At 63.6% G+C, this 55,210-nt stretch carries 56 protein-coding genes and 1 tRNA gene; 21 read left to right on the top strand and 36 right to left on the bottom strand.

All coding sequences use genetic code 11. From position 1 onward, the window contains the following. Nucleotides 1–41 precede the first annotated feature (41 nt). Both ACKUUH_RS02305 and ACKUUH_RS02300 read left to right on the top strand, forming a co-directional pair. Nucleotides 42–320: a hypothetical protein gene (locus tag ACKUUH_RS02305; protein WP_407948236.1), complete on the top strand. Its 279-nt coding sequence runs from the start codon at nt 42–44 to the stop codon at nt 318–320. Between the two features lie 21 nt (nt 321–341). Beyond that, nucleotides 342–644 (top strand): hypothetical protein, encoded by a 303-nt coding sequence (locus ACKUUH_RS02300; RefSeq protein ID WP_407948235.1) that lies wholly within the window; start codon nt 342–344, stop codon nt 642–644. 8 nt (nt 645–652) lie between these two features. Here the strand turns inward: ACKUUH_RS02300 and ACKUUH_RS02295 are convergent, their stop codons facing one another. From ACKUUH_RS02295 to ACKUUH_RS02270, 6 genes are all read right to left on the bottom strand, one after another. Continuing rightward, entirely contained in the window at nt 653–1,468 is an 816-nt protein-coding gene (locus ACKUUH_RS02295) for an ImuA family protein (protein ID WP_407948234.1), read from the bottom strand. 79 nt (nt 1,469–1,547) lie between these two features. Continuing rightward, nucleotides 1,548–2,165: a class I SAM-dependent methyltransferase gene (locus ACKUUH_RS02290; protein WP_407948233.1), complete on the bottom strand. Its 618-nt coding sequence runs from the start codon at nt 2,163–2,165 to the stop codon at nt 1,548–1,550. A gap of 51 nt (nt 2,166–2,216) precedes the next feature. Further along, nucleotides 2,217–3,086 (bottom strand): hypothetical protein, encoded by an 870-nt coding sequence (locus tag ACKUUH_RS02285; RefSeq protein ID WP_407948232.1) that lies wholly within the window; start codon nt 3,084–3,086, stop codon nt 2,217–2,219. A gap of 7 nt (nt 3,087–3,093) precedes the next feature. Next, nucleotides 3,094–3,495 (bottom strand): DUF3574 domain-containing protein, encoded by a 402-nt coding sequence (locus ACKUUH_RS02280; protein WP_407948231.1) that lies wholly within the window; start codon nt 3,493–3,495, stop codon nt 3,094–3,096. Nucleotides 3,496–3,559: 64 nt separating this feature from the next. Beyond that, complete coding sequence (locus ACKUUH_RS02275; RefSeq protein ID WP_407948230.1) at nt 3,560–3,883, bottom strand: 2Fe-2S iron-sulfur cluster-binding protein; 324 nt, start codon at nt 3,881–3,883, stop codon at nt 3,560–3,562. A 21-nt stretch (nt 3,884–3,904) separates the two neighbouring features. Continuing rightward, the gene (locus ACKUUH_RS02270) at nt 3,905–4,936 is read right to left on the bottom strand and encodes an NAD(P)/FAD-dependent oxidoreductase (RefSeq protein WP_407948229.1); all 1,032 of its coding nucleotides are present in this window, start codon (nt 4,934–4,936) and stop codon (nt 3,905–3,907) included. A 226-nt stretch (nt 4,937–5,162) separates the two neighbouring features. Between ACKUUH_RS02270 and ACKUUH_RS02265 the strand changes: the two genes are divergently transcribed. After that, a complete protein-coding gene (locus ACKUUH_RS02265) occupies nt 5,163–5,468 on the top strand; it encodes a chorismate mutase (protein WP_407948228.1) in 306 nt (101 codons plus the stop codon). Between the two features lie 10 nt (nt 5,469–5,478). Here the strand turns inward: ACKUUH_RS02265 and ACKUUH_RS02260 are convergent, their stop codons facing one another. After that, nucleotides 5,479–5,799 (bottom strand): 2Fe-2S iron-sulfur cluster-binding protein, encoded by a 321-nt coding sequence (locus ACKUUH_RS02260; protein WP_407948227.1) that lies wholly within the window; start codon nt 5,797–5,799, stop codon nt 5,479–5,481. 213 nt (nt 5,800–6,012) lie between these two features. Between ACKUUH_RS02260 and ACKUUH_RS02255 the strand changes: the two genes are divergently transcribed. Both ACKUUH_RS02255 and ACKUUH_RS02250 read left to right on the top strand, forming a co-directional pair. Continuing rightward, nucleotides 6,013–7,536 carry an alkaline phosphatase family protein gene (locus ACKUUH_RS02255; protein ID WP_407948226.1) on the top strand — a complete coding sequence of 508 codons (1,524 nt, stop codon included), beginning with the start codon at nt 6,013–6,015 and terminating at the stop codon, nt 7,534–7,536. A 1,066-nt stretch (nt 7,537–8,602) separates the two neighbouring features. Continuing rightward, nucleotides 8,603–9,721 carry an NAD(P)/FAD-dependent oxidoreductase gene (locus ACKUUH_RS02250; RefSeq protein WP_407948309.1) on the top strand — a complete coding sequence of 373 codons (1,119 nt, stop codon included), beginning with the start codon at nt 8,603–8,605 and terminating at the stop codon, nt 9,719–9,721. A gap of 644 nt (nt 9,722–10,365) precedes the next feature. Here ACKUUH_RS02250 and ACKUUH_RS02245 read toward each other — a convergent pair. Further along, nucleotides 10,366–10,752 carry an Hpt domain-containing protein gene (locus tag ACKUUH_RS02245; RefSeq protein ID WP_407948225.1) on the bottom strand — a complete coding sequence of 129 codons (387 nt, stop codon included), beginning with the start codon at nt 10,750–10,752 and terminating at the stop codon, nt 10,366–10,368. Between the two features lie 350 nt (nt 10,753–11,102). Here ACKUUH_RS02245 and ACKUUH_RS02240 point away from each other — a divergent pair, with 350 nt between their 5' ends. Next, nucleotides 11,103–13,307 (top strand): hypothetical protein, encoded by a 2,205-nt coding sequence (locus tag ACKUUH_RS02240; RefSeq protein ID WP_407948224.1) that lies wholly within the window; start codon nt 11,103–11,105, stop codon nt 13,305–13,307. Here ACKUUH_RS02240 and ACKUUH_RS02235 read toward each other — a convergent pair. From ACKUUH_RS02235 to ACKUUH_RS02220, 4 genes are read right to left on the bottom strand one after another with little or no spacing between them, the layout of a single operon-like run. After that, the gene (locus ACKUUH_RS02235) at nt 13,304–13,966 is read right to left on the bottom strand and encodes an ABC-type transport auxiliary lipoprotein family protein (RefSeq protein ID WP_407948223.1); all 663 of its coding nucleotides are present in this window, start codon (nt 13,964–13,966) and stop codon (nt 13,304–13,306) included. The two genes, ACKUUH_RS02240 and ACKUUH_RS02235, sit on opposite strands and share 4 nt — an antisense overlap. A gap of 11 nt (nt 13,967–13,977) precedes the next feature. Then, nucleotides 13,978–14,886 carry an MlaD family protein gene (locus ACKUUH_RS02230; protein ID WP_407948222.1) on the bottom strand — a complete coding sequence of 303 codons (909 nt, stop codon included), beginning with the start codon at nt 14,884–14,886 and terminating at the stop codon, nt 13,978–13,980. A gap of 5 nt (nt 14,887–14,891) precedes the next feature. Then, a complete protein-coding gene (locus ACKUUH_RS02225; RefSeq protein ID WP_407948221.1) occupies nt 14,892–15,671 on the bottom strand; it encodes an ABC transporter ATP-binding protein in 780 nt (259 codons plus the stop codon). After that, complete coding sequence (locus ACKUUH_RS02220) at nt 15,668–16,831, bottom strand: MlaE family lipid ABC transporter permease subunit (RefSeq protein WP_407948220.1); 1,164 nt, start codon at nt 16,829–16,831, stop codon at nt 15,668–15,670. Before ACKUUH_RS02220 ends, ACKUUH_RS02225 begins: the two co-directional genes overlap by 4 nt. Before the next feature lie 193 nt (nt 16,832–17,024). Between ACKUUH_RS02220 and ACKUUH_RS02215 the strand changes: the two genes are divergently transcribed. Then, nucleotides 17,025–17,429, top strand: a complete 405-nt coding sequence (locus tag ACKUUH_RS02215) for a c-type cytochrome (RefSeq protein ID WP_407948219.1) — start codon at nt 17,025–17,027, stop codon at nt 17,427–17,429. Between the two features lie 36 nt (nt 17,430–17,465). Here the strand turns inward: ACKUUH_RS02215 and ACKUUH_RS02210 are convergent, their stop codons facing one another. Beyond that, entirely contained in the window at nt 17,466–18,074 is a 609-nt protein-coding gene (locus tag ACKUUH_RS02210; protein WP_407948218.1) for a hypothetical protein, read from the bottom strand. Between the two features lie 52 nt (nt 18,075–18,126). Continuing rightward, nucleotides 18,127–18,414, bottom strand: coding sequence for a hypothetical protein (locus tag ACKUUH_RS02205; RefSeq protein ID WP_407948217.1), 288 nt, complete (start codon nt 18,412–18,414; stop codon nt 18,127–18,129). 319 nt (nt 18,415–18,733) lie between these two features. Between ACKUUH_RS02205 and ACKUUH_RS02200 the strand changes: the two genes are divergently transcribed. Both ACKUUH_RS02200 and dgcA read left to right on the top strand, forming a co-directional pair. Then, nucleotides 18,734–20,995 (top strand): CHASE2 domain-containing protein, encoded by a 2,262-nt coding sequence (locus ACKUUH_RS02200; RefSeq protein WP_407948215.1) that lies wholly within the window; start codon nt 18,734–18,736, stop codon nt 20,993–20,995. A gap of 106 nt (nt 20,996–21,101) precedes the next feature. After that, entirely contained in the window at nt 21,102–22,088 is a 987-nt protein-coding gene (dgcA, locus tag ACKUUH_RS02195; RefSeq protein ID WP_407948214.1) for an N-acetyl-D-Glu racemase DgcA, read from the top strand. Nucleotides 22,089–22,094: 6 nt separating this feature from the next. On the opposite strand, the gene ACKUUH_RS02190 is transcribed toward dgcA, so the two are convergent. The 9 genes from ACKUUH_RS02190 to ACKUUH_RS02150 all read right to left on the bottom strand — a co-directional run bounded on the left by ACKUUH_RS02190 (nt 22,095) and on the right by ACKUUH_RS02150 (nt 29,998). Then, the gene (locus tag ACKUUH_RS02190; protein ID WP_407948213.1) at nt 22,095–23,105 is read right to left on the bottom strand and encodes a zinc-dependent alcohol dehydrogenase family protein; all 1,011 of its coding nucleotides are present in this window, start codon (nt 23,103–23,105) and stop codon (nt 22,095–22,097) included. A gap of 96 nt (nt 23,106–23,201) precedes the next feature. Further along, nucleotides 23,202–24,059 (bottom strand): TauD/TfdA dioxygenase family protein, encoded by an 858-nt coding sequence (locus ACKUUH_RS02185; protein ID WP_407948212.1) that lies wholly within the window; start codon nt 24,057–24,059, stop codon nt 23,202–23,204. Beyond that, nucleotides 24,049–25,254, bottom strand: coding sequence for an MFS transporter (locus tag ACKUUH_RS02180; protein WP_407948211.1), 1,206 nt, complete (start codon nt 25,252–25,254; stop codon nt 24,049–24,051). Before ACKUUH_RS02180 ends, ACKUUH_RS02185 begins: the two co-directional genes overlap by 11 nt. Before the next feature lie 223 nt (nt 25,255–25,477). Continuing rightward, complete coding sequence (locus tag ACKUUH_RS02175) at nt 25,478–25,927, bottom strand: hypothetical protein (protein WP_407948210.1); 450 nt, start codon at nt 25,925–25,927, stop codon at nt 25,478–25,480. Beyond that, the gene (locus ACKUUH_RS02170; protein WP_407948209.1) at nt 25,924–26,970 is read right to left on the bottom strand and encodes a phosphotransferase family protein; all 1,047 of its coding nucleotides are present in this window, start codon (nt 26,968–26,970) and stop codon (nt 25,924–25,926) included. The genes ACKUUH_RS02175 and ACKUUH_RS02170 overlap by 4 nt, the downstream gene beginning before the upstream one ends. 4 nt (nt 26,971–26,974) lie before the next feature. Then, nucleotides 26,975–28,084, bottom strand: coding sequence for a hypothetical protein (locus tag ACKUUH_RS02165; protein ID WP_407948208.1), 1,110 nt, complete (start codon nt 28,082–28,084; stop codon nt 26,975–26,977). A 150-nt stretch (nt 28,085–28,234) separates the two neighbouring features. After that, nucleotides 28,235–28,408 carry a rubredoxin gene (locus ACKUUH_RS02160; protein WP_407948207.1) on the bottom strand — a complete coding sequence of 58 codons (174 nt, stop codon included), beginning with the start codon at nt 28,406–28,408 and terminating at the stop codon, nt 28,235–28,237. A gap of 16 nt (nt 28,409–28,424) precedes the next feature. Further along, a complete protein-coding gene (locus tag ACKUUH_RS02155) occupies nt 28,425–29,696 on the bottom strand; it encodes a cytochrome P450 (RefSeq protein ID WP_407948206.1) in 1,272 nt (423 codons plus the stop codon). Between the two features lie 125 nt (nt 29,697–29,821). After that, the gene (locus ACKUUH_RS02150; RefSeq protein ID WP_407948205.1) at nt 29,822–29,998 is read right to left on the bottom strand and encodes a rubredoxin; all 177 of its coding nucleotides are present in this window, start codon (nt 29,996–29,998) and stop codon (nt 29,822–29,824) included. Between the two features lie 151 nt (nt 29,999–30,149). Between ACKUUH_RS02150 and ACKUUH_RS02145 the strand changes: the two genes are divergently transcribed. The 9 genes from ACKUUH_RS02145 (at nt 30,150) to ACKUUH_RS02105 (ending at nt 38,559) form a co-directional block, all read left to right on the top strand. Next, nucleotides 30,150–31,115 carry an NAD-dependent epimerase/dehydratase family protein gene (locus ACKUUH_RS02145; protein WP_407948204.1) on the top strand — a complete coding sequence of 322 codons (966 nt, stop codon included), beginning with the start codon at nt 30,150–30,152 and terminating at the stop codon, nt 31,113–31,115. A 63-nt stretch (nt 31,116–31,178) separates the two neighbouring features. After that, nucleotides 31,179–31,562 (top strand): DUF423 domain-containing protein, encoded by a 384-nt coding sequence (locus ACKUUH_RS02140; RefSeq protein ID WP_407948203.1) that lies wholly within the window; start codon nt 31,179–31,181, stop codon nt 31,560–31,562. 113 nt (nt 31,563–31,675) lie between these two features. Continuing rightward, complete coding sequence (locus ACKUUH_RS02135; protein ID WP_407948202.1) at nt 31,676–33,190, top strand: FAD-dependent oxidoreductase; 1,515 nt, start codon at nt 31,676–31,678, stop codon at nt 33,188–33,190. A gap of 39 nt (nt 33,191–33,229) precedes the next feature. Next, a complete protein-coding gene (locus tag ACKUUH_RS02130) occupies nt 33,230–34,201 on the top strand; it encodes an alpha/beta fold hydrolase (RefSeq protein ID WP_407948201.1) in 972 nt (323 codons plus the stop codon). A 114-nt stretch (nt 34,202–34,315) separates the two neighbouring features. Continuing rightward, complete coding sequence (locus ACKUUH_RS02125) at nt 34,316–34,681, top strand: hypothetical protein (RefSeq protein ID WP_407948200.1); 366 nt, start codon at nt 34,316–34,318, stop codon at nt 34,679–34,681. A gap of 83 nt (nt 34,682–34,764) precedes the next feature. After that, nucleotides 34,765–35,187, top strand: coding sequence for a nuclear transport factor 2 family protein (locus tag ACKUUH_RS02120; protein ID WP_407948199.1), 423 nt, complete (start codon nt 34,765–34,767; stop codon nt 35,185–35,187). A gap of 238 nt (nt 35,188–35,425) precedes the next feature. Next, the gene (locus ACKUUH_RS02115; RefSeq protein ID WP_407948198.1) at nt 35,426–36,787 is read left to right on the top strand and encodes a glycosyltransferase family 4 protein; all 1,362 of its coding nucleotides are present in this window, start codon (nt 35,426–35,428) and stop codon (nt 36,785–36,787) included. Further along, complete coding sequence (locus ACKUUH_RS02110; protein ID WP_407948197.1) at nt 36,753–37,469, top strand: methyltransferase domain-containing protein; 717 nt, start codon at nt 36,753–36,755, stop codon at nt 37,467–37,469. The genes ACKUUH_RS02115 and ACKUUH_RS02110 overlap by 35 nt, the downstream gene beginning before the upstream one ends. A gap of 4 nt (nt 37,470–37,473) precedes the next feature. Continuing rightward, the gene (locus ACKUUH_RS02105; RefSeq protein WP_407948196.1) at nt 37,474–38,559 is read left to right on the top strand and encodes a prenyltransferase; all 1,086 of its coding nucleotides are present in this window, start codon (nt 37,474–37,476) and stop codon (nt 38,557–38,559) included. Here the strand turns inward: ACKUUH_RS02105 and ACKUUH_RS02100 are convergent. After that, nucleotides 38,539–39,153 (bottom strand): class I SAM-dependent methyltransferase, encoded by a 615-nt coding sequence (locus tag ACKUUH_RS02100; RefSeq protein WP_407948195.1) that lies wholly within the window; start codon nt 39,151–39,153, stop codon nt 38,539–38,541. The two genes, ACKUUH_RS02105 and ACKUUH_RS02100, sit on opposite strands and share 21 nt — an antisense overlap. A gap of 135 nt (nt 39,154–39,288) precedes the next feature. Between ACKUUH_RS02100 and ACKUUH_RS02095 the strand changes: the two genes are divergently transcribed. After that, a complete protein-coding gene (locus tag ACKUUH_RS02095; RefSeq protein ID WP_407948194.1) occupies nt 39,289–39,876 on the top strand; it encodes a hypothetical protein in 588 nt (195 codons plus the stop codon). 9 nt (nt 39,877–39,885) lie between these two features. On the opposite strand, the gene ACKUUH_RS02090 is transcribed toward ACKUUH_RS02095, so the two are convergent. Both ACKUUH_RS02090 and ACKUUH_RS02085 read right to left on the bottom strand, forming a co-directional pair. Next, on the bottom strand, nt 39,886–40,488 hold the full coding sequence (locus ACKUUH_RS02090; RefSeq protein ID WP_407948193.1) for a histidine phosphatase family protein: 603 nt from the start codon (nt 40,486–40,488) through the stop codon (nt 39,886–39,888). Continuing rightward, nucleotides 40,485–41,450: a magnesium transporter CorA family protein gene (locus ACKUUH_RS02085; RefSeq protein WP_407948192.1), complete on the bottom strand. Its 966-nt coding sequence runs from the start codon at nt 41,448–41,450 to the stop codon at nt 40,485–40,487. The genes ACKUUH_RS02090 and ACKUUH_RS02085 overlap by 4 nt, the downstream gene beginning before the upstream one ends. Nucleotides 41,451–41,759: 309 nt before the next feature. Here ACKUUH_RS02085 and ACKUUH_RS02080 point away from each other — a divergent pair, with 309 nt between their 5' ends. Beyond that, nucleotides 41,760–43,118 (top strand): DEAD/DEAH box helicase, encoded by a 1,359-nt coding sequence (locus ACKUUH_RS02080; protein ID WP_407948191.1) that lies wholly within the window; start codon nt 41,760–41,762, stop codon nt 43,116–43,118. Nucleotides 43,119–43,203: 85 nt separating this feature from the next. Continuing rightward, entirely contained in the window at nt 43,204–44,046 is an 843-nt protein-coding gene (locus ACKUUH_RS02075; RefSeq protein ID WP_407948190.1) for a hypothetical protein, read from the top strand. A 3-nt stretch (nt 44,047–44,049) separates the two neighbouring features. Here the strand turns inward: ACKUUH_RS02075 and ACKUUH_RS02070 are convergent, their stop codons facing one another. The 10 genes from ACKUUH_RS02070 to purT form a co-directional block, all read right to left on the bottom strand. Continuing rightward, the gene (locus ACKUUH_RS02070) at nt 44,050–45,084 is read right to left on the bottom strand and encodes a phytanoyl-CoA dioxygenase family protein (protein WP_407948189.1); all 1,035 of its coding nucleotides are present in this window, start codon (nt 45,082–45,084) and stop codon (nt 44,050–44,052) included. Between the two features lie 60 nt (nt 45,085–45,144). After that, a tRNA-Lys gene (locus ACKUUH_RS02065) sits at nt 45,145–45,220 on the bottom strand. 144 nt (nt 45,221–45,364) lie between these two features. Further along, complete coding sequence (rodA, locus tag ACKUUH_RS02060; RefSeq protein WP_407948188.1) at nt 45,365–46,513, bottom strand: rod shape-determining protein RodA; 1,149 nt, start codon at nt 46,511–46,513, stop codon at nt 45,365–45,367. Continuing rightward, the gene (gene mrdA / locus ACKUUH_RS02055; protein WP_407948187.1) at nt 46,513–48,402 is read right to left on the bottom strand and encodes a penicillin-binding protein 2; all 1,890 of its coding nucleotides are present in this window, start codon (nt 48,400–48,402) and stop codon (nt 46,513–46,515) included. Before mrdA ends, rodA begins: the two co-directional genes overlap by 1 nt. Nucleotides 48,403–48,427: 25 nt before the next feature. Further along, nucleotides 48,428–48,961 carry a rod shape-determining protein MreD gene (gene mreD / locus ACKUUH_RS02050; RefSeq protein WP_407948186.1) on the bottom strand — a complete coding sequence of 178 codons (534 nt, stop codon included), beginning with the start codon at nt 48,959–48,961 and terminating at the stop codon, nt 48,428–48,430. 3 nt (nt 48,962–48,964) lie between these two features. Continuing rightward, on the bottom strand, nt 48,965–49,885 hold the full coding sequence (mreC, locus tag ACKUUH_RS02045; protein ID WP_407948185.1) for a rod shape-determining protein MreC: 921 nt from the start codon (nt 49,883–49,885) through the stop codon (nt 48,965–48,967). A gap of 78 nt (nt 49,886–49,963) precedes the next feature. After that, nucleotides 49,964–51,004: a rod shape-determining protein gene (locus ACKUUH_RS02040; RefSeq protein WP_407948184.1), complete on the bottom strand. Its 1,041-nt coding sequence runs from the start codon at nt 51,002–51,004 to the stop codon at nt 49,964–49,966. Between the two features lie 520 nt (nt 51,005–51,524). Next, nucleotides 51,525–52,484, bottom strand: coding sequence for a LysR family transcriptional regulator (locus tag ACKUUH_RS02035; RefSeq protein WP_407948183.1), 960 nt, complete (start codon nt 52,482–52,484; stop codon nt 51,525–51,527). Nucleotides 52,485–52,630: 146 nt separating this feature from the next. Further along, nucleotides 52,631–53,581 carry a calcium/sodium antiporter gene (locus ACKUUH_RS02030; protein ID WP_407948182.1) on the bottom strand — a complete coding sequence of 317 codons (951 nt, stop codon included), beginning with the start codon at nt 53,579–53,581 and terminating at the stop codon, nt 52,631–52,633. A 94-nt stretch (nt 53,582–53,675) separates the two neighbouring features. Continuing rightward, nucleotides 53,676–54,881: a formate-dependent phosphoribosylglycinamide formyltransferase gene (purT, locus tag ACKUUH_RS02025; RefSeq protein ID WP_407948181.1), complete on the bottom strand. Its 1,206-nt coding sequence runs from the start codon at nt 54,879–54,881 to the stop codon at nt 53,676–53,678. Nucleotides 54,882–55,210 lie beyond the last annotated feature (329 nt).

Here is a 55,210-nt window from a genome sequence, read left to right as displayed (position 1 = left end):
TAGTTGAGAACGAGCGTCATGCGCATCGGGAGACAGAAAGCATGTTGAGATTTTCATCGGCGAACCGGACGAAACGATTGGCCCTTGGCTTTGCATTGATGCTTCCACTTGCAATCACCGCATGCGCCGACCCGGCAGCCGAACAGGCGCGGCTCGATGCCGAGGATCACAAGAATTGCGTGGAGCTGGGGTTCGAACCGAATACGGAAGCCTATGGAAACTGCCGCCTCAAGATGAAGGAAATTCGCGCCAAGGAAAATGCGAACCGCTCGCCCAATGTCGGCTTTGGCGTCGGCATCGGCGTTTCCAAGGGCTTCTGACGAGCGAAAGGAAAGGGGTCCATGCGTATCGTGCGTACCACTTTGACTGTTGCGGCTCTCGTCACACTTGCAGCCTGTGCGAGCCCGCAGGAACAGGCCGCCCGCACGGCCGCGCAACAACAATCGGATCAGGCCGAGTGCAAAAAACTGGGGTTCACGGAGGGCACGGAAGCCTTTGCGAATTGCATGTTGAGACTGAAAGAAATTCGCGCCCAGGAAGAAAACACGCGCGCGCTAAACCGTGCCCGCACTCCTTCCCCTTGGTGGGGTCCCTATCCGGGATATCCTTACCCCTATCGCTACTACCCTCCCCACTACTGGTAAATCCCGCTTCAAACCGTCTGCCTGAACGGGATGATCGCAAGCTCGTGCCGAGCTGCAACTTCCCGTTCGCAAGAGTCACCTTCTGTCCGCGCCACCGCAGAAAACGCAGCCTCCATTCCATTCCACTCCACCAGCCATGAACCGGGCTGACCGCCGCGCGAACGGGTAAGCGCAACCTGCCAGCACGCTGCACCGGGCAGCATCTCCTTCTCGTCCACATAAGAAAGAACAGCACTCGGCGCCGAAGCCACGTGCCAGCGAGTAACGGCAACACTTGCCCCTTCCTTGGCATGGCCGGTGAAAAGCAAAACCGGCGTTCCCGACTCCTCTGCAGCGAGTTGAAGTCGCCTCGTGGTAGTCAGGTTGAGCGCGACGGAGCATCCATCGAGTTCACCGATCACCGCCGCAAAGGCATGGCTGCGCAACGCCTCCTCCATAGCCCACAGGCAATCGGCATCTCCGGACGGTAAAGCGTGCACGATCCTTTCCGGCTCCAGGCCGAACGCGGAAAGCCCCGGTCCGTAAAGCCGGCCCATGTCGAAGGGCGGCCTTACCGTTTCGCACCAGAGAACGGGAAGCGTGGAGTTTCGGCTGGCACAGGCTGCGAGTGACGCGAGAAATCCCGTGGCTGCGCCCATATCCAGATAGGCTGCCGCCGCGACTTCATGCAAGGCGCCGCGCTTCATCCCGCCTTCGGGCAGCACCCCGTCGATTTCAGGCGCTCCAAGCGGAAAGGCAGAGGTTACTCGCCCCGACACCGGCGCATGACCAGCAATCCGGGCTTTCAACTCAGCAATAAGGCGTCCTTTGCTGGCCGGTGACATGACAATTCCTTATGTTCCTGTTTTGTTCTAAACATAAGAACTATAAGGGTCAAGTCCGGAAAACCGGTCCGCCACAGCATCAGGCCTGTGCGACGCCCCAATAATTGAAACCGGCAAAGCGCGGCGTGGAGGGCAGATACATCTGCTGAAGATCGGCGATATGGAAACCGCCCGCTTCGATCAGCGACGGTATCTTGCGGTTTAGATTGCAACCACCGAACAGCACCTTCCAGACGGGATTGATGCGATCCTGCCAGCGGGCCACATCATCGTCCGGCGCCGCTCCGTGTTCGCAAAAGACGAGTTTCCCACCCGGCTTCAATACGCGGCGCATGCCTTCGAGCGCCGTCACCGGATCAGGGATCGTGCAAAGGCTGAAAGTACAAAGCACGGTATCGACGCTCTTGTCCTCAAGCGGAATCTGCTCACCCGGCAGGCCGATGAACTCGACGGGGAAGGAGAGATCGCGAGCCCGCTCACCCGCAAGCTTCCACGACGCTTCGGACGGGTCGAGGCCGATCACTTTCCTGACCTTGGCCGCATCGTAATAGGGAAGATTGAACCCGGTACCGATGCCGATTTCGAGTACCGTGCCCTCCGCCATCGGCACGACCTTCTTGCGTTGATAACTGATGGGCTTTGTGCCGCAGGCACAGTTGATGATGTGCGGAACAATGCGGCGTTCGTAGAATCCCATGGCGCCCTCCCCGGCGAAAAAAACCGGCGCCAGTATGGCCTCCCTCCACCGCTAGCGCCACTCCGAAACGCCAAAGCGAAGCAACCTGTCGCCGTCGACCGGACCGACCGTCCGGCCGCGCCCCTTGAAGCCGAGCGCCGCCGCGCGCAGCAAGCGCTTGTCCCTGAGCGCAGCCGCTTGCCGCACCGACGCGGAAAGCGCCTGCCAGATCAATTCCGGTTCGACGAGCCCCACCGATGCAGCAATGCTTCGCTCTCGCCACGCCATCGCAAACAGCCGGTCGCGCGGCGCAGAACCTCGCGGCACCGCAACTGTATCGCCTGCGGCGTCGGCAACGATTGCGGCAGCAAGCCCTGCCGCCGACGCTGACTTCGATTGAACCGCGACAATGTCGAGCGCCCCGCTGGTCGGAACACAGGAGCGGCTGCCCCCCAGAGCCGCGCCGCCATGGATGCCCGCCCCCAAGGCAGAAACAAATTCGCCAAGCACCGGTTGAACGCCTCCCTCGGGGCATGCCGCCACGCCCGGTTCCTGATGGAGGGCAAGCACATCACCATGCGATACGACGATGAATTCCGCGCCGCCATTTTGACGCGAGGCATCGAGCATACCCTCAAGCATGGCATCGCAGACCGCACCCGGTAAAGCCGCCAACACGGGAGGAAACTCGAGAGAAGGAATAAGCTCACGAAAGAGATTTACCGTCTCTACTGCAATCCGCCCCGCCCTGCCCCGAGGCAGAGCATTTGCAGCACCTTTCGCCAGCAGTTCGGCATCCTCAAGCACGGAGCGTGAAAGTTCGCGGGCAATGTCCATCGCGACGTCGAGCGCTTCACGCGAACCGTCGCCGACAGCGGCGAAAGAAAGCTTGCCGGGCCAGATCTCGAAACTTTTTTCAACGGGACGGGAAACCGCGAACATCGGACGCCTACTCTATGACACGCACTTGCGTCTGTGTGTGGAACACGGATTTCTGGCCAAAGCTTGTCTTGTAGAAGGATTTTATTTCGCCGATGGCGCCTTCAGCGGCTGACGTCTCGGGATGAACGATGATGATGATCCGGGTCTCCTCGCGAATGACCGGCGCATCGGCCGACTCAGGGTCGCGCCACTGTCCATAGGCATCGAGAACCGTGAACCCGTCCGGAAAGCGCGGTGTAACGACATCAGCAAGGAAGCCGGCCCACTGCTCTTCGCTCACGGTGCCGCCGTCCGGCAGATCGAGCCCGAAATAGAGCGTCGTTTCGACCGCATCGGCTGAGCCCGCCAGGGCATTGCCGCTTCCGATGAGCACGACGACAAGAGCGATAATGAGCGAAAAATGGCGCAAGAAGCCCCTCCCTTTTCGCCAAGTTGGCAGCTTGAGAGAGGGTTTGTCCAGCGAGGCCTCGGGGTCAGGCCGCCTTGCGAATCGCAACGTCGGCAAGCCGAACACGCAACCCGTCGAGCTCAGGCGTCATGATGAGCTGACATGACAGGCGCGACCACTCGCCACCATAATTCTGGTCGAGCATGTCGAGCTCATCTCCACGTGGCTCGTGTAGCTTCGCGGCCCATTGAGGATCGACCTCCACCTGGCAGGTGCCGCAGGCGCAGGCACCGCCGCATTCCGCCACGATGGGAAACCCGTGATCGCGGATGATTTCCATCACCCGCCACCCTTCAATAGCCTCAAGCTCGCGCTCGCGGCCCTTGCCATCGACAAGGATGATACGCATGAACTGACCTCGGAATGGATATCAGGCGACGCCGAGTTTCTTCTGCAGGCTGGTCGACGACGTCGTGTACTGGAAGGTGACCTTCGCGTCCGGGTTGGCATATTTGAAAGCGGCCTGCGCCATGAGCGCCGCTTCGTGGAAGCCGGAGAGAATGAGCTTCAGCTTGCCCGGATAGGTGTTGATGTCACCGATGGCGAAGATGCCCGGTTCGCTCGACTGGAACTTCTCGGTGTCGACCGGGATAAGGTTCTCGTGAAGGTTGAGCCCCCAATTCGCGATCGGACCGAGCTTCATGGTGAGACCGAAGAACGGCAGCAGAGTGTCGCATTCGATCTCGTAATCATTACCGTCGTTACCCTTCGCGGTGACGCCAGTGAGCTGACCGTTATCGCCATGCAGTGCCGTGATCTGGCCGAGATGGAACTGCATTTTTCCTTCTTCCACCAGCGCATGCATCTTGTTGACGCTATCCGGCGCCGCACGGAACCCATCACGGCGATGAATGAGTTGCATCGACTGCGCGACCGGCTGCAGGTTGATCGTCCAGTCCAGCGCGCTGTCGCCGCCACCGGAGATCAGCACCTTCTTGTTGCGGAAGCTTTCCATCCGTTTGACCGAATAGAAGACGGACTTGCCTTCATAGGCGTCGATGCCGGGAATTGGGGGCTTCTTCGGCTGGAAACTGCCGCCGCCCGCCGCAATCACGACGACCTTTGCTTCGAAAACGAGACCGCCATCGGTCTTTACGCGGAAGCGGCCGTCTTCGAGCTTCTCCAGCTCTTCGACCATCTCGTTGTAGTGATACTGCGGACCGAATGGCGCGGCCTGCTCCATCAGCCGCTCGGTGAGTTCATGGCCGCTGACGACGGGAAGCGCCGGAATGTCATAGATCGGCTTTTCCGGATAGAGCTCGGCGCACTGCCCGCCTGGCTTGTCCAGAATGTCGACAAGGTGACACTTCATGTCGAGAAGGCCGAGCTCGAACACTGCGAAAAGCCCGCAGGGTCCGGCTCCGATGATCACCACATCCGTCGAGATCGCTTCCTGAGTCATTCTCGGTCACCTGTCGTTCCGCCCGCCGCAGGGGCATAATTACCTATAAAAAGTGTGATTATTTATATTTCACAACCTTTCGGGCCTATATAGGTCCGCGATCCCGTAACGCCAAGCAAAAAATTGCCCGATTGGCCGTGACAAACCTTCACCCATGCCTATCTTACGCTGCGCGTATGGCATGGCTGCATGACGTCGTGCCACACCCACCCGCCGGAGACGCTCAATGATTAAATGCAACACGATGCCGGAAGTCCGCAACGAGATCGACAGGATCGACCGTGAGCTCGTGAAGCTGCTTGCGGAGCGGCAGGGCTACATCGAGCAGGCCGGCGCGATCAAGGGCGAGCGCTCGGCCGTGCGCGACGATGCGCGGATCGAAGAAGTGGTGCAGAAGGTACTCGCGGAGGCGGACCGGGCAGGCCTTAGCCGCGCCATCGCCGAACCGATATGGCGTCTGCTGATCGAAAAATCGATCGAGCACGAATTCTCTGTCTTCGACGGAAAGAAGAAGTCAGCCGCGAACGGTTGAGAAAAACGCTTCAGAACTGCTTTTCGGGCAGGTTCACGACGAGGCCGTCGAGGTCGTCCGTCACCTTGATCTGACAGGACAGGCGTGAGTTCTCGCGCACGTCGAAGGCGAAGTCGAGCATGTCTTCTTCCATGCTCTCGGCCGGGCCGACCTTGCCCTTCCAGGCTTCCGCGACATAGACATGGCAGGTCGCGCAGGCGCAGGCGCCGCCGCAATCCGCATCGATGCCGGGAATGGAATTCTTGATGGCGCCTTCCATCACCGTCATGCCGCTCTCGACATCGATGGTGTGTTCCGTGCCGTTGTGCTCGATATAGGTGATCTTCGCCATCTTGCTTTTTCTAGTCCGGAGGTGGAAGGAACCGGCCGCGCCGGAGGGCCCCGCGAAGGACCGGCACATACATGACGCAGGGCCGATTTCTTTTCAACCCCTCAATCGGGAGAGCGCTTTTTCGACGCAGCGTCAGCCTCATAATCGCGCCCGTTGTCCGCCTGTCACGGGCGTCGCATAGTCTCAGGAAACCAAGGACCGGAAGGGCTGGAAATGGCGGACAGGCTCAATATTCTCTTCATCACGGCGGACCAGTGGCGCGGCGAATGCCTCTCCGCATTGGGGCACCCGGCGGTCAGGACACCGAACCTCGACGCGCTGGCGAAGGACGGCGTGCTCTTCACCCGGCACTATGCGAACGCCGTTCCCTGCGGCCCTTCGCGCGCCTCGCTTCACACCGGCATGTATCTGCAGAACCACCGCTCCGGCACCAACGGAACGCCGCTCGACGCGCGCCACACCAACTGGGCGAAGGAAGCAGGACGCCACGGCTACGATCCCGTTCTCTTCGGATACACGGACACGAGCCAGGACCCGCGCGAGGAAGATCCCGAAAGCCCCTGGCTCAGAACCTATGAAGGACCGCTGCCCGGCATCCGCCCTGTCTGCATGATGGGCACATGGCCGACGCCATGGACGAACTGGCTGAAGGAAAACGGCCATGAGGTGCCGGACGACATTCGCTTCGCCTATGGACATCGCGCACCGGGCCCCGAATACGAAGACGGTGCGGCGGCACCCCGCCCGCTCGTCTATGCGAAGGAGATCGACGACACGTCCTATCTCACCAATCGCCTGATCGGCTACATCGCGGAATCAACGGCGCCCTTCATCGCGCATCTTTCGATCCTGCGCCCGCACCCGCCTTTCGTCGCGCCCGAACCCTTCAACGCGATGTACGATCCGGAGACGGTGCCGGGCTTCGCGCGCAAGGAAACGCATGACGCGGAAGGCGCGCAGCATCCCTGGCTCGAACATCAGCTTGGCCGCAAGCTCTTCCGCGCACCGGCAAACGAAAAGAAGCTCCGCAGGCTGAAGGCCGTCTATTACGGGCTGATGTCGGAAGTGGACGAAGCGCTCGGCCGCGTCTTCGCCTTCCTGAAGGAAACGGGCCGCTGGGACAACACGCTGATCGTCTTCACGTCGGATCACGGCGAGCAGATGGGCGATCACTGGCTCATCGGAAAATGCGGCTATTTCGATGCGTCCTACCGCATCCCGCTCATCATCCGCGACCCGCGCAAGGCGGCGGACGGCGCACGCGGAACGCGCGTGACGCGCTTCACAGAGAATGTCGACATCATGCCGACCATGCTCGACCTGATCGGCGCCGAGATACCGGTGCAATGCGACGGCGCATCGCTGAGGCCTTTCCTCGAAGGCCGCGAACCAACGACATGGCGAAGCGAAGCGCATTGGGAATTCGACTTCCGCGACCCCGCCGACGACAGCGCGGAGAAGCGATTGGGATTGACGATGCATCAATGCACGATGAACGTGATCCGCGACGAGAAATTCAAATATGTGCACTTCACGAAGCTGCCGCCGCTCCTCTTCGATCTCGAAAAAGACCCGGACGAATTCGTGAACCGCGCGAACGACCCCGAATACCTGCCCGTGATGCTCGACTATGCGCAGCGGCTTCTCTCCTGGCGCATGAACCATGACGAGCAGACGCTGACCCACATCTCGATCACGGATGACGGGCCGGTGGCGCGCCCCGCCGCGCGATATTGATCCGCTCACGGATGGTTTTCCGGCCCACGCGGGCGGCGCCTCTTCCGGGGATAAACCGCCGCGCTGGCGGGGATAGATCGCGTGTCTTGCGGGGATAAACCGGCCGGCCGCCGGGGATTAAATCAGCGCTATCCGGGGACAAATCACGGCTTTTCGCACCCCACTGTCACAATTCGGGGTTTGCCGCCCTCTCCCAACCCGCTGAATTCATTGGAAGATTGGAAGGCCGGGGATAAGCCGGATGCGACTGTCACCGGAATGTCATCGAACTGTTAAAAACGGCGCCGATATCCCCGCTCCGCATTTTTCCGGCCGGTCTTTTGGGCCGCCTCTCTTCGCGGGTGCATGAGGGGGATATGTTGCGGCGCGGCGAGCAGAGGCCGAGTTATCCCCGGAAGCGGGGAGAAGATTCTTCCCGAAAACTTGTCCCCGGTTTTGGACCGCTTCCCTTTCACGTCATGCCCGGGCTCGACCCACTCTCGTCCGGTTAAGAAGAGCAGGGTTTGATTCAATCCACTTGCGACACGGCACTTTCTCCCTTTTTCGTCATGACCCGGCTCGTCCGGGTCATCCACGTCTTTCTTTCTTCTTTTCAGTTTTTACCTGCCGAAAAGACGTGGATGGCCCGAATAAATCGGGCCATGACGACTTTGGTTGGAGTCGACAACCTCACTTCTGCAACCGGAGTCCGCTTAACCGGACAGCAGTGGGCTCGACCCAGGCATCCAGGGCTGCTGCGAACACCGGGTCAGAGTCATGTGAAGAGGGCGCCGCTTGCGCGGATGCTGGATTGCCGGGTCACGGACCTGCGGTCCGGCCCGGCAATGACGTTCTGTAGATAGAGCCCCTTGCCTCCCTCCCCTTTCTCCGGCACAGCTTTGACGCACGCGGGCAATCAAGCAGAGAATGCTCAGGTGATAGAAAGCCCCCTCACCCTTCCCACCTTCGCGGCTGACGCCGCTTCGGCGGGCGTTCGAGGACGAAAGCTCCTCTGGAGCTTTCTTTCGTCCTCTCACCCCTCTCCCCATAAGGGCGAGGGAAAAGAAGGCCGTCCTCTTTGACCAACATGCACGAAATCGATGCCGTGGTAATCGGCGCAGGCGCCGTGGGGCTTGCTTGCGCGCGGGCGCTGGCGCTGGCGGGGCATGAGACGGTGGTGCTGGAGCGGCATGGCGCTATCGGGACGGAAATCTCGGCGCGCAACAGCGAGGTGATCCATGCAGGCATCTATTATTCGCCCGGAAGCCTGAAGGCGCGGCTCTGCGTGGAGGGCCGCGAGCGGCTTTATGCGTATCTTGAGGCGCGCAGGCTGCCGTACCGGAAATGCGGCAAGCTGATCGTCGCGACGCGGAAGAGCGAGTTTGCCGAACTCCACGGCATCGCGAAGCGCGCACCGGAGGCCGGGGTGCACGACCTGCGCGAGCTGACGAAGCGCGAGGCGCTGGAAATGGAACCGGCGCTCCGGGTGGAGGCGGCACTGCTCTCCCCCTCCACCGGAATCTTCGATGCGCATGCCTATATGCTGAGCCTACAGGGCGATTTCGAGGATGCGGGCGGCGTGATCGCCTTTCACTCGACGGCGACCAGGATTGGAAGGGAAAAACCCGGTTTTGCCGTCCATGTAGAGGGCGCAGAGCCAATGAAACTCCGTTCACGGATGGTTGTGAACGCAGCCGGGCTCTGGGCGCCCGCGCTGGCCGGACAGATCGAAGGCCTCGATCCCTGGGGCAGGCCTCCCGCCTTCTTCGCCAAGGGAAACTATTTTTCGCTGACGGGACGCGCGCCCTTCTCAAGACTGATCTATCCAGTGCCCGAGGAAGCCGGGCTTGGTATTCACCTCACATTCGATATGGGCGGTCAGGCGCGCTTCGGACCTGATGTCGAATGGATCGACGTCCCCGAGGGAACGGAACCGGACTATGCGGTCGACCCGTCGCGCGCGGCGCTCTTTTACGACGCGATCCGCCGCTATTGGCCGGGACTGAAGGACGGCGCGCTCGCCCCCGCCTATGCCGGCGTGCGCCCGAAGCAGAACGGACCGAGCTGGCCGTCCTATGATTTCCGCATATCCGACTACTTCGATCACTTTACGCCCGGCCTCGTCAATCTCTTCGGGATCGAGAGCCCGGGGCTGACGGCATCGCTGGCGATTGCGGAAATGGTGAAGGAGATGGTGGAGGAGTAGGCCTGCCCTGCCTCTCAACCGTCATGACCCGCCCACCGTGATTTCAAAGAAGGGCGGGCCATCCACGTCTTTTTCTTCTTGCGTTGCAGCCAGGACGTCGATGGCCCGGACAAGCCCACTGCTGTCCGGTTTAAATTTTCCCGGGCTGGTTCAAGCTTTTGATTTTGCGAGCGAAACGCCTGTTCGCCAGCACTCGGGACTCGGAACCGCGAAATTGAGTTTACTGGATCACCCGGATGTTCCGATCGGCTCCGAATTCAGAAAGCCGGGCCGTTTTCAAAACCCAAAGCCGTCATGGCCCGCTTTATGCGGGCCATCCACGTCTTTGCGGCACGGAAGGCAGGAAAGAAAGACGTGGATGACCCGGACAAGCCGGGTCATGACGGTTAAATTCGGGATTGAAAATTAAACCGGACAGCAGTGGGGCAAGCCGGGCCATGACGAACTTTATTCTGTAGACTGATAAAATCTCTTTTGTCATCCCGGCACTTCCCTACGGACTGTCATCGCGAGGCCGCCTGCAAGGCGGCCGTGGCGATCCAGAGCGGCCGGCGCGGAGCAAGCGGCTCCTGGATTGCCGCGTCGCGGCTTAGCCGCTCCTCGCAATGACGATAATTATTTCGCAGACCGGAGAAATTCCCGCGTCACGCTTCCATGAAGCTGTCGATGAAGGCGTTGACGGCGGCGGTTGCTTCGCGGATGCGGGCCATGATGCCCGCGCGCGCGGCGAGCGCCGTTGCCTCGGCCTCTTCGGCGAGATCGGCAAGCGTCCAGGCGCCGAGGCCACGGGCGGAACCCTTGAGGCTGTGGGCGGCGTTCTTCCATTCCGTGTCGTCGGCGGCCTCGTCGAGCCGCGCGATATAGACATCCGCCTGGTTGCGGAAGAGACCGAGCAGCTCGTTTTCGAGCGAGCGGTTGCCGAGCGTGTATTTGGAGAGGTGGACGAGGTCGATCGGGCGTCCCGCGCCGCAGGGCGCATCCTGTGAAGCGGCGCCGGGTTCCATCCGCTTTGCGAGGCTCATGAGTCTCATGCCGCCGCTCCTTGTGCCTTCCGATTTGATGTCCTCATGGTAGGAGCGAAGACGATACCGATTGGTTAAGCGGGTCTCCCCGCGCCCGAAAAAATGGCCGTTCGCGGCGCTGCATCCCACGTTTGCAGTTATGGTAAACAGGGTCTAATGTGAGACACACGGGCCGCGGAAGAACCTTGTGAAAATGGCTGCCGCGGTCCTGCGTAAGCCCCTCAAAATTGCCCCCGGCATGCCCCCCGTGTGCGGGGGCTTTCTTTGTCGCCAGCAGGGCGGCGCGCGACATGGTTGACGCCCTTGCCGGGGTCCGACAACTTGAGATGGCTGCAATGACGCAGACGCCGGGAAAGCTCATGAAAAACAAGGATCTGGCCTCCTCCGATACGCCGCGGGAGACGCCCGGCGAAACCGCCGCCGGAAAACCCGCAGAGGCAGGCGCGCCCGTGCGCGCGGCGAACGAGGACAGCCCGACGGGCGGCGCGCTCTATCGCATGATCGCGCGGCGGCCTTCCAGGCGCATTCCGCTGGCGGCGGCGCTGGCGAGCCTTTTGTGGCTCGGCGCGGTGGCCGCCTTCCTGTGGGGACGCTACGGCGCGGAGGGACTGGCTGCGCTCGGCGAATTCGAGACCGGCGCCGTCGTGGCGGCGGCGGCAGGCCCCCTCCTCCTCGTCTGGATGCTCGCCTGGACGATCTGGCGCGGACAGGAAATGAAGCTCATGTCGGAAGCGCTCGCCCGCACGGCGATCCGCCTGTCCGATCCAGAAGACTTCGCGACCGACCAGATAACGACGATTTCGTCGGCCGTGCGCCGCGAACTCGATGCGATGCGCGAAGGGCTCGACGCGGCGCTGAAGCAGGCAGGCGACCTCCGGGAGATCGTGGAACGCGAGGTCGAGGAGATCGACCGGGGTTCGGGCCGCGCGGAATTCCGCACACGGACGATGGAAGACCTCCTCGCCCGCCACAAGCAGAGCCTGGAGGAAATCGCCCGGACGCTCGGCAGCGAAAGCGACACGATTTCGCGTGCGATCCGCGAACAGGTGGACGCCGTGCGCGGCGTTGCGGGCAAGGCGGAAGGCGACCTCGACGCCGCGGGCAAGCGCATGGCCGAACAGGCGGAGGCCCTGTCGCGCACGAGCGAGGCGGCACGCGCGGGCGCCGACCAGACGGCGGCGATGCTGGACCGGCAGAGCTCGCGCCTCGAAGTCGTGGCGGAGACGGCGCTGTCGAAGGCGGACGAAATCGGCAAGCGCTACGAGCTCCAGCGCGAGATCGTCGCGGAGGCCGCCGGACGGCTGGAAGAAGAACACAAGCGGCTCGAAACCGTGTTCGAGGCGCATCGCGACGGCATGAGCGCGGCCGACAAGGCGCTTGCCCGTCACACGGCGGAAATCAGCCGGGCCGTATCGAGCCTGAGCGCCGGCCTCGACACGATCTTCGAGGCGGCGGCGGCACGCGCGGCCGCGCTTCGCGAAAGCATCGCCGGCGAAATCCGCCGCGGCGCCGACGAGGCGGCCGACGCCTCGACCTCGGTGAGCCGCTCGGCGGGCGCGGCGACGCGCGCCATCGGTGCGACGGTGGACGAACTGAAGGCGGCGTCGGGCGCGCTGTCGAACGACGTGTCGCGCGCGGCGAGCGAGGCGATCGCGGCAACGACGGAACGGCTCACTGCCGCGACCCACACGCTCTCCAGCGACGTGATCCAGGCGACGGAAACGATGAGCGACAAGGTGGGCGCGAAGACGGACGAACTGCGCGCGCTCGTCGAACGCGCGGCGGCCGATGGCGACAACGCCACCGACCGCTTCAACGCCGCGATGATCGGCCTTGGCGGCACCGCGCGCGAGGCCGGACGCGCGCTGCACGAGGCGACGGACGAACTCGCAAACCGCATGTCGGAGCTTCCCGCCGAAGCGGCGGAGAGCGCCAACGCGCTGAAGGACGTGCTCGAGGAACAGATATCGGCGCTCGCAACCATCGCTGAAATCGTCGTGCGCCATGCACGCACGCTCGACCGCTCCTCGCCGCAACCCTACCCGGCCTCCACCGAACGCAGCTTTCCGCAGGCGGCGGCGCCGCTGCCCGAAATACAGCGCGCGGGCGGCGACCAGCGCCGCTGGGGCATGTCGGAACTGCTGGCGGCAGCCGAACGGCGCGGCGGCAGCCCGAACGCCTTCGCCGGCAACGAACGCGATTTCCAGCGCGCCTCGCTGCATGTCATCGAAACGCTGCAGGCGCTCGCCATCGACCTCGACCGCGCGCTCGAACAAAGCCCGCCGCCGGAACTCTGGCAGCGCTACCAGGCGGGCGAACGCAACGTCTTCACCCGCCGTCTCTACAATCTCGCGGGCCGCGAGCTCTACGACCGCATTGCGCAGAAATACCGCAAGGAAAGCGAGTTCCGCGCCCATGTCGACCGCTTCCTCGGCAGTTTCGAGGAACTGCTCGGCGCCGCGACGTCGCGCGACCGCGACAATATTCTCGTGGATACCTACCTCACCTCGGACACGGGCAAGGTCTATCTCATGCTCGGCCAGGCGACGGGGAAGCTGAGCTAACGCCCCGCCTTCTCGGGCATCGCCGCGAGCGACTGTTCGAGCGTCCAGAGCGCGAGGGCGGCGAGAACCTCGTCGAGGGCGGCGTCGTAACCGGCGACGACCCCGTCCATGCCGCTGCCCGCCTTCGCCTCAGCCGTGAACTCGCGCGAGGCGACGATGGAATGGTCGCGCAGCCGCACAAGGCGCACGAACAGCGACACACGGACACCCGTCGCGCTTTCGCCGAGGCCCGTGGCGGAAGCGCGATAGGCCTCGAAGGCGCGAATGTCGCCCGACAGCGCGAGGTCCATGCGCACCCGCGCGCCCGGACCGGTGACGGCCGGGAAGCGGCCCGTGCCGGTCAGCGTCTCGACGGCGAGCGAGGCGATCATGCGTGGCGCCCGGTCCGCCCAGCGCGCACCGGCATAATAGGCGATCGAATGCGGCGAGGATTTGTAGACCACGCGCGCCGTGTCGATGGCGGCAGGCGCCGCGAATTCCTCGACGACGAGTTGTGCCGTGGCGCCCGGGCCCGCCGGAACCTCGACCTGCGGCGCGGTGAGCACATAGAGCGAGGGCGGCGGTCCGCTTGCGATATCGGCGAGCGCGCAGGCGGAGAGCGGCAACGCCGCGAAGACGAGAAGCAGAAGGCGCGAGAAGAGCGCCGTATATCGGGTCATCGTTCCATTCCTCATTTCGCCTCGACCTCGGGCACGTTTCTGCCGACGAAGAAGCGCGCCGGATCGTCTTCCGCCCGCGAGGCGATGCGGTCGAGCGAGGTGACGAGCGAGCGCGTCTCGGCGACGAGTTGCGGCAGTTGCGCCAGTCCGGCACCGAGACCGGGACCGCTCTGCTTCAGGACCGCATCGAGCTCCTCGGCGACCTCGCGATAGGCGCGCGCGGCCTCGCGTGCATCGCCGATGAAGGCCTTGACGTCGTCCTTCATGAGATCGTCCGCGCTGCGGCCGATGCTGTTCAGATGGCGCGAGGCTTCCGAGAGCTGCTTGAGAGCGACCGTGACGTCGTCCGAACTGTCGGCAAGCGCCTTCGACATGACGGCGAGATTGGAAAGCGCCTCGTTCACCGACCTCCGGTTCTCCGCCACGAGCTTGTTCAGTTCCTCGATGAGTTCGTTCGCGTTCTGCAGCGTCTCGGGGCCGCTCTTCAAAAGGTCCTGCAGCGAAGACGGCGCGGCGCGGATGACGGGATAATCCTGATCGGGCTTCGCGACGAGAGGCGCCGACTCCGGGCTGCCGCCGGTGAGCTGGATGAAGGCAACGCCGGTGAGGCCGGAGAGTTCGAGCTGCGCGATGGAATCTTCCTTCACCGGGGTGCGCGCATCGATCTCGATGATGGCGACAACCTTGTTGGGGTTGTTGTCCATCAGCCGAAGGTCGGTGACCTTGCCGACGGGAAGGCCGTTATATTGCACCGGCCCAGACTCCGAGAGGCCCGAGACCGAGCCGTCGAAGACGATCCTGTAGTAGGCGAACTGCTTGTTGAGCTGCACCCCGCTCACCCAGAGCAGGAACAGGAAGATGCCCACGATCGCGGCCAGCGTGAAAGCGCCGATCAGGACGTTGTTGGATTTGATTTCCATGACCCTTATTTACCCGCAAGAGCCGCGCGCGCACGCGGCCCGTGAAAATATTCGTGAATCCAGGGATGGCTGCTACGCAACATGTCGTCGATCGTGCCGACGAGGATAACATGCTTCTCCGCAAGCACCGCGATCCTGTCGCAGGTCGCATGAAGCGTGTCGAGATCGTGCGTGACGAGGAAAACGGTGAGGCCCAGCGTTTCCTTGAGATCGTTGATGAGTTCGTCGAAGGCGGCGGCGCCGATCGGGTCGAGGCCCGCCGTCGGCTCATCGAGAAAGAGGATTTCGGGATCGAGCGCGAGCGCGCGCGCAAGCCCCGCCCTCTTGCGCATGCCGCCCGAGAGTTCCGAGGGATAGAGCGCCCCCGCAGTGGGCCGAAGACCGACCATCGCGATCTTCACCGCCGCGAGTTCGTCCATCAGCTCCTGCGAGAGATCGAGATGCTCGCGGTAGGGAACCTGGATGTTTTCGGCGACGGTGAGTGCGGAGAAGAGCGCCCCGTCCTGAAAGAGCACGCCCCAACGTTGCTCGTTCAAGCGCCGCTCGGCCTCCGGAAGCTGCGCGAAATCGAGACCGAAGACGCGAATGCGGCCGGCATCGGGCCGCTTGAGACCGAGAATGGTGCGGAGCAGGACGGACTTGCCCGTGCCCGATCCGCCGACGATGCCGATGATTTCGCCACGCTTCACAGTGAGGTCGAGATTCTCATGGACGACATTGTCGCCGAAGCGCGTATCGAGCCCCTCGACCTCGATGATCGGCTCCCCTTTCCGGCCCGCGCTCATATGTCCACCGCCGTGAAGAACATGGCGAACAGCGCATCGAGAATGATGACGAGAAAGATCGAGCGCACGACGGAACTCGTGGTCATGGCGCCGACGGATTCGGCGCTGCCCGTGACGGCAAGCCCGGCGCGGCAGCCGACCAGCGCGATGACCGCGGCCATGAAAGGCGCCTTCACGAGGCCAACGCCGAAGGTCCAGAAGCCGACCGCCTCCTGCACGCGCGTGATGTAGACGCCGGGCGACATGTCGAGCATGAAGAAGACGACAAGACCGCCCCCGACAAGGCCCATGACATCGGCAATGAAGGTGAGGAGCGGCAGCGTGACGGTGAGCGCGGCGACGCGCGGCAGGACGAGCATGTCCATCGGATCGAGGCCGAGCGTGCGCATGGCGTCGATTTCCTCGCGCATCTTCATCGACCCGATCTCGGCCGTGAAGGCGCTGCCCGACCGGCCGGCCACGATGATCGCGGTGAGAAGGAGCCCCACTTCGCGCAGGAAAATGATGGCAATGAGATTGACGGTGAAGACTTCCGCACCGAACTGGCGGAGCTGCACCGCGCCTTGCTGGGCGACCACGGCGCCGATCAGGAAGGTGAGAAGACAGACGAGCGGCAGCGCGTCGAAGCCCGACTTCTCCATGTGATGAACGAAGGGAACCAGGCGGAAACGCCGCGGATTGGCGATGGTCCGCCCGACGGTGACGATGACGGCACCGACGAAGCCGAGCATGGCGCGGGCCTCGGCGGCCATGATGAGCGAGGTCTCGCCGATCTTGCCGAGGATCTGGAGATAGAGCGGCACCGGCGGCCGGCGCACGGGCTCCGGCTCACCGAAACCTCCGACCTTGTCGAGCAGAAGATGTTGCGCTTCCGAAACGCCTTCGAAATCCACCCGCAGGCCCTGCTCCTCGAACCGGGCCGCGGTGCGCGATATGATGGCGGCGGCGGCCGTATCGAAGCGCGAGACGGCGGAGAGATCGATCACGGCGCGGTTTGCATCACCGGGCTTCGCGGCGAGCTTGCGCAACTCGCCATCCACCTTGTTGAGGTGGACAATGGACCAGTTGCCCGCCGCTTCGAGGCGGAGCACCCGGTTTTCGATGTCCGTGCGGTATGAGGCGGGCTCGTCCGCCTCGTTCTCTGCCCCGCGACTGCTCAATCCGGCCAAAATTCCCCCGATTTCGGCAGTGACCCTGCTCAAGTAGCCACTCTGCCTGCCGATCGCGACAACGGCAAGCGCGTGCCGCGCCAGTCTGTCGCATGCCCTTTCCTTTGCGGCGGATTAGGTTAGGTTTCGATCCGCCCCGGCACAGGACGGGGCTTCGACCGATACAGTTTTCCAGGAGGTTCTTATGCGTGGCATTTTCACAGGTCTGGCGGCGCTCGCTCTCGTCATGACGGTGTCCGGAGCGGCACTGGCAGACGACGATGGCGGCGATATCGCCAAGGGAAAGAAGATCTTTGCCCGCTGCAAGGCCTGCCACACGGTTGAAGAAGGCGGCCCCGACCGCATCGGCCCGAACCTCCACGGCGTGTTCGGCCGTACCGTCGGCACGAAGGAAGGCTTCAAGTTTTCCGACGCGATGATCCAGCACGGCAAGGACGGTCTCGTCTGGAGCGAGGAAACGCTCGACACCTATCTCGAGAAGCCCGCCGCCATGGTTCCCGGCACGCAGATGGCTTTCCCCGGTCTCAAGAAGGAAGACGATCGCGAAGACCTGATCGCCTATCTCAAGAGCGAGACCGGCGCCGAGTAAACCCGGCTGCCGGCCCCATACCTCCGGTAAAAAGTTTCAGAGCATTTCCCCGCGCGCATGTTCCGCGCGGGCGGCGCCGATGGCCGTCTCGACGTTCTTGACCTCTTCCGGCGGCGGCACGACGGCCGGAAAGCCGAGCGCGCCGATCCACAGTTCCCGGGTCCAGCCGGTCGTGTGATAGAGGTGATGATCCTCGTCCTGCTCGACCGCCTCGTAGGCCTCCTTCAGGATTTGCGCGGTTTCGCCCGTGCTGTTCCCGGCGACGTGACCGATCAGTTCCCAGTTCAGATGGTCCTTGGTTTCGGCGAGCACGACGCATTCGCCCGCGACAAGCTGGGCCGCGTCCGCATCGCCTTCCGCGCGCGCCATCTGCATCGCCTTTACGAGCGACTGACCAAGATGCGCGACGACCTTGCGGCCGGGCGTCTGCGCCTCCGGGTCGAGCCCGAGCTTCTCGAAGACACCCAGCAACGTCTTGTGATGCCCGCGCGTCTCCTTGAGATAGCCCTGCCATTCTTCCTTCAGGTCGCTATTGGCGGCGCAGGAAACCGCCGTCTCGTAGATTTCAATGCCACCCGCTTCAGTCTCGAGCGCCTGATAGAGAAGCTCGTGAAGCTGTGCCTCGTCATATTTGCTCTTCGCCATGATGGTTCTCGCCTCGTTGGGGTTTCGGGGTATCAGCTCGATAGAAAGCGGATCAGGAAGCTGCGGCAGCGCGCTCGGCTTGCCCGATATATTCAACCGACCACTGGGGGGAAGGATCGCCGACGCCCTGCACGTAAATGCGCGACGGCTCGCATTCGACGTGCCCTTCCCAGACGGGACCGTTCGCAATGATCGGCATTTCGTAGTCGGGACCGACATAGATGAGCACGCCGGCATTGGCAGGCTCGACAGTGACGCGCAGCATCGCCGTGACCGATCCCGGCGGCACGAGGTCCGCAAGATCGACCTCGGTGGCATTGGAAAGAAGTGTGGTAGGCATCCTTGTTCCTGTTCTTGTCTACGCCCGCGCAGCGCATCGCGAGCGGCACCCCCCCTTCGCCAGTCCCTTGTTGCTCTCGCCTTCCGGTTTGCAGTTAACGGACGTCCCGGCCCGCGGTTCCGGAGACGAAACGGAAAACGCCGTGGAAAAGGCCGCCGAAAGCTCCCGAATCCGGATGCCATCGCTCATGGAACGGAAGCTGCAGCGAAGGGCATGAGGGTTCCATCTCCTGTTCCGGAACGGGACAAGAGAGGTGCAACAGGTTCAATATGGGGCAACTCCGCGCACACAAAGTCCGGCGCGGGATGAGTAGAGAAGAATGAATCCGACACCTGCATTCCGCAGACTTTCAGCGATCCTTCCCGGTCTCGTGCTGGTGTTGAGCCTCGCGGTGTCGATCTACGACCCGCAGGGCACGGGCAGTTTCCTGCGGAATCAGGTCTTCGATCTCTACCAGTACCTGCTGCCGCGCCAGGCCGGGCCGGATGGTCCCCATGCCGTCTATATCGACATCGACGCCGAAACGGCGAAGACCTATGGCGCATGGCCCTGGCCGCGCAAGCGCCTCGACGATCTCATGGAGCGGGTCCAGAGCGCGGGCGCAAGCGCCATCCTGATCGACATGCCGCTGGCCGATGCGGACCCGACCGCATCGAGCGAATTGCTGCGGCTCTGGGCGCCGCTGCCGGCGGACGATGCCTTGGGCGGCCTCGGGCAATCGCTGACGCGGCTCCCGAACTATGAACGCGAACTTGCGGCGCTTCTTGCCTCGACGCCTTCCGTCGTCTCCTTCGTGCCCGGCAAGACCGCTTTCCAGAATGCCCATGCCCCGCTTCGCCCGGCGACGATCTCGCCGCGAGGCGGCGACCCGCGCCACTATCTGAACGCCTACGCGACCTGGCGCGCGACGCTGCCCGCCTTCGAGGCCGCGGCGAAAGGCAATGGCGCCACCCTGCCCAATCTCGGTCACGACACGACCGTGCGCAGCCTGCCGATGCTGACCGACCTCAACGGGACGCTATACCCCTCGAACGTGCTCGAGGCGCTGCGCGTGGCGAAGGGCGGCGCGGGCTACAGCGTGCAGGTGGCGACGCCCGACAACGGCTTTTCCTTCGAGATCGAGCCGGGCATCGAACGCATCCTCATCGACGGCACCGGGTTTGCCGCCGAAACACTGCGCGACGGTAGCCTCGTTCTCTATTTCGGCGACAAGACGACGCGCCACCGCATCTCCGCCGGCCAGATTCTGTCCAGCCGCGCCGACCCGGCCGCCATCGAAGGCCGCATCGCGCTGATCGGCGTGTCGGCCAACGGCTCCGAGCGCATGTATGGAACGCCGACGGGCGTGCGCATGGCGTCTGGCGCGATCGCCGCCAACGCCATCGACCAGATCCTCGACGGAAGCTTCCTGACGCGGCCGGGCTGGGCCTCCGTTGCCGAACAGGTCTTCACGCTGTTCGCGGGCGTGCTCGTGATCCTCGTGGTGCGGCGCTTCCGTTTCCGCTGGGGTGTTGCGCTGACGCTCGTGCTCGCCGGCGGAGCGGCTTACGGTTCGTGGTGGGCTTTCGAGACTCATCGCTGGCTGATCGATCCCGCGCTTGGCGGCGTGACGCTTTTTGCTGCCGCCCTCACCTGCGCGCTCATGATGCGGCTGCACACGGAAGACGAAATCCGCTTCATCGAGACGCAGTTCGCCCGCCGCCTGTCCTCATCGGGACTTGCCAGGGTGAAGGCGAACCCGCGCATGATCCGGGCGGAAGGCTCGCTGCGCGACGTGACGTCGGTCGTCGTGGGGCTGCGCGGCTTCAACATCATTTCCGACCGCTACCTGGAAGACCCGACGGCCTATGCCGACATCCTGAACCGCTTCTTCTCGCCCATGACGAAGATCGTGCAGGACCGGAACGGCATGATCGACCGGACGGTGGGCGATGCGCTCTATGCGGTGTGGAACGCGCCGCTCGACGCCTCCGACCATGCCTCGAAGGGCTGCGATGCGGCGCTGCGCATGGTGGAAAATCTCGAGGCGCTGAACGAATTCCTGGAGGAAGACGCGCGCCGCCAGCACCTGAGCCATGTGCCGCTGAGCCTTTCCATCGGCATCGACACGGGCACCGCGATCACCGGCAATATGGGCGCGATCCAGCGCTTCGACTATGGCGTGCTTGGCGAGCCGGTGAGCTTTGGCGCTTACCTGCAGAAAAATGCGAAACATTACGGACCGGCGATCATCGTCGGCGAAGGCACGCAGCGCGCCGTCGGCGACCGCTATGCGCTTCTCGAAATCGACCTCGTCTCGACGCCTCGCCACCCGGAAGGCCGCCGCGTTTTCGCGCTGCTCGGCGATCCGATCATGCGGGCGAACCCGAAGTTCCGCGCCCTGCAGGAAGCCCATACGCTGATCTTCTCGGCCTATCGCAACCAGCGCTGGGCGGAGGCCCGGGCGGCCATTACCGAATGCCGCAAGCTCAACGGCGCCATCCCCACGCTTTACGACTTCTACGAGGCGCGGATCGCGGCCTATGAGGCGAACCCGCCCGGCGAACACTGGAACGGCGCCTTCTTCGCGGGCCGTATCTGATCCAGTATGCGTTGGGTCCCGTTTTGGGGCTTGGAGACAGCGCACACAAAAGCCATCATCGCGCGCCAACTTCCCCATATTGCCCGAGGGAACGAGAAAGACGCCGATGCGCGAGATCACTGCCGAAATCCAGTCCTGGCCGATTGCCGGGGCCTTCACCATTTCGCGCGGCGCAAAGACCGAGGCCCGCGTGGTGGTGGCGAGCGTCAGCGAGCACGGGCTGACGGGTTACGGCGAATGCGTCCCTTACGCGCGCTACGGCGAGAACGAAAAGGACGTGGTTGCGGCGATCAAGGCGCAGCAGCCGGCGATCTCGGACGGCATGGGCCGGGCGGAGCTGCAGCGCGTCATGCCGCGCGGCGCGGCGCGGAACGCGCTGGACTGCGCGCTCTGGGACCTCGAAACGAAGCTCGCGGGCAAACCCGCCTGGGAACTCGCGGGCCTTGGGGCACCGCGGGCGCGGACCACCGCCTATACGCTGAGCCTTGCCGCGCCCGGAGAAATGCACGAGGCGGCGAAGGCGGCCGCGCACCGGCCGATCCTGAAACTGAAACTCGGACAGGGCGGCGAGGAAGACGTGGCGCGCGTCGAGGCCGTGCGCGCGGGCGCGCCGAACGCCGCGCTCATCGTCGATGCGAACGAGGGCTGGAAGCCCGAAGACGTGTTGCCGCTGGCGCATGAATTCGCGCGGCTCGGCGTGTCGCTGATCGAACAGCCGGTGCCCGCCAAAGAAGACGAGGTTCTGCGCGGGATCGAAAGCCCCGTCCCTCTCTGCGCCGATGAAAGCGCGCATGGGCTCGAAGGCATGCGCCGTCTCGTCGGCCTCTACGATTTCATCAATGTGAAGCTCGACAAGACGGGCGGCCTGACCGAGGCGCTGGCCGTCATCCGCTGCGCGAAGCTGCGGAACCTGCGCGTGATGGTGGGCTGCATGGTCTCGACCTCGCTCGCCATGGCGCCCGCGATGCTGGCCGCACAGCAGGCGGATTATGTCGACCTCGACGGGCCGCTGCTGCTGGCGCAGGACCGCGAGCCCTCGTTGCGCTACGAAGGCAGCCTCGTCTATCCGCCCGAAAGCAAGCTCTGGGGCTGAACGCCCTCAGATGTTCAACACGATCTTACCGAAATGCGACGCGCCCTGCATGAGGCGGAAAGCTTCCTGCGCGTCGGCGAGCGGGAAACGCTTGTCGATCACGGGATGGATGTCGTTCTGCTCGATGGCGCGCGACATCTCCTCGAAATGGGTGCGGCTGCCGACCGTGATGCCGCTGATCTTGAGGTTCTGCGCGAAGATCGCCGCGACGTTCACATCCTTGCTGAGGCCGGTCAGGATACCGATGACGGCGACATGGCCGCCGACGCGGGCCGCCATGATGGAGCGCGGGAAGGTGTCGGCGCCGCCAACCTCCACGACATGATCGACGCCGCGCCCGCCTGTGAGACGGCGCGCTTCCTTTTCCCAGTCCGGCGTTCGCTTGTAGTTGATCGCATCGTCCGCGCCGAGCTTCCTCGCGCGCTCGATCTTTTCGTCCGACGACGAGGTGACGATCACGCGCGCGCCCATCGCCTTGGCGAATTGCAGCGCGAAGATCGACACGCCGCCCGTGCCTTGCACGAGCACCGTGTCGCCCGCCTTGAGATTGCCCTCGACGACGAGCGCGCGCCAGGCGGTAAGCGCGGCGCAGGGCAGACAGGCGACCTCTTCGTCGGAAAGATTGGCGGGCGCCTTCGACATGCCCTCCGCCGAGAGAACCATGTATTCCTGCGCGCAACCGTCGATGGGGCTGCCGAGCGCCGTCGGCCCGAGTTGCTCTGCGACGGGACCGCCCGCAAGCCAGCCCTGGAAGAAGCCCGGCGCGACGCGGTCGCCCTTCTTGAGGCGCCGGACGCCCTCGCCCACCTCGACGACTTCGCCGCAGCCATCCGACAGCGGCACGAGCGGCAGGAGGTTGGGGTTGCCACCGAAGGTGACAGTGGCGAGATCGCGGTAGTTGAGCGAGCCGGCCTTCATCTTCAGCACCACCTGGCCCGGCCTCGCCTTCGGCACGTCCCGTTCCTTGAGCTTCAGATTTTCGATTCCGAAACTGCCCTCGAGCACCAGCGCGCGCATGTCGGTTCCTCCATTTGAAATTGCTTTTGCAGCAGAAACTGGCGCAACTGCCGGCAATGTCAAACGGGAGAAAATTGACGCAAGGGAGGCGGCGCGTCAGCGCTGCGCGCCACCCTTGATCTGGGTGCGATGCATGACACGGCGCTCGCGTCCGTCGAAACCGTCGCGGCGATGAATGGCGCAGCGGTTGTCCCAGATGAGAAGGTCGCCGACCTTCCATTTGTGCGTCCACGAAAATTCCGGTTTCGCACAATGCGCCCAGAGCCGGTCGAGAAGCCGATCGCTCTCCTCGACCGAATAGCCCTCGATATAGGCGTTGAGACGGCGGCCTAGATAGAGCGACTTGCCGCCCGTCACCGGATGCGTGGCGACGATGGGATGCTTCGCACCCGGCGCCGTGCGCACGTCGAGCACGGCGTCCGCACCGGCGCGCAATTCGCCCACGCTCGTCGTGCTTGCATCGTGATTGCACATGCGTCCCTCGACGGCGGCACGCAGATCGGCGGGAAGTTCTTCCAGCGCCTTGTACATGTTGGCGAAGCTGGTATCCCCGCCGACGGCGGGAATCTCGCGCGAATGGAGCACGCTCGCCATGGGCGGTTCCGCGACATAGGACATGTCGGTGTGCCACTCGGCTTCCTTGTCGCCAAGCGCGCCGATGGGCTTTCCGTTCTCGACCACGTTGGAGATGATCCAGATTTCCGGGCGCGATTTCGCCTGGCTGCCCGCCATGTCCGTCGCGCTTGCGGGCGCGATATCGAGTTCGCCGAAATGCTTCGAGAAGGCGATGAGATCGTCGTCGGTGATTTTCTGTCCGCGAAAAAGAAGGACGATGTGATCGTACCAGGCCTGCTGCACCGCTTCGAACTCCGCGCCAGTGAGCGGCTTCGACATGTCAAGCCCGCGAATTTCCGCGCCCAGCGCCGCGCCTGTCGGGATGACTTCAATTGCCATGTTCTTCTTGCCTTTCCAGACCGTCTTCCTCGGGCGCGAGGACTTCGCCATGCCAGCGCCGTCCCACCATGAAGGCGCCGAGCAGCGCCACGACGCCCACCCCCGCCATCGCGAAATAGGCGTGGGGCCCAAGCGCTTCATATACGGGACCGATGCCGATTGTCACCAGCCCCATGATAACGCCGGATGCCATGGCAGCGTAGAGGCTCTGCGCGGTGGCAGCGAGGCGGGGCGGCGCCGCCTGCGCGACGAACTGGACGGCGCCGAGATGCGCCGCGCCGAAGGTGAGCCCGTGAAGTAGCTGCATGAGAAAGAGAAGCGCGACCGGCGGATTGAGCGCCGTCACCGTCCAGCGGAGGACGGCGGCAGCGGCGGCCAGCATGACGAGGCGGACGGCGCCGAACCGCGCCATTAACGGCCCTGAAATGTAGAACAGGACGATCTCGGCGATGACGCCCGTCGCCCACAGGAGGCCGATCACCGTGTCCGGATAACCCTGGCGCTGCCAGGCAAGCGAGCCGAAGGCGTAATAGACCGCATGGGTCGCCTGGGTGAGGCTCGCCGAAAGCACGAAGAGCACGAAGACCGGGTGCCGCCCGATTTCGAGGATGGCGGCGAACCGCTTTTCACCGTGCCGGGCGGGTTTGCGCACCGGCACCGGAATGCGCGGCAGGAGAGACACGCCCGCCACATTGCAGACGAGCGCAGCGACGAGACAGATTGCGACGACGGAAGGCGCGTTCCATTCGAGAAGCCAGCCCGCGCCGGCACTCGCCGCGATAAAGGTGATCGAGCCCCAGAGGCGCACGCGGCCATAATTCATGCCCTCCTCGATCCGCGCGCGCATCGCGATCGTCTCGACGAGCGGCGAAATCGAGGGGAAGACGGCGTTGAGCACGAGCGCGACGAGAAGGATCGGCCCGAAGCCCTCGACGAAAAGAAACAGCGCGGCGGAGCCAAGCGAGGCCCAGGCGAGCCAGAGCGCGACGCGGCGCCGGTCGCCCAATCGGTCGGCAACGGAGGCGAAGAAGGGGCTCACCACGATGCGCAGGAAGAGCGACAGCGCGACGACGAGGGATATCTCGCCCGCGTCGAGCCCCTTCGATTTCAGCCAGACCGGAAAGAACGGCAGATAGACGCCCGTGAACAGGAACATCGTGCCGTAGACGGTCGCAAGGCGGATGGCGAGAGACATGGAAAGGGAAACCCCGAGGGCGTGCGCATGAGTGATAGCGCGGCGCGCGGTGTCATGGGAAGGGGCTCGTCACCCTACTGCCTCTCATCCGTCATGGCCCGCTTTATGCGGGCCATCCACGTCTTGACGGCACGGACGGAAGGAAAGAAAGACGTGGATGACCCGCCAAATGATTTTAAAGGAGGGCCGGGTCATGACCTAACAGTGAGAAGCCAAATCTCCCCTACCCGAAGGACGGCAGCGGCAGCTTGCGCCGCTCGGTGGCGGCGACGAGATGGTCCCAGATGCGGGCTTCGAGGTTCGGCGCCCATGACGCGTCCGACGCCTCGACATGGGTTTGCAATTCGATCAGCAGACCGGCAAGCGCGGCATTGCGGGCATTGAGCTCGCCGATGCGAAGCGACCCCTCCTTCTCCGACGCCGCCGTGGCGAGCTTCGCCTTCAGCGCATCATCGGCGACGAGCGTCGCCGCATGGGAACAGAGGGAGCGCAGCTCGGCATTCTCGGCGGCGCGAATATCGGCGGCGCGATCATATTCCTCCGCCGTCATGAACATCATCATGCCCATGATGCCGACATTGCCCATGGAATATTCGGCGGTGAGATGAGGAGCGATATCGCCCAGCAGCGTTCCGAAGAAGCCCTGCATCACGGTTCCGACATCGGGTTTCATGCGCGGCCCTCCTTCGAGAGTTCGGCGAGCCGGCGCGCCAGCACGCGGTTGTGAACGTCGGTGCAATACCAGCTCGAAAAGGCGAGAACCGGGTCGCGGTTCGCGCCCGTCTGGTATTCCTTGCCCGCCGAAATCCAGATGGCGAGGCCTTTCAGCGAGTTGAATATCTCCCACCAGCGCAGCCGGACGGGATCGGCCTTGAGGCCGCTCGCTTCTTCCCAGAGGCGGATCGCCTCGTCGCGCGCGATCATGCCGCCCGGACGCTCGGGCCGCTCGTGAGCCCAGAGCGGATCGGCCGCCCAGGCGACGTCTTCCAGCGGGTCGCCGAGATGGCACATTTCCCAGTCGAGAATGGCGCGAATGTTTCCTTCCGCGTCGAACAGAAAATTGCCCGTGCGATAGTCGCCATGCACGACGGTAATCTTTTCGGCGGGCGGCGGTGGATTGCGCTTGAGCCAGCGGATCGCGGCGCGCGCCACGGGCTGCGGCTCGAGTTCGTCCTCGTCGATTACCTTTTCCCACTTCTCGAGCTCGCGCGCCCAGCATTCGTCCGGCGCAATCGGGTCCATGCTCGCGGCAAAGCCGATGCCATGCGGATCGGCGGCGGCGATATGGCCGAGATGGGTCCAGAACTGACGGCCGATCTTCTCCGCGAACTCGCCATAGGGCTCCGCGTTGAAGGGCGATCCCGCCTGACAGCCCTCGATCTGCTCCATGACGAAGAAGGGCCTGTCGAGCCATGAGAGATCGGTTTCGAGATAGAGCGGCTCGGGAACGGGAAGCCCCGTCGGATGGAAGGCGCGGTAGGCGTTGTATTCGAGGTCGCGTTCCGTCTCGATCAAGCTCGCGACGGGATCGCGGCGCAGGATCAGCGGACGCTCCGCCTTCGCGCCGCCCTCCTCCCAGCTTGCATGAAGCCGGAAGGTTTCGCGGCTGGCGCCGCCATGAATGCGCGAGATGCCGCTTACCTCGATGTTGGAGGCATGGGGCATGCGGTGCGCGAGATAGGCCGCGACGCGGCGGGCAAGGTCTTCCATCGCCATCCCCTCACTTCGCCGGATCGAGAATGTCTTTGAAGCCGGACGGCGCATGCGGCCCGATGACGAGCTGCTCGAGAATGCCGCAACCCTTGCGCGTGGAACCGTCGGGCAAGGTCATCACGGCTTCCGAGAAGGCCTGGATGTGGAGATGCGGCGGCGCGTAGCTCGTGACGTCGGAGAGCTTGAACTCTTCGTAGCCGAGCGCATTGTCGCCCTTGTGCGCGCCATGGCTCCACTCGGGATGCCCGTAGCCGATGCCCAGCATGTAGAAATTGAATTTCGGCGTGAGGTCGATCCGGGTTTTCTCGCCCCTGCGCGTCTCGAAGAAGATCGAAAAGGACTTCGCGTGGCGCGAGCCCGAAACGTAACCGATCTCGTAGCTGACGCGGTCCATCTCTTCCGGCTTCGCGTCGCGGCCGAGCGGGCACATGACGCCGGAAAGGTTCCACGCATCGCCCTGCTCGTCGTCGTTGACGTGGAACAGCGTGATCCTGTCCTCGAAATTGAGCGGCGCCCAGAGCCAGAAGAACTGGAACGGCATCGGCGGCACGAGGGGCTGCGGGTCGGACGCGCCGATCCCGCGCACGCCCCAGGAGCGGTCGCGCGTGCCGGAATAGCTGGCGGGCGTCACCTCGATGCGCTTGCCCTTGACCTCGATCCAGCCTTCCCACGTGCCGTTCTGCGTGAGCCGCGTGATATCCATCAGCGTGCGCGGCCCGTTGCGGCGCGTGAAGCGCGGCTCCTTGAGCGCGGGCGCACGGCCCGTGAAGGTGAGATCGGCCTTGATGCCGTGCTCGTTCTCCGCGACGCGGACGCGCAAGACCTGCAGCGGCTCCACGACGTCGATGGCAATCGGCCCCACAAATGTGTCCATGCGCTCCATGTTGAGGAAGCGCGAGGCATGCAGATTGTGCTGCACGCCATCGACGATGACGCTGAAGGCTGCGTCCATGATGTTGAGATGCGGGTAGACGCCGAGCGCCGCGGCGAAATAGACGTCGCCGCCCTTCGTGTAGCCGTTGAAGAAATAACGGTCGTAGAAGTTCCGGTCCGTGCCCGAAAAGGCGATCGGCTCCGGCGTCTGGTGAATTGGAAAATCGTCTGCCTTGGTGAGCATGTCGCGTCCCTCCCCGTTTTCGGGCTCGCTCCGGCTTGTACCGCCGGTTGCGTGTTTTTGTTTTGATGGCGCAACAATGGCCCCGCCGCCGGGGCGGGTCAACGCCGCGTCATCCGGATACCGGATGACGCGGCGGCAACGGCCCGACGATCAGAGTTCGATCATCTCGAAGTCGGCTTTCGGCGTCCCGCAGAGAGGACATATCCAGTCGCCCGGTATGTCCTCCCAGCGCGTGCCGGGCGCGATGCCCTCGTCGGGCAACCCCTCGGCCTCGTCGTAGATGAAGCCGCAGGTCATGCATTGCCATGTCTTGTAAGCGGTCATCGCGGACGGCCCCTCTTCAATTCATGCGGTAGCGGATCGGCACCGATTTCGGCCCGCACACGAAGTTCGCCGCCATGCGCTTCGGCTCGCCCGCCAGTTCGAGGCTCTGGAGACGCGGCAGAAGCTCTTCCCAGAGAATGCGCATTTCCATGCGGCCGAGATGCTGACCGAGACAGACATGCGCGCCGTAACCGAAAGCGACATGCTTGTTCGACGAGCGGTCGACCTTGAAGGCAAAGGGATCGGCGAAGACATCGCCGTCGCGATTGCCGGACGGATAGGAGAGCATCAGCCAGTCGCCTTTCGCGATCTTCTGGCCATGCACCTCCGCGCTGGCGGTCGCCGTGCGCATGAAATGCTTCACCGGCGTCACCCAGCGGATCGATTCTTCCAGATAACTCGAGATGAGCGAGGGATCGGCCTTCAGCTTCGCAAGCTGATCCTGATTTTCCGCCAGCGCCCAGAGCCCGCCCGCCGTCGTGTTCGACGTCGTGTCGTGACCCGCCGTCGCGGCGATGATGTAATAGGACATCGCTTCGAGATGGCCGAGCGGCTTGTCCTCGATCTTGCCGTTGGCGATGACGCTGGCAAGATCGTCGCGCGGGTTGGCGCGGCGGTCTTCCGTCATTTCGTTGAAATAGGCGATGAACTCGCCAACCGTCGCGCCGATCTGCGCAAGCGCGGCGTCGGCATCCATCACCTCGGCGCCGCTTCGGTTGAGGTCGGGATCGGCGCTGCCGAACAGTTCCTGCGTGAGCTTGAGCATGCGCGGCTCGTCGGTTTCCGGCACGCCCAGCACTTCCATGATGACATGCAGCGGATAGAGGAAAGCGACGTCGCGCGCGAAGTCGCATGTGCCGCCCATATCCGCCATGCGGTCGACGAAACCCCGGGCGATTTCACGGATGCGATCCTCCAGCTTCTTCAGGTTCTGCGGCATGAACCAGGACTGTGTGAGGCGGCGGTAGCTGAAGTGGTCGGGGTTGTCCATCTGCACGAGCGAGCGCACGAGATGCGGCGAGCCGCCCATCAGTTCACGGACCTTCTTGTCGACTTCGATGGGCGTGACGACGGTGGCGCGGTCGCCATTGTGGAAGAGATCGTTCTGCCGCTCGACTTCGAGAATGTCGGCATGTTTCGTCACGACCCAGAAGGGATCGAAGCCTTCCGGCTGCGCCTGCGCGAACGGCATCTCCTTGCGGAGATAACTGAAGGCGTCGTCGACGCGCTTGCCATCGGCATAGGCTTTGGGGTCGATAATGGTCTGGGCGATTTCCTGCGGGATCATGACCGTTCTTTCTGCTGCGAGCGTTAAACCCACAATAACGATATGGACTTTTGCAAAAGCTTCTAAAGCGGCAAACCGCCGCAAAAACCGCGGATTTCTGCGAAAAAGCGCGGTGACGCTACGTCTCAGATTTCGACCATATCGAAATCTTCCTTCGGCGTGCCGCAATCGGGACAAACCCAATCCGCCGGCACCTCTTCCCAGCGCGTGCCGGGGGCGATGCCATCGTCCGGCCAGCCCTCTGCCTCGTCATAGATGAAACCGCAGGTCGCGCATTGCCACTTCTTCCAGGGCTCCGCCATGATGACCTCCCTCTGGCGCGTGTGAAGGATAAATCTAGCGTGACGCTACGTTGTTTGCAGCCACGCGCCTTGTCATTCCTGCCTGCACCGCCAATATGACCGGGATTCCCGGACCGGTCATTTCGACCTCTCCGGCCAATGGGAGGGCGGCATGCGCATATTCATTACGGGTGCGTCGGGATTCGTGGGCGGCGCGGCGGCGCGGAAACTGAGCGAAGCGCATGACGTGCTTGCGCTGTCGCGCTCTGAAAAATCCGACGCAGCCATCAGGGCGGCAGGCGCAACGCCGGTGCGCGGCGATCTGGGAAGCGTCACGACGGCCATGCTGAAAGATGTCGACGCCATCGTGCATTGCGCGGCGAAGGTGGAAACCTGGGGCCGGATGAAGGACTTCTGGGCGATCAATGTGACGGGTACGGAGCGCCTGTTGAAGGCGGCGCGCGAGGCGGGCGTCAAACGCTTCGTCCATATCGGCACCGAGGCCGCACTGTTCTATGGGCAGGCGATGAACGATCTCGACGAAACGGCACCCATGGCCTTCAACTCGCCACTGCCCTATCCCCGCACGAAGGCCCATGCGGAAAAGGCGGTGTGCGCGGCAAACGGAAACGGCCTCACGACCATCGTGCTCAGACCCCGGTTCATCTGGGGACCGGGCGACCAAACGCTGCTGCCTGCTCTGAAGGAGATGGTCGACACAGGACGTTTCGCCTGGATCGGCGGCGGCCATGCCGTGACCGACACGGTGCATATCCACAATGTGGTTCATGCCATCGAACTCGCGCTCGTAAAGGGCAATGGCGGCGAGGCCTATTTCATCACCGATGGCGGCGAGCCGATCTCCTTCCGCGACATGCTGACAAGGATGGCGAAGACGGCGAACTTCTCCCTGCCGGACAAGAACATGCCCGGATGGCTGGCGCGCGGCGCGGCGCACGTCATGGACTGGATGTGGAAGTTGACGTTCCGGAAATCCCCGCCGCCGCTCGATCCGCACACGGCGGCGCTGATGTCGCGCGATTGCACGCTGAAGATCGGCAAGGCAAGGCGCGAACTCGGCTATGAGCCCGTCATAACGCGCGAGGCGGGTCTCGCCGCACTGGAAGCCTCTCGCTAGCAAATCGCGGCTTTGAGCGTAGACTGCGGGACGGAGACAAAAACCAAAGCGAGGATCCCGCGCATGAAACTCTGGCTCACCATCGGCGCGCTGAGCGGCTTTCTCTCCGTGGCGCTCGGCGCCTTCGCCGCACACGGGCTGCAAGCGCGGGTCGGCCCGGCGGAACTCGCCGTCTTCGAAACCGGGGCGCGCTATCAGATGTATCATGCGCTCGCCCTCCTCGCCGTTGCCTGGGTTGCGGCGCAGGGCGGCGGCACCTTCGCAAGCGTCGCCGGTTGGGCCTTCGTCGCGGGCACGATCCTTTTTTCGGGCTCGCTCTATTATCTCGGTCTCACCGGCAGCCGGGCGCTCGTCATGATTACGCCGGTGGGCGGCGTTGCCTTTCTCATCGGCTGGCTGTCGCTCGCGGTTGCCGGATGGGCGCTGCGCGGAACGCCCGGCGGCTGAGAGACAAAGCTTCACAAAAGCGGCTCTGGACAGGCGCGAGACCCCTTCCTATTTTACTAGACCATGGTCTAGTTTTTCTGTAAGCCGGATGCGAGCAGATGGAGGAGGCGTCGATGAGCGCGGCGGAGAGCGAACGCATTCTGGTGGTCGGCGGCGGCATTGCCGGGCTCTGGACCGCGCTGGAACTGGCGCGCAAGGGCCGCGAGCTGACCGTGCTGGAACGCGACCCGCCCCCGCCCGAGGCTTCGGCCGATGAAGCCTTCAAGAGCTGGGAGCGCAAGGGCGTCGGCCATCTGCGCCACAGCCACGCCTTCCTCGCCCGGCTTCACATCCTGATCCGCGACCACTATCCCGATCTCATGCGCGAACTGCTGGATGCCGGATGCCGCGAGATCGGCTTTTCCGACAATCTGCCGATCGCGCTCAAGGACAGGTACAAGGCGGTGCCCGGCGACAAGGACATGACGATCCTGACGAGCCGCCGCACGACGCTCGAATATATCCTGCGCCGCTATGCCGGCCGCCAGCAGAACATTCGCTTCGAGACCGGCACGCTTGTGCGCGACGTGCTGACGGAGAAAACGGCCGACGGCACACTCCGCGTCACCGGCGTGAAGGCCGAACGGAACGGCGAAACGAAGGACTGGCTCGCCGACATCGTGATCGACGCCGCCGGCAAGAACAGCCAGATCATCGACTGGCTGAACGAGCGCGGCGCGGGCATCACGGAGGAAGCCGAACGCGCGGGCATTCTCTATTTCACACGACACTACCGGCTGCGCGATGGCGTGGACGAGCCCGCCCGCACGAAGGTGCCGGGCGCGGGCGACCTCGGCTTCATCAAGTATGGCCTCTTCCCCGCCGATAATGGCTGCTTCTCGATCACGCTCGCCGTGCCCGAAATCGAGATGGAGCTTCGCCGCGCCATCGTCCGGCCGGAGACCTTCGATGCGATCTGCGCGCAGCTTCCCGGTATCGCGCAATGGACATCGGGCGAAACGTCCGACCCCGTGAGCCGTGTCTTCGGCATGGGCGAACTCATCAGCCGCTGGCGCCACATGACGAAGGACGGGAGCCCGCGCGTGCTCAACTTCTTCCCGATCGGCGACAGCGTGATCCGGACGAACCCGCTTTACGGACGAGGCTGCTCCTTCGCAGGCGTCGCGGCAGAAGGGCTGGCCGAGATACTCGACAGGACAAACGACATGCGCGAACGCGCGCGGCTCTATCATGCATGCCTTGCGAAGGAACTTCGCCAGCACTACGACGACATGGTGAAGCAGGACCTCGCGGCGGCAAAGCGTGCACGCAATGCGCTCGACCCCGACTACAAGCCAGGCGTCAAGGCCCGCCTCATCAAGAGCTTCGCCGAGGACGCCATCCTGCCCGCCATTCGCGGCGATGTGGAGCTGTTGCGCGCCTTCATGCGCTCGTTCCACATGGTCGATCCGCCGAACACATGGCTGCGCGACCCGCGCAACGTGTCGAAGGTGCTGACCACCTGGGCACGCGGCAAGAAGCGCAACGCCGATCTCTATCCGCCGAAACTCGGACCGGGCCGCCGCGAGATGCTGACCTCGCTCGGCCTCTCGCCGACGGCGGATTCCGAGCGGCTGAAATCCGCCTGACGGCAGGAACACTGGAAAAGAAAACGGAGGAAACCGGCAATGACATTTCCGGAGCCGCACTACGTCAACACAAACGGAATTCGCATGGCCGTCTACGAACAGGGGCCGAAGAACGGCGTGCCTGTGGTGATGTGCCATGGCTTTCCGGAGATCGCCTATTCCTGGCGCCATCAGCTTCCCGCCATTGCAGGTGCGGGCTTTCGCGCCATCGCGCCCGACATGCGCGGCTATGGCTATACCGGCGGACCGAAAGGCAAGGACGCGGTGCCGCTCTACGATGTCGCGCATCTCACCGACGATCTTGCCGGCCTGCTCGACGCACTCGGTCTCGACAAGGCGATCTTCGCCGGACATGACTGGGGCGGCATCGTGGTCTGGCAGATGGCGCTCCGCCATCCCGACCGCGTGGCGGGCGTCATCGGCGTCAACACGCCCTTCATGCCGCGCGGCCCCATCGACCCGATCGCCGGCATGCGCATGGCCTTCGGCGAGGACATGTACATCGTCTTCTTCCAGAATTTCGGCGTGGCGGAAAATATCTTCGAGAAGGACGTCGCCCGCACGATGCGCTTCTGGTACCGCAAGAGCCCGATGAAGCTCGCCGATTTCGACAAGCTGCCGGCCGACCAGAAGAACTTCTCCTTCCTGAAGAGCTTCGAGACGGACGAGAGCACCTGGATCGGCGAACGGCTGCTGACGGCGGAGGAACTCGACTATTACACACGCGCCTTCGAGACCTCGGGTTTCGAGGGCGGCATCAACTGGTATCGCAACTTCACGCGCAACTGGGAGATGAGCGAGGGCCAAGCGCAGAAGGTGGACGCACCGAGCCTGATGATCTCGGCGGCCGACGACATCGTGCTGCGGCCGGAAATGACCATCGGCATGGAGCAATATGTGCCCGACCTCGAAAAGCACATCATCCCCGATTGCGGCCACTGGACCCAGTCGGAGAAGCCGCAGGAGCTGAACGCCCTGATGGTGGACTGGCTGAAGCGGCGCTTCGGCTGACCCCTGCCCGCCTCACCCGGGCCTCTTCTTTGTGACTTGCCCCTCGCGGCTTTAATGGCCAGACTGACCGAAATAGTAAATCTGGTCAGTCTGGCGGGTCGCAAGGGGGCAGACATGGCACTAGTGGAGGCGATTTCCGGGGTGCCCGACGCCCTGCGCGGTTTCGTCTATTGGCTAATCTTCATCAACACGGCCTCGGTGTTCTTTGTCCTTCACCGCGCGGAAGCGCGATGGGTTCTCGCCGTCTGGGCCGCACTCGTCCTGCTGGGCATGGGGCTCGCGGAGCGGGAGATGGCGCCCCGCTTCATCGCCGCCGCCGCAGCTGCATTCTGGGCACCCCTCCTCGTCTGGCTCATCTGGCGGAACCCCATCGAGGATGCGCGCGAGCCCTGGGGAACCTATCTCGTGCTGCTCTTCGCCTCGAACCTCATTGCGGCCTGTCTCGCTGCGGCAAACCTCTGGTTCCACGCAATGCCCTGAGGGATCGGCCGCCTGCGGACAAAGGAACATCGCGCTGCTAGACTGCGCACACGTTGCAGCCTTGGCATTAGCGGATGAAACGGATGGCAACCGGCAACTCACCAGCACGAGACCGCGCCACACTTCTCTTTGCCAATGAAACCTTCTATCGCGCTTTTGCGGAGCGTGACGTCACACTCATGGGTGCCGTCTGGGCCGAACAGGAGCCGGTGACCTGTCTCCACCCCGGCTGGCCTCCTGTGGAAGGCCGCGACGCCGTGCTGCAAAGCTGGCATGCAATCCTCACCGGCCCTGCAAGCCCCGACATCGAATGCCTGACCGCGCGGGCAGGCATCCACCGCGACATGGGGCTCGTGATCTGCTATGAGCGCATCGGACAGGACTATCTCATCGCCACGAATATCTTCATACGGAGCGGCGAGGGATGGCTGCTCGTTCATCACCAATCCGGCGCGGCGCCTGAACCCGGCGACGGCGAGGCGCCACCGAGACGCAGCATCAACTGAAGAGGGCTCGCTTACATTCTTGTTAGCGGGTTGTTGCCCCCCAGCGAACCCGATATGATCCCCGGCGTTCGGGACCGCCCCGCCGCACAAGACATATCGGTGTCTGGCCACCCGTTCGCCGCCCACGACAGGCGAAATTTTTTAATCCGGTCCGGGTTCGCGCCCGCCAATGGGAGCTCCGGACGCCGCCCCTTGTTGCGGGTTGAGCGGACCTGAAGAGGCTTGAGAGGACGAAGGCATGTCGCAAGTGCTTGAGCGGAATGCGGCCGCTGAACCGAAACCGGAAGCGCCAGCCGTGCATCTCGCACCCGAGGCGCCGAAGCTTGCGGCCATCAATGGCGACCGTCCGCTCAGGATCCTGCTGCCGAGCTATCGCTCCAATCCGACGACCGGCGGCCAGGGCGTCTATATGCGCCACATCGCCAAGGCACTGGCCGAACTCGGCCATCAGGTCGATGTGATTTCGGGTCCGCCCTATCCCGAACTCGACCCGCGCGTGAAGCTCATCAAGCTGCCCTCGCTCGACCTCTACGCGAACCCGCATCCGATCCGCTCGATCCGGCCCTGGATGTTCGCCTCCCCCATCGACCTCTTCGAATGGTGGAGCCACGCGACCGGCGGCTTCTCCGAGCCCTACACATTCGGCGAGCGCATGGTGCGCTATGTCCGCGGCACGCTGGACGACTATGACGTCTGCCACGACAACCAGACGCTCTGCTGGGGCCTCCTCAAGATGCGCGACATGGGCATGCCCGTTGTCGGCACGATCCACCATCCGATCACGATGGACCGGCGCATCGACATCGAGCACGCGCATTCGCTGAAACTCAGGCTGCTGAAGAAGCGCTGGTATTCCTTCCTCAACATGCAGATCAAGGTGGCCCGCCAGCTCGATCCGCTGATCGTCGTCTCCGAAAGCACGCGGCGCGACGTGGCGCGCGAATTCGGCGTCGACATCTCGAAGACGCGGCTCGTGCTGCACGGCATCGACCATGTGCAGTTCCGTCCGATGCCGCATGTGAAGCGGCGCGACGACCTGATCGTCGCCTGCGCGAGCGCGGACGTGCCGCTGAAGGGCCTCATCTATCTGATCCGCGCCTATGCGGAACTGCTGAAGACGCGTCCCGACCTCAAACTCAAGGTGATCGGCAGGCTGCGCGAGGGCAACACGTCCTACGAACTGCGCCAGCTCGGCATCATGGACAAGGTGGAATTCGTGAGCGGCGTCACCGACGAGGACATCACCACGCTCTACAACGAAGCGACGATCGCCGTGTCGCCTTCCGTCTATGAAGGTTTCGGCTTTCCCTGCGGAGAGGCGATGTCCTGCGGTACGCCGGTGATCGCGACCAATGGCGGTTCGCTGCCGGAAGTCGTGGGCGATGCCGGCATCGTGGTTCAGCACTCCAATCCGCCGGCACTCGCGGAAGCCATCGCGAAGATGCTCGAAAATCCGGAGATGCGCGCCGCCTATGGCCGCGCCGGACGCGAACGCATCCTCGCAAAGTTCAAATGGGAACGCGCAGCACGCGAATGCGCGGAAATTTACAGGCAGACGATAGAGAATGCAGACAATCGACTTGAACGTGCTCGGGCTTAGGGACGGCCAGCGCGCGCTCGACCTCGGTTGCGGCGCGGGACGGCATGTCCATGCCATGTACTACCACGCGCAATGCCACGTGGTCGGGCTCGACCTCGGCTTCGAGGATGTGCGCCGGACGCGCGACGGCTTTGGCTCCTGTCCCGACATGGACCCGGAGACGAAGCGCTCCTTCTCGCTCACGGTCGGCAACGCACTCTCGCTTCCCTTCCCGGACGCGAGCTTCGACAAGGTGCTCTGCTCGGAAGTGCTGGAGCATATTCCCGACTACAAGCAGGCTGTCGCCGAGATCGACCGTATTCTGAAACCGGGCGGCACCTTCGCCGTCAGTGTGCCCCGTTTCTGGCCGGAATGGGTCTGCTGGGCGCTTTCCGACGACTACCACAACGAGCCGGGCGGCCATGTGCGCATCTTCCGCGAAAGCGAATTGAAGGGTGCAGTCCAGGATCGCGGCCTTTCCTTCTTCCACAGGCATTTCGCGCACGGGCTTCATTCGCCATACTGGTGGCTCAAATGCGCCGTCGGCGTGAAGCGCGAGGATGTGAAGATCGTCAATCTCTACAAGCGTTTTCTCGAATGGGACATCTTGCAGGGTCCGTGGCTGACGCGCGCACTCGAAAGGATCGCGGGTCCGCTGATGGGCAAGAGCGTCGTTCTCTACTTCACCAAGGGAGCGGCGTGAACGCATGACGCATCTCACCTGGGGCGACAGGCCGCCCGAAAATTTCTTCGACGGCTCCTGCGCGCGCATCCTGGAACTCCAGCGCGATAACGGCGCGATCCCCTGGTATGACGGCGGCGTGATCGACCCGTGGAACCACACGGAAGCGGCGATGGGCCTGACGGTGCTGGGCGAGATCGGCCATGCGCGCCGCGCCTTCCGCTATCTCGCCGAAACGCAGCTCAAGGATGGTTCCTGGTGGGGCCAGCTCGGAAGCGCCGTGCCCTTCGACGAGGAAGAGCAGCGCTTCACCGGCGACGAGGCCGATGCCGGCCACCCCGTTCGCGACACGAATTTCGCCGCCTATATCGCGACCGGCGCCTGGCACCATTACCTCGTGACGCGCGACCGCAAATGGCTCGGCGAAATCTGGCCGCATGTCGAAGCGGCGATGGGCTTCGTGCTCGCGCATCAGAGCAGCCATGGTGATATCCGCTGGGCCGCGAACGATCCGCATACGCCCGAAGACGATGCGCTCGTTACCGGTTCCTCATCGATCTACAAAAGCATCGAATGCGCCGCGCAGATCGCGCGCGAGCTGGGGCATCCGACACGCGACTGGATGGAAGCACGTACGCGGCTCGGCGAGGCCCTGCGCGACAAGCCGCATCGCTTCGACCGCACATGGGAACCCAAGGACCGCTACTCGATGGATTGGTACTACCCGGTCCTTGCAGGCGTCGTCACCGGCGAAGCCGCGCGCAAGCGCCTCGCCTGGAAGTGGGACATCTTCGTCGCCGAGGGCAAGGGCTGCCGCTGCGTGATGGACCAGCCCTGGGTGACGGTCGCCGAAAGCGCGGAACTCACCATGGCGCTCCTCGTCGCGGGCCAGCGCAAACAGGCCGAGGCCATGCTCTCATGGCAGCATCAGTGGCGCGCCGATTGCGGCGCCTACTGGATGGGCTATCAGTTTGCCGACGAAGTTGCCTGGCCGGCCGAAAAGCCCGCATGGACGGCCGCCGCCGTGATCCTCGCGACCGATGCGATTACCGGCATGACGCCCGCCGCGCATCTCTTCGCCGAACGGACGCTAGCGGAGGCGGCGGAGTAGCCTGAGGCTCTTCACCGTCTTCTCTTCCGCAAAGAGGCCGGACGCCAGCGCCATCTTGTAGATTTCGTAAGGCGGGCGGCCGCCGTCCTTCGGGTCCGGAAAGACATCGTGGATCGCGAGGATGCCGCCCGGCATGACGCGCGGCGCCCAGAGCCGGTAATCGGTGAGCGCTGGTTCCATCCCGTGGCCGCCATCGATGAAGACCATGGCGAGCGGCGTCGCCCAGCCCTTCGACACAACCTCAGACGGCGCAACGAGCGGCACCACCGTGTCTTCGAGCTTCGCCAGACGCATCGTCCGGCGGAAGAGCGGGAAGGTATTGAGCCGGTCCGTTTCCGCGTCGTAGAGCGCCGCGTCGTGGTGCTCCCAGCCCTTCTGGTTTTCTTCCGAGCCATAGTGATGGTCGAGCGCGTAGAGAACGGCGCCGTTCCGCTGGCAGGCAACGCCGATATAGACGGTCGACTTGCCGCAATAGGAGCCGATTTCGAGCACGGGGCCCCGGCGCGAGGCTTCGAGCGCCGCGTCATGCAGCGCCCGGCCCTCGTCCGGGTCCATGAAACCCTTGATGCTCTCGATATCGATCGGAAGGTCCACCGCGCGCCTCTCGCCTGAAAGTGAGCCGTTTCCCTCGCATGTCCCGGCAGGAACGGCAAGCAGGTTAACGTCCCCTCAACCAATGGGAAACGAATGGCGGGGATAATAGCGGCTTCCCGAAGCCCGGAGCCCCAGATGAGCGACGCCGCACGCAAGGTTGAAGAGGACGAGTATGAGGCCATACGGGACGCCGTCTGCGCGACGCCGCGCGGCCGCTGGTTCCTTGAGGAATGCGCCCGCCGCAACCGCAGCAGCGACACCGACGAGGTGATTTCGGCGATCGGCAGGCTCTACGACCTCGCGCGGGAAACGGCGGCGGATGCCCGTTTCGGCTTCCTCTATCACGACATGCAGCAGATGCGGCGCGCGATGGACGAAACGCGCAAGGCGATTGCCGCCGTGAAACCCGGCGACCGGCACAACCGCGCGGAGACGGAACCTGACGATCTGGCCGCCGTCGCGGAAGCCGCGGAACGCGCGGCAGGCGACATCGCCAAGGCCGCGGAAAGATTGCAGGAGATTGGCGAGACGCTGCGCAGCGCGGGCGCCGATGCCGATCTCTGCGACGAAATCGAACACCATGCGACCGGGATCTTCATGGCGTCCGCCTATCACGAGATGACGGGCAAACGCATCGGCCTCATCGTCGAGGCACTCGGCGAAATGGAAACCCATATCGCCCGCGTGATCGCGCATTGGGAAGAGGAAGCGGCGAAAGCCTGATGCCGGCCGTCAGCTGCCCGTTTCGTGGTTGATGCAGCCGACGCTCCACTGGGACGCGCCCTCCACGACCCTGTGGCCGAGCCGCGTGACCGAGAGCGGCGCGACCTCGATGCGAAGCGCCGTGCCGAGGTCGATGTCTAGCGCAAGGGCGATGGCCGCCCGTATGACATTCGCATGCGCGACGGAAACGAGCGTATGCCCGGCATAGTGGTCCGTCAGCCGCTGCACGCCCTCATAGACGCGCGTGGCGAGGTCGAAAAAGGTCTCGCCCTCGGGCGGCTGTATGTCGACCGGGTTCGACCAGTCGAGCGTCCGGTTCGCGGCAAAGACATCGTTGAAACTCCGCCCCTGCCAGAGCCCGTAATTCTGGTCGTTGAAGGCAGCAACGGCGATGGGATCGGCGCCGTCCTTGAGCGCAAGGGCGGTCGCCCGCGCGCGAACGAGCGGCGAGGATAGCCAGACGGCGGTCGCAGGGAGGCGCCGCGCAATGGCGGCGGCGAGCGAGGGATCGACAGGTTCGGGCGCGACATCGAGTTGGCCGTAGTAGCGGTTCTCCTGCCCCTGAACCGGCGCATGACGTATCCAGATCCACTCCGTGCGCGTACCGCTCATAGCCAGCCGCGATATTTGAAGAACACGTAAGGCAGGATCGCGAAAATCACCATGAGGCCGAGCGACATCGGGTAGCCGTAGAGCCATGAGAGCTCCGGCATGAAATCGAAATTCATGCCGTAGATGCTGGCAATGAGCGTCGGCGGCAGGAACACCACCGCGGCAACCGAGAATATCTTGATGATGCTCGTCTGCTCGTTGTTGATGAGGCCAAGCGTCGCATCGAGCGTGAAGCTGATATTGTTGGCGAGAAAACTCGCATGATCGCTGAGCGAAGAAATGTCGCCAGCGATGGTCTTAAAGCCGCGCTCCATTGCCTTTGGCAGTTTCTCCTCGCTGGGGCGCGCGACGAAACTGACAAGACGCGCGAAGCTGACGAGGCTTTCACGCGCTTGCGAGGTGAGCGCATATCCGCGCCCGATGCGGGACAGGATGACATTGTAGTCTCTCTTGGGGCGCACCTCATGGGCGAATACTTCGCGGGAAAGCGCGTCAATGTCGCCCTGCACGCGCTCCAGAATGTCGGCAACGCGGTCGACGATCGCGTCGAGGAGCCCGGCGAGCACTTCTTCCCCCGTAGCGCAGGGCATCACATGGCGCTGGCTCTGCGCGGCATAGAGCCTGAACGGCGTCGGCTCGGCATAGCGCAATGTCACGAGCCTGTGCCCCGCCAAGACGAAGGTGACGGGCACACTAACCGGGTTCGGCGTGTCGGCCTGCGTGATCATCATTGCCGTCATGTAGAGCGCATTTTCCTCGTGATAGAGGCGGCTCGACATCTCGATTTCCTGCATATCCTCCTCGGTCGGCACATTGAGCCCGAGCACCTCATCGAGAAAGGCCAGGGCCTCGTCGGTGGGCGAAACCACGTCGACCCAGACGGCGCCGTCGGGGATGGGATCGCCCATGGCGACCCCGGTCGGCTTCAGCATCCCATTCGAGGGAACATAGGCTGTTATCATCGAATCTGCCGCTTCCGCTGGTTTGATGCGGCGATGATGCCTGCACAGCGCGGGCGGGACAATCCGTTCGGGTCCGGGCCGCGGCAATTCATTCCGAGCTAATTCCTTGACATTTCGGGAGAAAAGCCTCATGTCACGGTCAATCGTTCGCGTGTGCGCGCTTTGCGCTGCCCCTTGGCACCGCCTGACCCCCGGACGATTCGACCCCTTCCCGATTCCAAGCGCGTTGGAACGCGGCAAGACCCCGCGTTAAAGCGCCGGCCATTGTGGCCGGGCGCACGACGTTTGACTTGAAAGATCAAGAGTAGAATGACGACTGTAACTTTCGCGGATCTCGGCATTGCCGAACCGCTTTGCCGTACCCTTGCGGACCAGAACTACATCCACCCTACCCCCATTCAGGCCCAGTCCATCCCGGCCCTTCTCGAAGGCCGCGACCTGCTCGGCCTCGCCCAGACCGGCACCGGCAAGACCGCCGCCTTCGCTCTGCCGATCCTGCAGAAGCTGACAGCCGACCGCGCGAAAGCCGGCCCGAAGGAAGCCCGCGCCGTCATTCTCGCGCCGACGCGCGAACTCGCGATGCAGATATCGAAGAGCTTCGAGACCTATGGCAAGGGCTCCAGGCTGCGCCAGGCCGTTGTCTTCGGTGGCGTGAACCAGTTCCGTCAGGTGCGGGCGATGTCGGGCGGCGTGGACATTCTTGTCGCGACGCCGGGCCGCCTGCTCGATCTGATGAACCAGAAGCACGTCAATCTCGGCCGCACCTCCATTCTGGTGCTGGACGAAGCCGACCGCATGCTCGACATGGGCTTTGTGCGCGACGTACGCAAGATTATCGCCGCCATGCCGAAGCAGCGTCACTCGCTTCTCTTCTCCGCGACCATGCCGAAATCGATCGAGCACCTTGCGGACGAAATCCTGAACGATCCGGTTCGCGTGGAAGTGACCCCGGAAGTCGTGACGGTCGACCGTATCGACCAGCGCGTGATGCATGTGGACGGCAAGCGAAAGCGCGAGCTCCTCGCGAAGCTGCTCGAGGACACCGATTTGTCGCGCGTGATCGTTTTCACGCGCACCAAACATTGCGCAAACCGCGTGAGCGAACAGCTCGAGAAATCGGGCGTGCCGTCGGAAGCGATCCACGGCAACAAGTCGCAGGGCGCCCGCCAGCGCGCGCTCGACAATTTCCGTAATGGAAAGGCGCGGATCCTCGTCGCGACGGACATTGCCGCGCGCGGCATCGACGTGACAGGCATCACGCATGTCATCAATTACGAACTGCCGAACGAACCGGAGAGCTATGTCCACCGCATCGGCCGCACAGCCCGTGCAGGCAAGAGCGGCATTGCCCTTTCCTTCTGCGATTCCGCCGAACGCGCTCACCTGAAGAGCATCGAGCGGCTGACGAAGCGCGCCCTCACGCCCGTCGATACGACGGAGTGGCTCGGCGAGCAGATCGTCGTGCCGGCTGGCGAACCGGTCGCGCCGAAGCGCCAGGGGCGCAACGGAGGCGGCCCTCGCAACGATGGCGGCAACCGCAACCAGCCCGGCAAGCAGCGCCGCTTCGGCGGCAAGCCCGGCGGCGGTCAGGCCCGCGGCAACGGCCCGCGCGGCGACCGCAAGCAGGGCGGCCAGAAGCAGAGCCGCCGCCAGTCCGCAGGCGCCTGAAGAAAGCGCCAAAGCGGCGCAATTCGGCTACACATCGAAGGGCGGCTCTGGTTCACTCCAGAGCCGTTCTTTTTTCCGGGTGCCGATGAAAACCATACGCGCCGCCATCGCCTTTTTTCTCCTGTTGCCGCTCGCCGCCTGCGCCGGATTGCCCGAGCCTACCGAGCGCAAGAGCGTTGCTGAGGAAATTGCAGCAGGCGGAAACCTGGGGCCCGTTGCGATCCCTACGGCACGCTTCAACCTCCTCGGCCTGCTGCGGGGGAGCACAGAGGAAGGTCTTCTTACAGTCTATATCGAGGGGGATGGCCTTCCCTGGAAACGGAAGAACGAGGTCTCGGACGATCCGACGCCGGTCAATCCCGTGGCGATGCGGCTCGCAGCCGCCGATCCCTCGACAGCCGTTGCCTATCTCGCCCGTCCCTGCCAGTTCACCGGCGGCACGGCAGGACGAAACTGCACAAGCGATGTCTGGACGAAGGCCCGATACGGCGAGGAGGTCGTATTGGCCATGAATGAGGGTCTGCAGCAGTTGAAGGAGCGCACCGGAGCAAGGGAGATCGCCCTCGTCGGCTATTCGGGCGGTGGCACAATCGCTGCTCTTCTCGCGATGCGGCGAACGGACATTGTCTGGATGAAGACTGTCACCTCACCGCTCGACACGGAAGCTTTCACCTCGCTTCACAAGGTGACGCCTCTCTCGGCCTCGCTGAACCCGGCAGAAAACGCCGCTGCACTCGCCCGCATTCCACAAATTCACTATGTGGGTGAAGAGGACAAGATCGTTCCGGCAGAGATCAATCGCCGCTTTCTCTCACAGATGGGCGACACCAGCTGCGCTGCGCTTGTCATTCTGCCCGGCCTCGATCACCGCAATGGCTGGACGGAAACCTGGCCCCGTCTTGCCGGTGAAACGCCTGCGTGCAACTGAGGCTCAGATCGAGGCAGGATCGGAAAGACGCTTCGGTGGAACGGCGACCCAGGGCCCCTTGAGGCCGAGATAGCGCGCAAGCGCCGCATCGATCTGCGCCTGCCGCGTGCTGAGATGTCCCTTGAGTCCCGGCAGAGAATGAAGATGCAATCCCGTGACGGGCAGGAACGGGTTGCGCCGGAGGCTTCCATAAATCTCCGAACGGGCTGTCGGCCTCGCGCTCGCCTTGCGCGCATGAAATCCATGCGTATTGGCGACGACGAGCGTGTTGGCGGGCACCGCAAGGGCGCGCGCCGGTGGATAACCGAGGTCTGCGAGCGTCTCATCGGCAATACGGAACGAACCGGCTGCGATCTCTGGATCGTCGTGGCGCGCGGCACATGCGCTGAGTTCACGCTCCCATTCGAGCCGCGCAGGCGTCAACCGATGGGAGCCGGGCACATACATGAGCGGCCCGTCCTCAATCCCGACGTCCTGCAGATAGAGCCACGCCTTCGCTGTGGAATGAAACGTGTCCATATGGAGCGTGTTCTGCGGATCGGGGCGCCGGGTGTCGCCTTCGGCGAGAACTGTTTGAAGATGAATGAGCGGCTCGCCGCCGCAACCCGCGGCGTAGCGCAGAAGATCCGGGATTGCCGGGCTTGCCATCAGCCTTTGGAGTACCGGGCGGCCTTCGATGTCCAGCAGATCGAGACTGCCCCGCCGGGTGACTGTCGCCCCCTCGCGCCGCTCCCATGATGCAAGCGGAGCTTCCTCAAGATCGCGCCGAAGCGCGGCGAACTCTTCCGCCGGCAGGAAATTCTCGATCGCGATGAAACCCTCGCGCTCATACTGCGCACGGAGCCTCGCGTCGATTCGCGGCGCAAGACGCGCCCGGCGCGCCGCCGCCATGCGCTCCGCGATCTGCACGCGCGCCACATGAAGTCCGAGCCGATTGAGAGCAACACTGCCGAGAAACGGATTCGCGCGAAAGGACTTCTGGCCGCTCACAATCAGCAGCGGCCAGAGCGGCGCCGCTATCCATGACAATACTTTCACCGGGACATCCTCCCCCCAACCGGGAACAGCTTTGCCGAAGAATAGCAGAAGGGGAAGATTTGGTGGGCGCACCAGGACTCGAACCTGGGACCCGCTGATTAAGAGTCAGCTGCTCTACCAACTGAGCTATGCGCCCGCCGTGCCGCCTGAGCGGCCGGTGGAAACCACCATCCCGGCCACCGATTTCGTGGGGGAGCGGTGCCTATAGCAAAGGAATGGGGGCCTGTCCAGCCGCGCACGCGCCTCTTTCGAAAGAGGCGGCCTCCCAGGCCCGCCCGCCCTACCAGAACGCGCTTGGGCCGCGCGAAATCTCCAGATTCCGGTGGATATGAACGCTCATCAGGAGCCCGAAGGCGAACATGAGCGAGAGCATCGCTGTGCCGCCATAGGAGACCAGCGGCAGCGGCACGCCGACGACCGGCAGGAGGCCCATGACCATCGACGTATTGATGAAGACATAGAAAAAGAAGGTCATGGAGACGCCGATGGCGACCAGCCGGCCGAACTGGTTTCGGCACTGAAGCGCCACATTGAGCGAGAACATCAGCACCACGAAATAGAGTATGAGCAGCACAAGCCCGCCTACAAGGCCAAGCTCCTCGCCCAGCATGGTGAAGATGAAGTCTGTATGTTTTTCCGGCAGGAAGTTGAGCTGGCTCTGCGTGCCTTCCATGAAGCCCTTGCCGAAAATGCCACCGGAGCCGAGAGCAATCTTCGATTGCAGGATGTGATAGCCCGCCCCGAGCGGATCGCGCTCCGGCTCCAGAAAGGTCAGCACGCGGTTGCGCTGATAATCGTGGAGACGGCTCCAGACGATCGGGATGACCGCCAGCACACCCACGCCAGCAAGAATGAAATAGCGCCAGCGCAGGCCTGCGGAAAAAAAGAGGACGGCGCCCGTCGCGATGAGCAGGATCGCGGTGCCAAGGTCCGGCTGAAGCACGACAAGCGCCACCGGTGCGCCGACAAGACCGAGCGGGATGAGCAGGTTCCTGATCCGCGACACCTCCTCAAGCGTCAGCCCATGGAAATAGCGGGCAAGAGCAAGGATCAGCGTCACCTTCATGATTTCGGACGGCTGCACCGAGACGAAGCCGAGATTGAGCCAGCGCTGCGCGCCCATGCCGACGAAGCCGATGACCTCGACCGCGATCAGCATGACGAGCGCGATGCCGTAGAGCGGATAAGCCAGGCGCATCCAGAGGCGAAGGTCGATCATCGCGACCGACACCATGATGCCGATGCCAACCGCAAACCGCGCCGCCTGTCTGAATGCCCAGGGTGAAAAGCTGCCCTCCGCAACCGAATAGAGCATGGCGAAACCCATCGACGCGATCAGCGCGAGCAGCAGAAGAAAGCCCCAGTTGAACTCGATCAGTTTTTCGCCGAGACGCATTTCATGGCCGGTGAACCGGCGAAGGTCGAGCATCAGCCTGCCCTCGCCGTTTTCGGTCCGACGGTCGGCGGATTTCCCGCCTGCGGCCGTGCCGGGTTGCGCTTGAGAACTTCATGCATGATATCGCGCGCGACGGGCGCGGCGGCGCCGGAACCGGAGCCGCCATGCTCGATCACGACGGACATGGCGTAGCGCGGCGCATCGACAGGTGCGAAGCAGACGAAAAGCGCGTGGTCGCGCTGCCGCCACTCGAGCGCTTCGTTTTTCAGAACACCGCTCAGGCGTTCCGCCCGGCTGATACGCCGGACCTGCGCCGTGCCGGTCTTGCCCGCAAGCTCCATGCCCGGCTCGGCGATGCGCGAGCGATAGGCCGTACCGCCGATCTCATTCGAGACGCCGTTCATTCCCCCCTGCGCCACATGAATCGCGCGCTCGCTCACGCCGATGAACTTCGGCTCGGGAACGGGAAGCAGGTTGCCGCCGATGGCGCGTGTAATCCTGGGCTGGATGGCATAACCGCCATTCGCGATGCGCGCGGTCATCACCGCAAGCTGCAGCGGTGTCGTCAGCAGGTAGCCCTGGCCGATGCCGGCAATCACCGTCTCGCCGGGATGCCAGACCTCGCCCTTCACGGCGCGTTTCCATCCGGGTGTCGGCACGAGGCCCGGCTTCTCGCCTGGAACCTCGAATCCGTAGATTTCACCAAGGCCGAAGCGCTTCGCCATGTCGGCGACAGCTTCGATACCGATGCGCTTTGCCGTGTCGTAGAAGAAGACGTCGCAGGAATGCTTGATCGCATCGTGCATGTTGAGCGCGCCATGCCCGCCCTTCTTCCAGCAATGGAAATCGTGGCTGCCAAGCGAGTAATGGCCGGGACAGACGACGCGATGGTTGGGGTCGACGCCAGCTTCGACTGCGGCCATGGCAACGACCATCTTGAAGGTCGAACCCGGCGGATACATGCCTGCCAGCGCCTTGTTCATCAATGGCAGATAAGGACTTTCGAGCAGCGCTTTATACTCGGCCGTTCCATAGCCCATGTTGAACTGGTTGGGGTCATAGGCCGGCGCCGAAACGAAAGAGATGACATCGCCGGTATGAATGTCGAGAACAACCGAGCTTGCGGACTCGCCCTTGAGCCGGTCCCACGCGAAGCGCTGGATGTCCATGTCGAGCGTGAGCACGACCTCGCTGCCGGGCGTGCCCGGATCCTTGGCAAGCTCGCGGATCACTCTGCCATAGGCATTCACCTCGACATGGCTGGAGCCCGGCACGCCGCGCAGTTCCTTGTCGTAGGTCTTCTCGATGCCTTCCTTGCCGATACGGAAGCCCGGAAGCTTCAGAACCGGCTGATTTCCTTCCGCCTGCTGAAGATCCTTCTCGGAGACGGCGGCAACGTAACCGAGGATATGGGCGAGTTCCTCGCCGTAGGGATAATCTCTTGTCTCACCGACATCGGGCACGATCCCGGCGAGGTCCGGTTCGTTGATATTCACCTGCGCGAACTGATCCCAGGTCAGGCCTTCCGCCACCGTTACCGGCATGAAGCGGGGCGACCGGGAAATGTCACGAAGGATGCGCTTCTTCGTGAAGTCGTCGATCTCGACGATATTGGAAAGGCGCGTGAGCGTTGCTTCGACATCGGGCGTCTGCTCGGAGATCAGCATGGCGCGGTAGTTCTGCCGGTTGGCCGCGAGTATGCGGCCGAAGCGGTCCACGATATTGCCCCGCAGCGGCGCAAGCAGGCGCATGCTCACGCGGTTCTCCTCCGCAAGCATGCGGTATTGGTCGGTCTTCAGCACCTGCAGGTAGTACATGCGGCCCGCCAGCGCGACAAAGGCAATGCCCTGCGCGCCCGCGAGCAGAGCCGCCCGCCGCGTGAAGGTCTGGTACCTGTTGCTGTCCCGTCCGCTTATCTGCATGCGCTCGACCTCACCTCCCTGTCCCCTAGCTGCCCTGCAGGACGCGCGTCTGAATGCGTCCGAACAGCATAGCAAAGACCGGGAAAACGGCGACCGTAACCGCCATATGGCGGATGACGGAGCCGGGCGGAACGAAAATGCCGTGAATGACCGAGACGATGGCCCATGCAAGCACTCCCGCGAACGCCGCCGTCACCAGAAATCCGATCCAGAAGGCGGAGAAAGGCGCGTTCACGAGTAACATACGTTGCGAGATCACGACCGCATAGGTGACGACATAGACGAATGCCCACAGGCCTATCGCACCCCCGGAAATGAGGTCGAACATGAGCCCGACTGCGAAGACCGCAAAGGGCGGAAACATCTCGGGCTTCACGATTGCCCAGTAATAGATTGCCATCAGCGGAAAGGCCGGCGTGAGCGGCGAGCCGACGATGCGTCCAAGCGGCACGAAGGCGAGCAAGACGCAGGCGAGCCCCATGGCAAAAGGCATGATCGTCATGACGATGCGGCCGGCGCGGGCGGCAGGTGTGGGGGAATAGGGCTCGAGCTTTGCCATTGCCTACTCCCTCGCCGCGGCTTGTGCGGCGGCTGGAGCAGCACCCGATTGAGCGCCCTCGGCCGGCCCTTTGAGAACGTCCGGCGGGTCCTGCCGCTTCACCTTGGAGGGGAACTCGTATTGCAGCACGCGCACGAAATCGAGCCGCCCACGGTCCGAGAAGGTCTGGACGCGGAGATCGCCGGAGCTGGTCTGGATGACGAGACCAACGGGAAGACCCGGAGGGATGAGGCCGCCATCGCCCGATGTCACCACGCGGTCGCCGGGCGAGATCGCACTCTGCGCGGCGAGGTATTCGAGCTTCGGCCAATCCGTGTTGTCGCCCGCGAGCACCGCCTTATAGTGCGCCGGCTCAATGACGACGGGAACGCGACTGTTGAGGTCTGTCAGCAGAAGGACGCGGCTCGCCTTCGGGCCCGTCGAAACCAGACGCCCCACAAGTCCGTCAGTGTCGATAACGGCTTGTCCGCTCTTTGCGCCCTGTTCCGTACCGACATTGACGAGCACCGTCTCAACAAAAGGACCGCCTGAATCGCTTACAACGCGTCCGCTTGCATATTCAATCGAGGGATCGACCTGCACGTTGAGCAGCGCCTCGTAGCGCGCAACCTTGCCCTGAAGCTTCAGCGCTTCTTCTTTCCACGCGAGAAGCCGCGCATTCTCGGCACGAAGACGTTCGTTCTCATCGAAGACATAGGCGTATTCGTCGGTGCGCTCGATGATGCGCCGCGTGGCGGCAACAGGGCGCGAGGCAACCTCGAGAAGAGGAGCGGCGAGGTCGGTTACCACCTGGCGGGCACGATCGAAGACATAGGTCTCCGCGCGGCCGAGCAGAAGCAGCGCCGCTGCGAGCGTCAGCATGAAGACGAGCGAAATCCGGTGCGAAAATTCACGAAACGGCAGCGCTGAACGATTCGGGTCCATGACGACTACTGCTCTCTAATACGCTCGACCCGTCCGTTTCTGCTCGACACTCCCGACGGGAGCCCAGTCCTGTCTCACCTAGTACACGGATGAAAGGACGTGCTTCATCGTCCTGATGTGCTCAAGCGCCTTGCCCGTGCCGAGGGCGACACAGGAAAGCGCATCGTCGGCGATGCTGACGGGAAGGCCCGTCTCGTCGCGCAGCACCTGATCGAGATTGGTCAGCAGCGCACCACCGCCTGTGAGAACGATGCCCTTGTCCACGATGTCGGCCGCAAGTTCCGGCGGCGTCGCTTCGAGCGCAACCTTGACCGCCTCGACGATCGCACCGACGGGCTCAGCGAGACTTTCTGCGATCTGCCTCTGCCCGATGGCGATCTCTTTCGGCACACCGTTCATCAGGTCGCGGCCCTTGATCTCGATGGTCATGCCATCGCCATCGGCGGGAATGGCGGCAGAGCCCACTTCCTTCTTGATGCGCTCCGCACTCGCTTCGCCGACAAGGAGGTTATGGTGGCGGCGGATATAGGCGATGATCGCCTCATCCATCTTGTCGCCGCCGACGCGCACCGAGCGCGCATAGACGATGCCGCCGAGGGAAAGCACCGCAACTTCCGTCGTGCCGCCGCCGATATCGACCACCATGGAGCCGGTCGGCTCCGTCACGGGAAGCCCGGCGCCAATTGCGGCAGCCATCGGCTCCTCGATGAGATAGACGCGGCGCGCACCTGCGGAAAGGGCCGATTCCTGAATGGCGCGACGTTCGACCGCCGTCGATCCGGAAGGTACGCAAACGATGATCTGCGGATTGGCAAAGGAACGGCGGTTATGCACCTTGCGGATGAAGTGCTTGATCATTTCTTCCGCAATTTCGAAGTCGGCGATGACGCCGTCGCGCATGGGCCGGATCGCCTGGATGTTGCCGGGCGTGCGGCCAAGCATCATCTTCGCTTCCTCGCCGACAGCAAGAACCTGCTTCTTGCCGCCTTTTTCGATGATGGCGACAACCGACGGCTCGTTCAGCACGATCCCCCGCCCCTTCACATAGACCAGGGTGTTCGCCGTGCCGAGATCGATTGCCATATCGGCAGAGAACATGCCGAGCAGACCGGAAAGCATGCTTATTCTATTCCTTTGACAGAGCGCCGCCGGAAACGACAAACGTTTCGGCCGCAGTTGAGAATGCGCCACTTGAGGTGGCTTTTTTGTTAAGGCGCGTCCGAATATCGGCCGCCGGCACATGTGAAAGGCGGGAAGGTCGCTTGCCCCTCATCGTTCCCCCGACGGCGCGGCAGCCGTTCAAGCCCCGGCTCCGTCTGCTGGATGAATCTCACTGATTCTCAGCATACGAACGATCTGCGACGAAACTGAGGCAAAGCCGCCCTCCGCTTCGTCCATACGCGCCGTCTTTGCATGGACCGCAAATATCATCGCCTGTCCTGTTTGCAGGTCTCGAACCAGAATGCTTCGGACGTAGCCCCGGAACCCCACGCTGGCGCTTCCGCGGCTAACGCGTCGCTAACCATAGCGGCCGGGAGACTAAGGGTGCGTTAAGGCTGTCCGATCCCGCATCAGCACAAGATTTTTACGCTGAAACCTCGCGCAATGGCAATGGCCTGCTCTGAATTTCCACGGATTTTCAATGGTTTGGACGAGACCGGGGCATGAGCTCGCGCACCTCGTGATCGCGTCCTTCAAGGGGGGAGCGGCGGCGCTTAACCGCGTCCACAACGAATTCCATAACGGCCCGAACATGAGCAAGCTGGGCAAGGTCGTTGCGTGTCATCAGCCACATCTCCAGCGACCCGAGCGTGTCCGGTCCGAAAATTCGTTCGAGACCGGTTTCAACATCGCCAACCATGCAAGGCAGTGCCGTCAGACCCAGCCCCTGACGCGCCGCCTCGGCACGCGCCGAAACGCTTGAAGAGCGCAAAGCGATTCGCGCCGATTTTTCTGCGCGCGAGAACCACCAGACGGGACCGAGCGGCGTTTCCCCGCGCGGGAAACCGATGAGGTCGTGAGCCGCGATGTCCTGCATCTGGAGTGGCCGACCGCGCGCCTCGAGATAACCGGGCGAGGCGTAGAGCCCATAGGCCATGTCGCCGAGCTTTCGCATCAGCATGTCGCCCTGCGTCGGCCGGGCGAGACGAACGGCTATGTCGACATCCTTCAGGGGATTGCCGATCCGCGGTGCCTGGCCAATGGCTGCAAGTCGCGGATCCGTAAGGATTTCCAGCTCCAGCCCGGGATGCTCCCGCCGGAAGGCCGGATACTCTGCAGCGAGAAGAAAGGTGGCGACGGTCTCGCCTGCCGCGAGCCGGACAGAACCTTCCGCCCCCTCGCCCGCAGCTGCAAAATCACGCGGAAGCGCAGAAAGCCGCCGATCTACGGGCTCCAGCGCCTCGACGAGCTTCTCGCCGGCGGCGGTGAGACGGTAGCCGGTGCGCTCGCGCTCGAAGAGGCGGGCACCGAGATCGTCCTCAAGGGAGGCCACACGGCGCAAAACCGTCGTCGTATTGACGCCAAGCTGCTGGCCGGCGCCGGAAAGGCTGCCCGCCCCGGCTACGGCCAGAAAGAAACGCAAATCGTCCCAGTTCATCCGCGTCCTGCCTCCGGCAACGATCAGGAGAAAGCAGAATAGCGGTAGCGGGAAACAGTTTAAATGCGGAAATGCAAAAGGTGATTTGCAAAATTAGCGAGGATAAGACGGCGGCGGCGCGGGGATAAACCCGGCCGGCTGTCACGTTAATGCAATAAAAACGTCACATAGGCTCCGTAGCCGAGAAGGAGAAGGAGCGCCTCCACCCGCCCGATCCGCCTGCCCGACCAGGCGAAGACCATGAACAGGATCGAGGCGGCGGCCATGACCCAGATGTCGAAGGAGGCGATATCCCCGGGAACGGAAACGGGCTTCACCGAGGCAACGACACCGGCGATACCGAACACGTTGAAGATGTTCGAGCCGACGACATTGCCGATGGCGATATCCGCCTGGCGTCGAAGGGCGGCGAGGACGGAGGTCGCAAGCTCCGGCAACGAGGTGCCGACAGCGACGATGGTGAGCCCGACGATGGAATCGGAGATGCCGAACCCGGTGGCGATCTCGACCGCACTGCCGACAAGGAGCGAGGCACCGGTGACGAGCGCGATGAGCCCGCCTGCCGCCATGACGATTTCGATGACGAGGCTCATCGGATGGCGGGCCTTGAGAAACTCCGCCTCGGCGGCATGAAGCTCCCCCGCCCCGTCCTGGCCCTTCTTGTCCGCCCGGTAGGTATAGACGAGATAGAGCGCGAGGACGGCGAGGAAGGCGAAACCGGCAAGCCGCGAGAGTTCGCCGACGAGACAGACCACGACAAACGCCGCGGCGGCCATGAGCATCATCGCGCCGTCGCGCTTCAGCACGTCGCGGTCGCAGACGAGCGGGAAGATGAGGCCGGACGCGCCGAGAATGAGGAGGATGTTGGCGATGTTCGAGCCGACGACATTGCCGACGGCGATGCCCGGATAGCCCTGGAATGCACCTTCGAGACTTGCCACGAGTTCCGGCGCCGAGGTGCCGAAGCCGACAAGGGTGAGCCCGATCATGAAGGGCGAGACGCCAATGCGCGTCGCAAGCGCCGCCGCACCCTTGACCAGGAATTCAGCACCGCCGAGGAGCAGAAGAAGCCCGAGCACGAGATAAAAGAAGGTCAATCCTTACTCCCGACACAACGCCGGAAAGCCGGCGCGGAAAACATGGTGCACAGGATACGCCGTTACGAGGGACGGAAAGTCCTTGGGACGAAATTTATTTCGCGCCGGAGACGGGCCTGACGCTGTCCGCCGCCTGCTTCGCCCGTTTCCGCGCCTCGACCGTATCGCCGGCACGTGCAAGCGCGACGCCCATGCGGCGGCGCTCGAAGGATTCCGGCTTGCCGAAAAGACGGATATCCGTGCCGGGAAGCGACAGCGCCTTCTCGACGCCCTCAAAGGCGATACCCTTTTCCTCGAGCCCGCCATAAATGACGGCGCTGGCGCCGGGCGAGATCATATCGACGGTCACGGGAAGGCCGAGAATGGCGCGGGCATGAAGCGCGAACTCGCTTTGATATTGCGTAATGAGCGTGACGAGGCCGGTATCGTGCGGGCGCGGTGAAACTTCCGAGAACCACACGTCATCGCCCTTCACGAAAAGCTCGACACCGAATATGCCCCGGCCGCCAAGCGCGCCGGTGACCCGCCCCGCGATGTCGCGCGCCGAGGCGAGCGCCTTCTCGCTCATAACCTGTGGCTGCCAGCTCTCGACGTAATCGCCCTTCACCTGACGATGGCCGATGGGCGCACAGAAGGAGGTTTCCACCTCTCCGCCGGCACCCTTCGCCCGGACGGTGAGCTGCGTGATCTCGTAGTCGAAATCGACGAGCCCCTCGACAATGACGCGCGGCGCCTCGACGCGCCCGCCGGCCATCGCATAATCCCATGCAGGCTGAATGTCGTCCGGACCGTCGAGGAGGCTCTGCCCCTTGCCGGAAGACGACATGACGGGCTTCACGAAGCACGGAAAACCGATGCCCGCCGCTATTGCGTCTTTCAGTTCGGCAGCCGTCGATGCGAATGCGTAAGGGGACGTCGGCAGGCCGAGTTCTTCGGCCGCGAGGCAGCGAATGCCCTCGCGGTTCATGGTGAGTTGCGTCGCCCGCGCGGTCGGGATCACTTGCGCGAGGCCGTCCGCCTCGATGCGCGCAAGCTCGTCCGTCGCAATGGCCTCGATCTCCGGCACGATGAGATGCGGCCGCTCCTTCTCGACCAGCGCGCGAAGCGCCTTTGCATCGGTCATGGCAATCACATGGGAACGGTGCGCCACCTGATGCGCCGGCGCGTTCGCATAGCGGTCGACGGCGATCACCTCGACGCCGAGCCGCTGCAGCTCGATCACCACTTCCTTGCCGAGCTCGCCGGAGCCGAGAAGCATGACGCGGAAAGCGGATGGGGAAAGCGGCGTGCCGATGCGCATGGAGCCTCCGAAAGGTTGGTTGGGGGCGGGTTTAGCACATTGGGCGGGAGGCCGGAACGGAGGTGGACCCAAATCCGGAGCGGTGTTCGAGGTCCACCCTCCCCCCACCTTGTTCGCTTTGGCGGACAAGCCGCCAAAGTGGGGAGGGTCGAAATTTGCGAGCGTCAGCGAAGCCAATTTCGGGGAGGGGTATCAAGCTCACCACGTATGGCTCGTTCTCACTTCTCCGCTTACCCCTCCCCAAACCGCTTACAGCGGTTTGACCCTCCCACAGGGATTTCTCTGCAAAAGAGGGTGGCGGCTGGTGTTGATTGATGATTCCCTGTTTT

Source organism: Parvibaculum sp., from assembly GCF_045863935.1.
Classification (GTDB): domain Bacteria; phylum Pseudomonadota; class Alphaproteobacteria; order Parvibaculales; family Parvibaculaceae; genus Parvibaculum.
This window is presented reverse-complemented; position numbering and strand designations above follow the sequence as displayed.

Bases quoted from the DNA above. Each gene is read 5' to 3' on its own strand.
- ACKUUH_RS02240 (WP_407948224.1), top strand. From the start codon at position 11,103: ATGAAAAACAAGGATCTGGCCTCCTCCGATACGCCGCGGGAGACGCCC.
- ACKUUH_RS02125 (WP_407948200.1), top strand. From the start codon at position 34,316: ATGGCACTAGTGGAGGCGATTTCCGGGGTGCCCGACGCCCTGCGCGGT.
- ACKUUH_RS02230 (WP_407948222.1), bottom strand. From the start codon at position 14,886: ATGGAAATCAAATCCAACAACGTCCTGATCGGCGCTTTCACGCTGGCC.
- ACKUUH_RS02095 (WP_407948194.1), top strand. From the start codon at position 39,289: ATGAGCGACGCCGCACGCAAGGTTGAAGAGGACGAGTATGAGGCCATA.
- ACKUUH_RS02155 (WP_407948206.1), bottom strand. From the start codon at position 29,696: ATGATCCCGCAGGAAATCGCCCAGACCATTATCGACCCCAAAGCCTAT.
- ACKUUH_RS02105 (WP_407948196.1), top strand. From the start codon at position 37,474: ATGACGCATCTCACCTGGGGCGACAGGCCGCCCGAAAATTTCTTCGAC.
- ACKUUH_RS02035 (WP_407948183.1), bottom strand. From the start codon at position 52,484: ATGAACTGGGACGATTTGCGTTTCTTTCTGGCCGTAGCCGGGGCGGGC.
- ACKUUH_RS02300 (WP_407948235.1), top strand. From the start codon at position 342: ATGCGTATCGTGCGTACCACTTTGACTGTTGCGGCTCTCGTCACACTT.
- rodA (WP_407948188.1), bottom strand. From the start codon at position 46,513: ATGCTCGACCTTCGCCGGTTCACCGGCCATGAAATGCGTCTCGGCGAA.
- ACKUUH_RS02245 (WP_407948225.1), bottom strand. From the start codon at position 10,752: ATGAGACTCATGAGCCTCGCAAAGCGGATGGAACCCGGCGCCGCTTCA.
- mrdA (WP_407948187.1), bottom strand. From the start codon at position 48,402: ATGCAGATAAGCGGACGGGACAGCAACAGGTACCAGACCTTCACGCGG.
- ACKUUH_RS02145 (WP_407948204.1), top strand. From the start codon at position 30,150: ATGCGCATATTCATTACGGGTGCGTCGGGATTCGTGGGCGGCGCGGCG.
- ACKUUH_RS02150 (WP_407948205.1), bottom strand. From the start codon at position 29,998: ATGGCGGAGCCCTGGAAGAAGTGGCAATGCGCGACCTGCGGTTTCATC.
- ACKUUH_RS02160 (WP_407948207.1), bottom strand. From the start codon at position 28,408: ATGACCGCTTACAAGACATGGCAATGCATGACCTGCGGCTTCATCTAC.
- ACKUUH_RS02080 (WP_407948191.1), top strand. From the start codon at position 41,760: ATGACGACTGTAACTTTCGCGGATCTCGGCATTGCCGAACCGCTTTGC.
- ACKUUH_RS02085 (WP_407948192.1), bottom strand. From the start codon at position 41,450: ATGATAACAGCCTATGTTCCCTCGAATGGGATGCTGAAGCCGACCGGG.
- ACKUUH_RS02175 (WP_407948210.1), bottom strand. From the start codon at position 25,927: ATGAAACCCGATGTCGGAACCGTGATGCAGGGCTTCTTCGGAACGCTG.
- ACKUUH_RS02235 (WP_407948223.1), bottom strand. From the start codon at position 13,966: ATGACCCGATATACGGCGCTCTTCTCGCGCCTTCTGCTTCTCGTCTTC.
- ACKUUH_RS02170 (WP_407948209.1), bottom strand. From the start codon at position 26,970: ATGGCGATGGAAGACCTTGCCCGCCGCGTCGCGGCCTATCTCGCGCAC.
- ACKUUH_RS02285 (WP_407948232.1), bottom strand. From the start codon at position 3,086: ATGTTCGCGGTTTCCCGTCCCGTTGAAAAAAGTTTCGAGATCTGGCCC.
- ACKUUH_RS02135 (WP_407948202.1), top strand. From the start codon at position 31,676: ATGAGCGCGGCGGAGAGCGAACGCATTCTGGTGGTCGGCGGCGGCATT.
- ACKUUH_RS02140 (WP_407948203.1), top strand. From the start codon at position 31,179: ATGAAACTCTGGCTCACCATCGGCGCGCTGAGCGGCTTTCTCTCCGTG.
- ACKUUH_RS02185 (WP_407948212.1), bottom strand. From the start codon at position 24,059: ATGGCAATTGAAGTCATCCCGACAGGCGCGGCGCTGGGCGCGGAAATT.
- ACKUUH_RS02255 (WP_407948226.1), top strand. From the start codon at position 6,013: ATGGCGGACAGGCTCAATATTCTCTTCATCACGGCGGACCAGTGGCGC.
- ACKUUH_RS02295 (WP_407948234.1), bottom strand. From the start codon at position 1,468: ATGTCACCGGCCAGCAAAGGACGCCTTATTGCTGAGTTGAAAGCCCGG.
- ACKUUH_RS02130 (WP_407948201.1), top strand. From the start codon at position 33,230: ATGACATTTCCGGAGCCGCACTACGTCAACACAAACGGAATTCGCATG.
- ACKUUH_RS02275 (WP_407948230.1), bottom strand. From the start codon at position 3,883: ATGCGTATCATCCTTGTCGATGGCAAGGGCCGCGAGCGCGAGCTTGAG.
- ACKUUH_RS02075 (WP_407948190.1), top strand. From the start codon at position 43,204: ATGAAAACCATACGCGCCGCCATCGCCTTTTTTCTCCTGTTGCCGCTC.
- ACKUUH_RS02190 (WP_407948213.1), bottom strand. From the start codon at position 23,105: ATGCGCGCGCTGGTGCTCGAGGGCAGTTTCGGAATCGAAAATCTGAAG.
- ACKUUH_RS02250 (WP_407948309.1), top strand. From the start codon at position 8,603: ATGCACGAAATCGATGCCGTGGTAATCGGCGCAGGCGCCGTGGGGCTT.
- ACKUUH_RS02225 (WP_407948221.1), bottom strand. From the start codon at position 15,671: ATGAGCGCGGGCCGGAAAGGGGAGCCGATCATCGAGGTCGAGGGGCTC.
- ACKUUH_RS02205 (WP_407948217.1), bottom strand. From the start codon at position 18,414: ATGCCTACCACACTTCTTTCCAATGCCACCGAGGTCGATCTTGCGGAC.
- ACKUUH_RS02290 (WP_407948233.1), bottom strand. From the start codon at position 2,165: ATGGGATTCTACGAACGCCGCATTGTTCCGCACATCATCAACTGTGCC.
- ACKUUH_RS02040 (WP_407948184.1), bottom strand. From the start codon at position 51,004: ATGCTTTCCGGTCTGCTCGGCATGTTCTCTGCCGATATGGCAATCGAT.
- ACKUUH_RS02215 (WP_407948219.1), top strand. From the start codon at position 17,025: ATGCGTGGCATTTTCACAGGTCTGGCGGCGCTCGCTCTCGTCATGACG.
- ACKUUH_RS02260 (WP_407948227.1), bottom strand. From the start codon at position 5,799: ATGGCGAAGATCACCTATATCGAGCACAACGGCACGGAACACACCATC.
- ACKUUH_RS02120 (WP_407948199.1), top strand. From the start codon at position 34,765: ATGGCAACCGGCAACTCACCAGCACGAGACCGCGCCACACTTCTCTTT.
- mreC (WP_407948185.1), bottom strand. From the start codon at position 49,885: ATGGACCCGAATCGTTCAGCGCTGCCGTTTCGTGAATTTTCGCACCGG.
- ACKUUH_RS02180 (WP_407948211.1), bottom strand. From the start codon at position 25,254: ATGTCTCTCGCCATCCGCCTTGCGACCGTCTACGGCACGATGTTCCTG.
- dgcA (WP_407948214.1), top strand. From the start codon at position 21,102: ATGCGCGAGATCACTGCCGAAATCCAGTCCTGGCCGATTGCCGGGGCC.
- ACKUUH_RS02200 (WP_407948215.1), top strand. From the start codon at position 18,734: ATGAATCCGACACCTGCATTCCGCAGACTTTCAGCGATCCTTCCCGGT.
- ACKUUH_RS02090 (WP_407948193.1), bottom strand. From the start codon at position 40,488: ATGAGCGGTACGCGCACGGAGTGGATCTGGATACGTCATGCGCCGGTT.
- ACKUUH_RS02210 (WP_407948218.1), bottom strand. From the start codon at position 18,074: ATGGCGAAGAGCAAATATGACGAGGCACAGCTTCACGAGCTTCTCTAT.
- purT (WP_407948181.1), bottom strand. From the start codon at position 54,881: ATGCGCATCGGCACGCCGCTTTCCCCATCCGCTTTCCGCGTCATGCTT.
- ACKUUH_RS02265 (WP_407948228.1), top strand. From the start codon at position 5,163: ATGATTAAATGCAACACGATGCCGGAAGTCCGCAACGAGATCGACAGG.
- ACKUUH_RS02270 (WP_407948229.1), bottom strand. From the start codon at position 4,936: ATGACTCAGGAAGCGATCTCGACGGATGTGGTGATCATCGGAGCCGGA.
- ACKUUH_RS02115 (WP_407948198.1), top strand. From the start codon at position 35,426: ATGTCGCAAGTGCTTGAGCGGAATGCGGCCGCTGAACCGAAACCGGAA.
- mreD (WP_407948186.1), bottom strand. From the start codon at position 48,961: ATGGCAAAGCTCGAGCCCTATTCCCCCACACCTGCCGCCCGCGCCGGC.
- ACKUUH_RS02110 (WP_407948197.1), top strand. From the start codon at position 36,753: ATGCAGACAATCGACTTGAACGTGCTCGGGCTTAGGGACGGCCAGCGC.
- ACKUUH_RS02305 (WP_407948236.1), top strand. From the start codon at position 42: ATGTTGAGATTTTCATCGGCGAACCGGACGAAACGATTGGCCCTTGGC.
- ACKUUH_RS02165 (WP_407948208.1), bottom strand. From the start codon at position 28,084: ATGCTCACCAAGGCAGACGATTTTCCAATTCACCAGACGCCGGAGCCG.